The organism is Aureimonas phyllosphaerae, from assembly GCF_900113065.1.
Taxonomy (GTDB): domain Bacteria; phylum Pseudomonadota; class Alphaproteobacteria; order Rhizobiales; family Rhizobiaceae; genus Aureimonas; species Aureimonas phyllosphaerae.
In genome coordinates this window covers 167,232-222,620 of sequence record NZ_FOOA01000004.1, presented here as the reverse complement: position 1 = coordinate 222,620, position 55,389 = coordinate 167,232, and the positions used below count along the sequence as shown (strand labels likewise).

The window sequence follows — 55,389 nt, the reverse complement described above, 5'->3', positions numbered from 1 at the left end:
GTGTGTCGTGCGCGTCCGTCACGAGATCGGCCGTCGTCAGCGCTATGGTGCGCGCGAAGAGGCGATCGGCTTCCGTATCGGGCGCCAGGCCGAGCCGCTCGCCGAGATAGGCGGAGATCTCGGCCGACTGCGCGACGAGCCGGTCGCCGACGACCAGGAAGGGCGGGGCGAAGGGGATGTGGTGTCCGATGCCGGTTTCCAGCACGCGCATCATCGCGGGGACGCCGCCGCCCGCCGCCTCGTCGAGGCGCGCCATGTCGCGATAGGGCGCTTCGGCCGCTTCCAGCACCAGACGCGGGAACTCGCCACGGCCCTGGATGCCGGGCCAATAATAGAGGTCGTAGCGTTCGCTCATGGTGTCGGTCTCCGGCGGCGGATCGCTCTGAAAGCTCGCCCGTTCCGGCTGCAGGTCAAGGCGAGAGGCACCCGGAAACAGACGAAGCCGGCTCGGAGGCCGGCTTCGGAACTTGCGTGGGCGGGGCTGGTCAGGCCGCGAGGATCTCCGGCTCCGGTGCCTTGGCGCCTGTCATCAGGGCCACGGCATCCGACATCGTGATCGACTTCGGGTCCACCACGCACAGGCGCTTCGACAGGCGATGGATGTGGATGCGGTCGGCGATCTCGAAGACATGCGGCATGTTGTGCGAGATCAGGACGATCGGCAGGCCGCGCGCGCGCACCTCGAGGATGAGGTCGAGAACCTTGCGCGATTCCTTGACGCCGAGCGCTGCGGTCGGCTCGTCGAGGATCAGGACCTTGGAGCCGAAGGCCGCCGCGCGCGCCACCGCGACGCCCTGGCGCTGGCCGCCCGACAGCGTTTCCACCGCTTGGTCGATGTTCTGGATCGTCATCAGCCCGAGTTCGGACAGCTTCTCGCGGGCGATCTTGCGCATGCGCGGCTTGTCGAGCATGCGCAGGTAGGAGCCGAGCGGCCCCGGACGCCGCAGCTCGCGGCCGAGGAACATGTTGTCGGCGATCGACAGGGCGGGCGAGAGCGCCAGTTGCTGGTAGACCGTCTCGATACCGGCGTCGCGTGCGGCCTGCGGGTTGGCGAAGGTGACGGGCTTGCCGTCGAGGCGGATCTCGCCGGCATCGGGCGTCACCGCGCCCGACAGGGCCTTGATGAGGGTCGACTTGCCGGCGCCGTTGTCGCCGATCACGGCGAGGATCTCGCCGGGATAGAGGTCGAAGTCGGCGTTGTCGATCGCCACCACGCGGCCGTAGCGCTTGTTCAGGCCGCGCGCCTGGAGAACGGGTTGGGTGCCGTACTGAACCATTACGCCGAGACCTTTCTGATCCACTGGTCGGCCGCCACGGCCAGAATGATGAGAGCACCGACGGTGAGGCGTGTCCACTGAGGATCGGTGCCGTAGATGCGCAGTCCCATGGCGAAGACGCCGACGATGAGCGCGCCGACGAGGGTGCCGAGCACCGAGCCGCGGCCACCGAAGAGCGAGGTGCCGCCGATCACCACCGCGGTGATCGCCTGGATATTGGCCTCGTAGCCCGAGGTCGGCGAGACCGAGCCGATGCGCCCGATCAGCGCCCAGCCGGCGAAGGCGCAGATGAGGCCCGACACGGCGTAGACCGAGATCAGCACCTTGTTGGAGCGGATGCCCGACAGGCGCGCCGCATCCTCGTCGTCGCCGATCGCGTAAACGTGGCGGCCCCAGGAGGTGTAGTTCAGGATGTAGTAGAACAGCGCGACGAGAACGAGGACGCTGACCACCGCATAAGTGAAGACCGCGCCGCCGATCTGGAACGTGTTGCCGAGGAACTGGAGGAGCGGGGCTTCCGCCGTCACGTCCTGCGCCCGGATCGTCGCATTTTGGGTGTAGATGAAGTTGATCGCCTCGTAGACGAACCACATGCCGAGCGTGACGATGAAGGGCGGCAGCTTCACCTTGGCGACGAGGACGCCGTTGATCGCGCCGCAGAGCGTGCCGACCGCGAAGCCGACGAGGATCGCGATCGGGGCGGGCACGCCCATGCCGACCGCAAGGTTGCCCATGATCACCGAGGACAGGACCATGATCGCGCCGACCGACAGGTCGATGCCGGCGGTCAGGATGATCAGCGTCTGCGCGACGCCGACGATGCCCACGATCGCGACCTGCTGGAGGATCAGCGTCATCGTGAAGGCGTTGAAGAAGCGCTGGCCGATCAGGAGGCCGAACACCATGATGCCGAACAGGAGGACGATGATCGGCACCATCGTCGGGTTGGCGTGCAGGAAATGCTGGAGATGCTGCAGCGGGGTCCGGCCGTGGCCGGAGAAGTCGGCGACGCGCGTATCGCTCTTGGCGAGGCCGGATTCGAAGTCGCTGCCCTTCGTGGACGTGGTGTCGCTCATGGAACGAGGCCTCCCGGGGGCTGATGGCCGGTTCTGGCGCCGGCGTGCGCTTGGTGGATCCCTTGAGCGACGCGGGTGGCCCGTCGGGACGAGAAAGCGGTGGGCGTGTGGTCGCTCGACGTCAAAACGGGAAGCCCGAAGGCTTCCCGCGTTTTCAAGGACCGATCAGCCCCAGCAGGCCTTGGCGGCGGCCGTGGTGTCCATCGACTTCACGCCCTCGGCCGGCTGGTCGGTGACGAGGTCGACGCCGGTGTTGGTGATCTCGAGGCCGGCCGAAGCCTCCGGCTTCTTGCCGCTTTCGGCATAGGTTTTCACCGCCTCGACGCCCATCGACGCCATCTTCAGCGGATACTGCATCGAGGTCGCGCCGATCACGCCGTCCTTGACGTTGGCGACGCCCGGGCAGCCGCCGTCGACGGAGACGATCGTCACCTTGTCGGCGAGGCCGAGGCCTTTCAGCGCCTCGTAGGCGCCGGCCGCCGCCGGTTCGTTGATCGTGTAGACGAGGTTGATCGTCGGGTCCTTCTGGAGAAGGTTCTCCATGGCCTGACGGCCGCCTTCCTCGTTGCCGTTGGTCACGTCATGGCCGACGATGCGCTTGTCGTCCTCGTCGCCGACGACGTCCTTGTTCTTCACGTCGATGCCGAAACCCTGCATGAAGCCCTGGTCGCGCAGGACGGCGACAGACGGCTGCTGCGGCGTGAGGTCGAGGAAGGCGATCTTCGCGTTCTCGGCGTCCGCGCCCATCTTGGCCTTGGCCCACTGGCCGATCAGGACGCCCGCCTCGAAGTTGTCGGTCGCAAACGTCGCATCGGCGGCGGTGAGCGGCTCGAGCGGCGTGTCGAGCGCGATCACGATCAGGCCGGCGTCGCGCGCCTTCTGGGTCGAGGAGGCGATCGCCTTCGTGTCGGAGGCGGCGATCAGGATGCCTTTGGCGCCGGCCGCGATGCAGCTCTCGATCGCCTGGACCTGGCTGTCATGGTCGCCGTCGACGCGGCCCGCGTAGGACTGCAGGTTGATCCCGAGTTCCTTGGCCTTCGCCTCGGCGCCTTCCTTCATCTTCACGAAGAACGGGTTCGTGTCCGTCTTGGTGATGAGGCAGACGGTCATCGGCGACTGGGCGGAGGCGCCGGCCGTCATGGCGGCGAGGCCGAGGGCGCCGAGCGCGGCGGATGCAAGAAAACGACGAATGGCCAAGGACGATCTCCCGAAACTGATGCGACGCCCGTCATGGCGTCCCGTCGGGCGGCTCTCCTAGTCCGCGCCGAACAGGGAGCATCCAACAGCCTCGGGTTATACCTGTCAATCGATAACTCACGAAGATTTATTTATTGACAGGTTTTTCAGGTTGGTGAAGGTTGATCTATCGCCGCCCGGTCTGGCGGCCAGGGGACCACATCCATGAACGATGCGAACCTGCCCGGCCTCGAGTCGCCGGCTGGCTCCGTTCGCGAAGCAACCGACGAGCGCCTGCGCGGCTCGAATCAGGCGGGCCTGCGGGCGCACAACGAGCGGGCGGTGCTGTCGCTGATCCGCCGGCACGGCGAACTCGCCAAGTCGCAGATCGCCCGCCTGTCCGGCCTGTCGCCGCAGACGGCGTCCGTCATCATGCGCTCGCTGGAGGCGGAGGGACTGGTGCTGGCGGGCGAGCCTCGGCGCGGCCGCGTCGGCCAGCCGTCGGTGCCCATGCGCCTCAACCCGGACGGCGCCTTCGCCTTCGGCCTGAAGCTTGGGCGGCGCACCAGCGAGATCGTTCTGATGGACTTCGTGGGTCAGGTGCGCGATTCGCGCGACGTCCTCTACCGGTTTCCCCGCCGCTCGGAGATCCAGTCCTTCGTGGAGGAGGGCGTCGCGGACCTGCGCGCCAGCCTGCCGCCGGCCCTTCGCCGGCGTATCGCCGGGCTCGGGGTCGGCATGCCGTTCGAGCTCTGGTCCTGGGGCGAGGCCAACGGCGCGCCGAGCGGCGAGATGGAGGAATGGCGCCATCTCGACATGGCGGCCGAGCTGGAGACGCTCACCGGCGAGGCGGTCTACATCGCCAACGACGTGACGGCCGCCTGCGGTGCCGAGCAGGCGTTCGGCACGATCGATTCGGCCGACTACATCTATTTCTTCGTCGGCGCCTTCGTCGGCGGGGGCATCGTGATCGACGGGACGCTGGTGTCGGGGCGCACCGGCAATGCCGGTGCGCTCGGTTCGATGCCGGTGCCCGCGCCCGGCGGCGGTCGCCACCAGCTGATCCACGCCGCCTCGATCCACGTCCTCGAGCGCCGGGTCGAGGAAGCCGGTCGCTCGGCGGTCGAGCTCTGGCGCAAGGACGCCGACTGGACCGGGCTTGGGGATCTCCTCGAAGCCTGGATCGCGGAAGCTGCGGAGGGACTCGCCCATGCGATCGCCTCGGCCGTTTCGGTCTACGACTTCGAGAAGGCAGTGATCGACGGCAGTTTTCCCGCCTCGGTGCGCGCACGCCTGACGGAGGCGACGCGCCAGGCGCTCGGTCGGATCGATCTGCAGGGCCTGCCGCCCGTCACCGTCGTTGAGGGCACGATCGGCCGGGCGGCGCGCGAGGTCGGCTCGGCGAGCCTGCCCTTCTTCGCCAAGTTCTTTCTCGACCACCGCGTTCTTCTGGCCGAACGCTGAGGGCGCAGCGCCTCCGGCCGCACCCGTAACGGGCTACTCGATCTCGCGAATGCGCCCGCCGGTCGAGGCGGTGTAGGGCGAGCGGCCGTCCTGGAGATAGGCGACTACCGCGTCTTCCATGTTGGGCCCGAAATCGTAGGCGTTCTCGGCCTTGGTGGCGAACACCGAGTAGCCGTCGCCGCCCTGCCGCAGGAAGTTGTTGGAGACGACCGTGTAGGTCGCGGCCGGGTCGATCGGCTGCCATTCGCCGGCGGGCGACTTCACGCGCACCGCCTTCACGCGATCGACGCCCGGCGTGCCCTTCCGCGACCAGTCGAACTGAAGACCCGCCACCTGCGGGAAGCGGCCGGCACCCTCCTCGACCTGGCTGACGCCATTTTCCAGCGCCGCCTTGATGTCGGCCCCGGTCAGCTGGAACGTCGCCAGCGTGTTCTGGAAGGGGAGGACCGTCAGCACCTCGCCCATCGTGATCGGCCCCTGGTCGATCGAGGCGCGCACGTTGCCGCCATTGCCGATCGCGATCGTGGTGCCCTGGTCCTTGGTGCGGTCGAGGATCGCGTCGGCGACGAGGTTGCCCATCTGGCATTCCGCGACGCGGCATGTGTCGCGCTGGCCGTCGATCGGGGCGGCGGCTTCGGCGACGACCTTGGCCTTGATCTCCTCCAGCGGCTTGGCAAGCTCGGCGACGCGCGCCTTGATCGCCGCGTCCTCCGGCACCGAGGCGTCGAGAAGGATCGGCGCCCCTTCCGCCTTCGTCACGCGCCCCTCGTCGTCGAAGGAGACGGTGAGCTTGCCGAGATATTTCGAATAGGCATAGGCCTGGACGATCGGCACGTCGCGCCCGTCCGGTCCCTTCACCAGCGTCGGATAGGGCCCCGCCGCCTTCGGGTCGGTAGAGGAGAGAAGCGTGTGCGAGTGGCCGCCGACGATGACGTCGATCGCGGGCACCTCGGCCGCGAGGCGCTTGTCCACCTCGTAGCCGGAATGGCTGAGGAGGATGATCTTGGTGACGCCGTCCGCGGTCAGCGTCTCGGCCTCGCGCCGGGCGGCCTCCACCGGGTCGGTGAAGGTGATCGACTTGCCGGCGGCCGTCAGTTCCTGGTTGTCCTGCGGCGTCAGGCCGATCACCCCGATGCGCTCGCCGTCCTTCTCGATCACGGTCGAGGCTCTGACGACCTTGGCCAGCCCCGGCTCGCGCACGAGATCGGCATTCGCCATCAGCATGGGGAAGCGCACGGCGCCCGCGAACTTCTCGATCACCGGCACGCCGTCGTCGAACTCGTGGTTGCCGACCGCCATTGCTTCGAAGCCGATCGTGTTCATGAACTCGGCCGCGTCGTCGTTGCGGTAGCGCGTGTAGAAGAGCGAACCCTGGCTCTGGTCGCCCGCATCGAGGAGGAGCGTCGGCGTGCTCCCGGCCGCCGCGCGCTCGGCCTTCACAGCGCTCGCGATCCGCGCGACGCCGCCGAAGCACGCGTTCTCGGCCGCGTCCTTCTGCGAGCAGGGCCCGTCCGACTTCGAGATCGGCTCCACGCGGCTGTGGAAGTCGTTGATGTGCAGGATCGTGAGGTCGAACGCGCGGGCGGGCAGGGCGGTGCCGGCGGAAAGGCAGGCAACGAGGCCGAGGAGGGCGGATCGCATCAAGGGCTCCTTCGCTCTAAAACGGGCTGGCGCTTCGCAATGGGCCGGAGTGTCCCGGCACGCGGCGGCTTTGGCAACCCTTGGAGACCGCTCCCTACCCATCCCGTTTGACAGAGGTATTTCCATCCCCCAAACCCGGACACACCATTGCTTGACTGGAGGAACCCCGCGCCATGACCGAAACCGTCGAGATCCACGGCCTGAAGGTCGCCTCCGCGCTGAAGAGCTTCGTCGAGGGCGAGGCGCTGCCGGGCACGGGCGTCGAGGCCGATGCGTTCTGGCGCTCGCTCGCCGAGATCCTCGCCGATCTCGCGCCGCGCAACCGCGAGCTCCTGAAGGTGCGCGACGACATGCAAGCGCGGATCGACCGCTGGTGCGCCGAGCGGCAGGGGCGGGCGGTGGACGGCGCGGAGGCCGAAGCGTTGCTGCGCGAGATCGGCTACATCGTGCCGGAGGGTGAGGCGTTCTCGGTCGAGACCGCCAATGTCGATCCGGAGATCGCGACGATCGCCGGGCCGCAGCTCGTCGTGCCCGTCCTCAACGCGCGCTTCGCGCTGAACGCGGCGAACGCGCGCTGGGGCTCGCTCTACGACGCTCTCTACGGCACCGATGCCATCCCCGAAGACGGGGGCGCCGCGCGCGGCCGGGACTACAACCCGGCGCGCGGCGCCAAGGTCGTCGCCTGGGTGCGCGATTTCCTCGACCGCTCGGCGCCGCTCGACGGCGCGTCCTGGAATGAGGCCACCGGCTTCACCGTTGCGGCAGGCCGGCTCGTCGTGCGCCTCGACGGCCGCGAGACCGCGTTGGCGAAGCCGGAGCAGTTCGCGGGCTATCGCGGCGCGGCGGACGCTCCGCAGGCGATCCTTCTTGCGACCAACGGCCTCCACGCGGAAGTGGTGATCGATCCCTCGACGCCGATCGGCAAGATCGACCGCGCCGGCGTCTCCGACGTCGTGCTGGAAAGCGCCGTCACCACGATCCAGGACTGCGAGGATTCGGTCGCCGCGGTCGATGCCGAGGACAAGGTCGCGGTCTACCGCAACTGGCTCGGCCTGATGAAGGGCGATCTCGCCGAGACCTTCGAGAAGGGTGGGCGCGCGATGACGCGCCGCCTCAACCCCGACCGCGACTACACGACGCCCGACGGCGGGGCGCTGACCTTGCCCGGCCGTTCGCTGATGCTCGTGCGCAATGTCGGGCATCTCATGACCAACCCGGCCGTTCTTCTGCCCGATGGCCGCGAGGCGCCGGAGGGCATCCTCGACGCGATGTTCACCTCGCTGATCGCGATGCACGATCTCAAGAAGACGGACGGGCCGCGCAACAGCCGCGCCGGCTCGGTCTACATCGTGAAGCCGAAGATGCACGGGCCGGACGAGGTGGAGTTCGCCGACGAGATCTTCTCTCGCGTCGAGACGGCGCTCGGCCTCGCGCCCGACACCTTGAAGATGGGCATCATGGACGAGGAGCGGCGCACCACCGTCAACCTCAAGGAATGCATCCGCCGGGCACGCCGACGCGTCGTGTTCATCAACACCGGCTTCCTCGACCGAACCGGCGACGAGATGCACACCTCGATGGAACTCGGACCGATGATCCGCAAGGGCGACATGAAGGCGTCCACCTGGATCAAGGCCTACGAGGACCGCAACGTCGACACCGGGCTCGCCTGCGGTCTCAAGGGCCATGCCCAGATCGGCAAGGGCATGTGGGCGATGCCCGACAAGATGGCCGCGATGCTGGAGCAGAAGGTCGGCCACCCGAAGGCCGGCGCCAACACCGCCTGGGTGCCCTCGCCGACGGCCGCCACGCTCCATGCGACGCACTACCACGAGATCTCGGTCGCCAAGGTGCAGGCCGGCCTCGAAGGCCATCCGCGCACGGAGCTCGCGGATATCCTGACGATCCCCGTCGCCGTTCGCCCGAACTGGACGCCGGAGGACGTGCAGGCAGAACTCGACAACAACGCGCAAGGCATCCTCGGCTACGTCGTGCGCTGGGTCGACCAGGGCGTCGGCTGCTCCAAGGTGCCCGACATCCACGATGTCGGCCTGATGGAGGACCGTGCCACCTGCCGCATCTCGTCCCAGCACATCGCCAACTGGCTGCGCCACGGTGTGGTGACAGAGGCGCAGGTCGTCGAGACGATGAAGCGCATGGCGGCCGTGGTCGACAAGCAGAACGCCGGCGATCCGGCCTACGAGCCGATGGCGACCGATCCCGCCCGTTCGATCGCCTTCCAGGCGGCGCTGGAACTTGTCCTGAAGGGCCGCGAGCAGCCGAACGGCTACACCGAGCCGGTCCTCCACCGTCGCCGGCTGGAGAAAAAAGCGGCGGCGCGCGCCGCCTGAGAATCGGATTGAGCGACCTTCTGCCGGATGCGGGTCCCCTGGTCGTCCAGGGGGCCCTTTTCGTCTCCGCCTTCCTGTCGGCGACGCTGTTGCCCGGCTCGTCGGAAGCGCTGCTCGTCGCCCTGATCCTGAAGGGCGGCTTCGATCCGGTGCTCCTGGTGCTGATCGCCACCGTTGGCAACACGCTCGGCAGCCTCTTCAACTGGGCCTGCGGGCGCTGGCTAATGCACCGGAGCGACGCGCGCTGGTTCCCTGTCTCGGAACGGCATCTCGCCCGGTCCCGTCGCTGGTTCCAGCGCTTCGGGCTGCCGTCGCTGCTTCTCGCCTGGGTGCCGGTGGTGGGCGATGCGTTGACGCTCGTCGCGGGTCTTCTCGGCGTGCGCTGGGCGCCGTTCCTCGCCCTCGTCGGGCTCGGCAAGCTCGCGCGTTACGGCGTGGTGGCCGCGACGGCGCTCGGCGTCCTGTCGCTCTGACGGTTCAGGGCCGGGTGGGATCGGGCAGGCTGCGCGCGGCGGCATCCGCTGCGCCCTCGGTTTCCGGTGCGCCGGCATCCTTCGCCTGACGGCGCAACTCGTCCAGCGTCGTCGACCCGCGGAAGACGATCGCATTGCCCTGCGTCGTCGGCGATACCGCGCCGCTGCGGCCCGTCCAGTTGAAATGATCGGCGCGACCTTCGGTCGGATCCATCGGCGCGCCGGCGACGACGAGCTTGGCGCGCGGGCTGGCGTCGCCATGCGGCTTGACGCCCGGTGCCACCGCGCCGCCGAGGAGATTGTCGCCGCCGTCGAGGCTGGGGTCGGAGAAGCTGACGGGCGGGGTGGTCGTGGCCGAGGCGAGGTCGCCCGCCGAAGGCAGGTCGGCAGCCGACATCTGCTGCGATCCGAGGCTCGCCACGAGATCGTCGACGCTGAGACCCAAGATGCGCGTGACCGGCTTCTCGACGAAGTAGGCGAGCTTGTCCGAGCCCGCGCCGGTCAGGGTGATGCCGTCGGAATTGCGCAGGCGCGCCGTCTGGCCGGCCATGTCGGGCCCGGACGCGACGAAAGCGCCGTTGGCATCGGTGAAGCCGCCCCAGACGTCGACGAACTCGCCGCCTGCCTTCAGGGCCGCGGTCCGGTAGAGGTCGTTGAAGTAGACCATGTCCTCGCTGGCGCGATCGACGTCGAAGGGCAGGGCGCCGACCCAGACCAGCGAGGCGCCGGCCGCGCGCACGGCCGAGGCCAGCGCCTCGACGCGCGCCGTGTAGCGGTCGCTCCATTCGGCGGTGCGCAGGGCGAGCGAGGACCCGGCCTCGCGGATCGCCTGCCGATCGTTCGCCCCGAGCATCACCACCACGACGGCTGGCTTGGTCTCGGCGATGGTCTTGCCGATCTCGGAAGGCCAGTTGAAATGATCCTCGCGAACGAGGCCGGAGGAGCCGTCGACCTTGGAGACGACTCGGATCTCGCGGTTCTGCGAGACGGCCTCTTCCAGCCCCTTGGCGAGCGAACCGGCCATGAAGTCGCCGACGACGAGAACGGTGCGCGCCGTCTCGCTCTTCTCGACCGGCGCGGTGGTGACGGCCGCGGCAGCTGCGGCGCCGCCCGCGGCGGCGAGCGCCTTGCCGGCCTTCGGCCGCTGGGCCGACGCGCCGGGGTTCCTCGCCTTGCGGACCTTCTTCACCTGCCGACGCTGTGGCGGCTGCTCGACGCGCTGCGGCGGCTGGCGCGTTTCCGTGCGCCCGCCGCCGAACAGCATGTCGAGGAGGCCGCGCCGCTGCTGGGCTTCGGCGCTCGGCGCGTGCGAGGCCTCGGCGCCCACGACGCAAAGGGCCAGGATGGCGGACAGGAAGGCGCGGGACGCCCGCGCGTGGATCGTGTCCGCCATGATGCTCAGTGCTTCCGCAGGAGGTCGAGGAGGGCCTTCGAGGCGTTGCCGTCCTCGGCGACGCCCGCCCGGCGCTGGTAGGCCGTGATCGAGGCCTTCGAGCCCGAGCCGATCTTGCCGTCGATCTTGCCGTCGTAGAGGCCGTGGTTGGTCAGCCGCTGCTGAACCTCGTAGCGCTCCTCCATCGAGAGGGGCGTGTAGCCACGGGGCCAGGCCTGCGCGAAGTCGCCGTAGCCGGCGATCCGGTCGGCGAGATGGCCGACGCCGAGCGCGTACTTGTCGGCGTTGTTGTAGCGCTTGATGACGAAGAAGTTCTTGGTCATCAGGAACGCCGGGCCCGAGGCTCCTGCCGGCATCAGGAGGTTGGCGTTGTCGCCCGGGTTCGGGAAGGCGCGACCGCTGACGCGCTTGAACCCGCTCGCGGCCCACTGCGACAGCTTGCGGTTGGAGCCGCGCATGTCGGCCGAGCCGCCGGGCGCCACGACCTCGTAGCCCCAGCTCTTGCCTGTCTGCCAGCCGTTCTTGGCGAGCAGGTTGGCCGCGGTCGCCAGCGCGTCGGGGATCGAGTTCCAGATGTCGGGATGGCCGTTGCCGTCCATATCCACGGCATAGGCCTGGTAGCTCGTCGGGATGAACTGGGTGTGGCCCATCGCGCCGGCCCAGGAGCCGGTGAGGCCCTTAGGCGTCACGTGGCCGTCCTGCACGATCTTCAGCGCCGCCAGAAGCTGCGTGCGGGCGAACTTGGCGCGCTTGGGATCCATGTAGGCGAGCGTCGCCAGCGCCTGCGGCACGCTCTTCATCACGTCGTCGCGCTCGAGGATGCGGCCGTAGTTCGATTCCATCGACCAGATGGCGAGGAGGATGTGCCGGTCGACGCCGAAGCGCTTCTCGATCCGGTCGAGCCAGGGCTTGTACTCGACCAGCATCCGGCGCCCCTCGGCGACCGACTCGTCGTTCACGCGGTTGTCGAGATAGTCCCAGATCTTGTCCTGGAACTCGGGCTGGAAGCGCGCCTTCTCGATCACGTCGTGATCGGGCTCGCTGACGCCCGCGAACACGGCGCGATAGGTGTTGCGGCTGATGCCGTTCGCCACCGCCGTCTTCTCGAAGCCGGAGATCCAGCTGCGGAAACCGGCGTCGGCGAGAGCGGGCGTCGAGGCCGTGGCGACCAAGAGCGCGAGGCAGCCCGCGGACAGGCTGAGGAGGCGCTTGTGGATCGGTCCAGGCATGGGTCTACTCCTTGGAAGGACAGAACGTTAGCGAGGGCCTCGAGTCTAGAGGGCGGATGTGAACGCTTCCTTTACCACGTCCGGACACGAAAAGCTTTTCGATGTGTGAGGTGTCATCTAATCAGCATCTTCTTGGGCGAAATCACGGCGCTCGCGGGCGATTCGCTCGACGCGACGTTTCGATCGGGCATATAGTCACGATCTCGTAACCGGCAGGAAGGATCACGAATGCGCAAGGTCAGGAAGGCCGTCTTCCCGGTGGCGGGTCTTGGAACGAGGTTCCTGCCGGCCACCAAGGCAATCCCCAAGGAGATGCTGACGGTCGTCGACCGCCCCGTGATCCAGTACGTCGTGGACGAGGCCCGCGAGGCGGGCATCGAGCACCTGATCTTCGTCACGGGCCGTAACAAGGGCGTGATCGAGGACTACTTCGACATTCAGGTCGAGCTCGTGAACACGCTGACCGACCGCAACAAGCAGACCGAGCTGAAGCTCCTCGACAGCCTGCAGCCGACGCCCGGCACCGCGAGCTTCACGCGACAGCAGGCCCCGCTCGGCCTCGGCCACGCGGTCTGGTGCGCGCGCGACCTCGTCGGCCCCGAGCCCTTCGCCCTCCTCCTGCCCGACATGATCATGCAGGACACGCAGGGCTGCCTGAAAAAGATGGTCGAACTCTACGAGGAGACCGGCGGCAACGTCATCTCGGTGGAGCAGTGCGATCCGGCCGAGACCCACAAGTACGGCATCGTCGGCAAGGGCGCCGAGGTCGGTTCGGGCTTCCGCATTGACGGCATGGTCGAGAAGCCGAAGGCCGACGAGGCGCCCTCGAACTTCTTCATCTCCGGCCGCTACATCCTGCAGCCCGAGATCTTCGACATCCTGTCGACGCAGGAAAAGGGGGCGGGCAACGAGATCCAGCTGACCGACGGCATGCTGAAACTCGCCAAGCAGCAGGATTTCTTCGCCTACCCGTTCGCCGGCCGCACCTTCGACTGCGGCTCCAAGGAAGGCTTCATCCAGGCCAACGTCGCCTTCGCCCTGTGGCGCCACGACATCCGCCATAAGGTCTTCGACGACCTCGAGGAGCTGATGCGCACGGTGGAGCCGGAAGAGCGCCGCACTGCGCCGCGCACGGCGGCCGAGTAAGGGCTCCACGAGCACCGAATATGAGAAAGGGGCGCCGCAGGGCGCCCCTTTTTCGTGCTCAGCGCTGGAGCCGCACCCCGAGCCGGAACGTGTTGGCGTCGTAGTCGAGCCCCGGCAGCGGCGAATCGAACCGGTCGTATCGGTAGCGCGCGGTCACCGCGAGGTATCGGCTCAGCCAGTAGGTGAGGCCCGTTTCGGCCGCATAGAGGTTCTCGTCGCCCGCCACAGGTCCGTCGCGAAGGCCGACGATCAGGCGCCCTTCGAGATCGATCCGCGCGGTTGCGCGGTGGCGAAGGCCGAGCGAAGCCTGGTAGAGCGTCGAGGTTGCCAGACCCGACGTGTCCGGTTCAAAGAACGTCTCGGCCTGCAGAAGGACATCGGTGCCGCGTCGCGGCGACCAGTTCACCCTTGCGTCGATGGTCGGGCTCGCCTCCGTGCCGAGCCGGTCGTCGTCCGGCACGTTCCAGGCGTAGCCGACCGCGACGTCGCCCGACAGCTTCTCGCCCCAGTCGAAGCCAACCCCGCCGCGCAGCGCCGGGATGAGGCTGTCGCGCGAGGGCGAGCCGAGAAGGGTCTCGTCGAACAGCCGTCGTCCGACGCTCGCCGACACGAAGGGGCGCAGCGCGGGCGTCACGTCGTAGCCGGTCCGAAGGCCCACGCTCCAGGTGGTGAAGCTGTCGTCGAGGCGGCGCACGGCGCCGTCGAACAGCCCGTCGTCGCGGTCCTCGCGCACCGCCGACAGGTCGAGCTGGTTGTGGAGGCGGCCGACATCGCGCGCGAGCGTCGCGCCGGCGGAATAGGCAAGAATGTCGCGCGTCGACGCTTCCGCGGTGGCCGGGCCGCTCACCAGGGGATCGTCGCGGTCGAAGCGCAGCGCACCGCGCAGCGTCGCAGTCCAGTCGCGGCTCATATCGAGGCGAAGACGCGCGTCGACGTCGATCCGCGGAACGTCCTGCAAGGGCCCGGAATCGTTGCGGCGGAAGCTTGCGAGCGCGTTGATCTCCGCCTCGTGGCGGTCCCAGTTCGAGAGGAGGCGGACCGAGCCGGAGGTCTCGGAAAACGCGCCTCGCACCCCGTCGAGCGTGTTGGTCAGGTTGTCGGACGTGCCAAAGCTCTGCTCCAGCGTGGAATAGAGCGTGAAGGAGCCGAGCCGCAGGCCGAGCGGCGCGAACGGGTCGTCTGGCGTCCGGGGCAGGGCGCGGCGGAGGTCGTCGAGGCCCGCACCGCCCTGGCGGCCGAGCTGCGTGTCCTGCGTCGGGCTGCGCACAGGGCCGACGGCGCGGAACAGATTGGGCGGCAGGTCGGCGGCGGCAGGGCGCAGTTCCGTTTCATCCGCGGCCAACTCGGCGTCGGCGGAAGCGATCCCGTCGAGCGCGGCTGCGGCGCCCGTGCGCGAGGCGCGCGCCGGCCGGACGCCGGCATCGACCGGTTGGGCCGGAGCGGCCTGCCGCGTCGACTGCGGCAGGTTCTCGCGGCGCGGCTCCGGCGGGCCGGCGAAGAGGTCGAGCGCCTCGGCGGGATCGGCGGCGTCGGCGTCCGGCCGGGCAGGCGGCGGCGCTTCGGCCGGGTCGGCGAGCGGGGTGTCGAGGTCGTTCGACAGCTCGCGCTGCGCAGGATCGAGCGGCTGCACCGCCTCGCGCTCGCGGGAATCCTGCGTCTGCGTGCGAAGGTCCACCGTGTCGGACAGGCGCATCTCGTCGGCACGCCCGCGGATCGGGGGCCCGTCGCCGGCATCCTGCGCCAGCGCAAGTCCTGCGACCGGTCCGGCGCTCAGGAGCAGCGAGGCGAGGAGGGGGCGAAGGAGGGGCGTCATGTCCGATCGGGTGATGGGCGCAGCGCGTCGGCCGGCCGGAGGGCATCGATGTCTCGATTCGTAGGCGCCCATCATGGAGCCGGGCTGACCGAACGGCACGTGGGGCGAGGGCGCTGGCGCGTACCGCGCCGCGGGAGTAAGGGATGCGAATGACCCTGAACGCTCTTCCGCTCGCCGCCGACCCCACCCCCGGCACCCAATCGGCGATCCGCACCGTCCGCACCGAGGCCGAGGGCCTGTCGCTCCTCGCCGACGCGCTGGCGGGCGATCTTGGCGCCGCCTTCGAGCGCAGCCTCGACCTCATCGCCGGCGTGCGCGGGCGCCTCGTCGTCACCGGCATCGGCAAGAGCGGCCATGTCGCCTCGAAGATCGCCGCGACCTTCGCCTCCACCGGCACGCCGGCCTTCTTCGTCCATCCGGTCGAGGCCAATCACGGCGATCTCGGCATGATCGGGCGCGACGACGCGGTGCTCGCCATGTCGTGGTCGGGCGAGTCGGCCGAACTCACCGGCATCGTCTCCTACACCCGGCGCTTCCGGATCCCGCTGATCGCCATCACCTCGCGCGAGACCTCGGCGCTCGGCTCGGCCGCCGACGAGCGCCTCGTGCTGCCGCGCGTCACCGAGGCCTGCCCGCACGGCCTCGCGCCGACGACCTCGACGACGCTCCAACTGGCGCTGGGCGACGCGCTGGCCGTCGCGCTCCTGGAGCGTCGGGGCTTCAGCCCCAGCGACTTCCGCGTCTTCCATCCCGGCGGCCAGCTCGGCGCGAGCCTTCGCCATGTCGGCGACGTCATGCACAAGGGCGAGGCGCTGCCGCTGGTGGCGAGCGGCACGAAGATGGGCGAGGCGATCCTCGCCATCTCGCGCAAGGGCTTCGGCTGCGTCGCGGTGGTGGACGAGGCCGGGCGGCTGCTCGGCATCGTCACCGACGGCGACCTGCGCCGTCACCTCGCCTCCGACCTCCTGTCGCGCACGGTGGACGAGGTGATGACGCCCTCGCCCAAGACCATCCGGCCCGACACGCTGGCGGCCAAGGCACTCGACATCATCAACGGTGCCAACATCACGGCGCTGATGGTGGTGGATAACGAGAGGCCGGTGGGCATCATCCACCTCCACGACCTCCTGCGCATCGGCGTCGCCTGAGGGCGGCGGCGGTCTGCCGCCGGGCGAGCGCTCCGCGTCAGTCCACCCAGCCGCGTAGCTCGCGGCGGACCATGTGCTCGATCACGTCCATCCCGTCCTCGGAATCGTTGAGGCATGGGATGTGGCTGAAGTGCTCGCCGCCGTGCTCGCGGAAGATCTCGCCGGCCTCGCCCGCGATCTCCTCGAGCGTTTCCAGGCAGTCCGAGACGAAGCCGGGGTTGAGGACGGCGATGCGCTTGATGCCCTGCTTGGCGAGCGCCTCGACCGTCTTGTCGGTATAGGGCTGCAGCCACTCCTCCGGCCCGAAGCGGGACTGGAAGGTGGTCATGAAGCGGCCCTTCTCCCAGCCGAGGCGCTCCTCGACGAGGCGCGAGGTCTTCTGGCAGTGGCAGTGATACGGGTCGCCCTTGCGGAAGTAGCTCTGCGGGATGCCGTGATAGGAGGCGATGACGCGTTCGGGCTCGAAGGGAAGCGAGGCGAGATGCGTCTCGATCGAGCGCGCGAGCGCCTCGATATAGACTGGCTCGTCGTGGTAGGCGGGCACCGTGCGCACGGCCGGCATCCAGCGCTGCGCCATGAGGTGCTCGAAGAACTTGTCGTTCACCGTCGCGGTGGTCGAGGCCGAATACTGCGGGTAGAGCGGGAAGCAGAGAATGCGCTCGCACCCCTCCGCCCGAAGCGCCTCGACGCGGGTCGCGATCGACGGGTTGCCGTAGCGCATGCCCCAGTCCACCACGACGTTGCGCTCGCCCGACATGCGCTGTGCGAGCTTCTCGCCCTGCGAGCGGGTGAAGGTACGTAGCGGGCTCTCGTTGCGTTCCTTGTTCCAGATCTGCTCGTAGGCGTGGCCGGACTTCTTCGGCCGCGTGTTGAGGACGATGCCGTAGAGGATCGGGAACCACGCGGCACGCGGCCATTCGATGACGCGCTTGTCGGACAGGAATTCCTGGAGATAGCGCCGCATCGGTTTGTAGTCGGTGCCGTCGGGCGTGCCGAGATTGACGAGGAGCACGCCCACCTTCTTCGGCTTCACCGGCGGATGGCCCGGCGGCAGCGGGCCGATCGCGGTGGAGGACGCGGCGGGATGAGGGCTGGTCAGCATGGGCGCGTTCGCTTGCAAGGAACCGGAAACGACTGCGGCGGCGGGCCGCTTGGGGCCGCCGCCGCAGTCGGATATGGACAGGGGAGGGCGTGCGGGCAAGCGGACAAAGCGTCCGCCCCGCTCAGGACCCGATCAGGCCTTGCGGCTGAACTCGAAGCGGCTGCCGTCGGCGTTGACGCAGGCCAGCCGGTCGGCCGACATCTGCGCGCAGTTCACCGAGACCTGCTGGTTGCGCGAGCGCGAGGTGTAGATGATGCTGGCCTGCGCCTGACCCGTCTTGGTGTAGTTGCCCTCGGCGAGAACGGCGCCGGTCGCCGCTTCCTTCGAGGTGAAGCGCCCACCCGCGAAGGTCGCGGTGTAGGCGACCGGGCCCCCGACCGATGACCACTCGCCTTCGAGACCCGCCGGGCGCGGGGCGACCGCCATCTGCTGCGGCGGCGCCATGGTCTCGCAGGCCGACAGGGCGAGCGCGGCGGCAAGGACGGGCAAGGCGCGGGTGAAGGAACGCATCGGCGACTCCGGAGGGGCAAACGATAAAGGTTGAAATAAGTTTAAGGCAGATGCCGCCCGGAGTCATGGGCGCCCGTCGCGCTATCCTCAGCCGCGTGTGCCAGATCCCGCGAACGCTTCCTCGCGCTTGGGCGAAATCACAGAATGGATCGTGCCGATCGTCTCGATCGAGCGGATGCGACCGTCCGTGGTGAAGGAGAACCAGTACATCGTGCTGCCGGTGACGAGCGAGCCGTTCGTCTCGTCCTGCCGCGTCCAGTCGCAGCGGCTCGCGCCCTCGTCGTCCTCGACCACGATGCCGCGCGGCTTGTAGGAGATGTAGGTCGCACGGCGCAGGAGCTCGTTCAGGAAGGACTTGGCCTCTTCCTCGCCCTGCAGGCGATACTCGCCCTCCATCCGGTTGAACCAGGGCGCGTCGATGATCCCCGCGTTGTTCCGGTTGGAGAACATGGCGCCGGGCGCGAAGTGGCGCGCGATCGAACCGGGTGAGCCGGACATAGCCGCGTCCATGATTTCGCGGATGATACTGCGCTTACGCTGGGCTTCGGACAAGAACTCGCCCATCAGACACTCCTCAAGCGCATCAAGCACTTGGGGCTGAATGTTAGGGCGGGCGAACCGATGCGCCAGACTATAACGAAAAAGCCGCAGGATGACCTGCGGCTTTTCCACTGTTGATTTTGGTTATCCGACTTTATCGGACGAGGATGTTCCGGAACTGCCAGGGGTCCTTCTCGTCGAGATCCTCGGGGAAGAGGCCCGGGCGGTCGGTCAACGGCGTCCAGTCGGTGTAGTAGCCCTTCACCGGTCCGAGATACGGGCGCTGCACTTCGAGGCAGCGGCGATAGTCCATCTCGTCGGCCTCGACGATGCCGGCTTCCGGGTTCTCGAGCGCCCAGACCATGCCGGCGAGCACCGCCGAGGTGACCTGCAGGCCGGTCGCGTTCTGGTAGGGCGCGATGCGGCGTGTTTCCTCAAGCGACAACTGCGAGCCGTACCAGTAGGCGTTCTTCTCGTGCCCGTAGAGGAGGACGCCAAGCTCGTCGATGCCTTCCACCAGCTCGTTCTCGTCGAGGACGTGGTGTTCCGGCTGGATCTTGCCGGCCGCGCCGAACAGCTCGTGCAGCGACAGCACCGCATCGTTCGCCGGGTGGTAGGCGTAGTGGACGGTCGGCCGATAGGTGACCTCGTCCTCCTTGTTGCGATGGGTGAAGTAGTCCGCGATCGAGATGGACTCGTTGTGCGTGACGAGGAAGCCGTATTGCGGGCCCGGCGTCGGGCACCAGGTGCGCACGCGCGTGTTGGCGCCGGGCTGCTCGAGATAGATGGCGGCCTGGCAGCCCTTCTTGTGAGTCTTGCCGTTCTTGGGCATCCACTTCTCGTGCGTGCCCCAGCCGAGCTCGGCCGGCTGCATGCCCTCCGAGAGGAAGCCCTCGACCGACCACGTGTTCCAGAACACGTTGCGCGGCTTCGGCTTGGCGGCGACCTGCGTGTCGCGCTCGGCGATGTGGACGCCCTTGACGCCGACCTTCTTCATCAGCTTCGCCCAGCCCTCGCGGTCGTCCGGGCCCGGCTCCTCGAAGTCGAGGTTGGTGTCGCGCGCGATGTCGACGAGCGCCTGCTTGACGAACCAGGAGACCATGCCCGGATTGGCGCCGCAGGTGGAGACCGCCGTGGTGCCGCCCGGATGCTTGCGCTTCTCCTTGCGCAGCGTCTCGCGCAGCGCATAGTTCGTGCGGTCGGCGTTCGACATCGTGTCGTCGAAGTAGAAGCCGAGCCAGGGCTCGACCACCGTGTCGATGTAGAGGACGCCGAGCTCGCGGCACATGCGCATGAGGTCGACCGAGCCGGTGTCGACCGATAGGTTGACGAGGAAGCCCTGGCCGCCGCCATCCGTCAGAAGCGGCGTCAGCAGATCGCGGTAGTTCTGCCGCGTCACGCCTTCCTGGATGAAGCGGATGCCGCGTTCGTCGAGGAGGTGACGGCTGGTGTCGCGCGGGTCGATCACGGTGAAGCGCGACTTGTCGAACTTGAAGTGGCGCTCGATCAGCGGCAGCGTGCCGCGCCCGATGGAGCCGAAGCCGATCATCACGATCGGGCCGGTGATCTCGGCATGGACCGGGAAGTTCTCGTCTGCCATGGGGTCCCTTTCGGTCTGGACGTGTCTGGAAGCGCCGGGCTAGAGCAGAACGCTGTCAAATAAAAGGGGCTTGGCGTTCGGAGGTCGGCGGAAGCGCTGGACCGTGGGACGCCCGCGCATCGATCCATGGACCTGCCGACCCCCTTGCGTGCCGCGATCGAGGCGGAGATCGCCGGCACCCCGCTCGCGGACCTTCGACGAGCCGGCGAGGTGCTGTCCGGGCGATACCGCGCCGAGACCCGGGACGGTCGCATGCACCTGTCCGACGACCTGTTCGCGAAGGCCTATGCGGCGGCGCGCCTGCCGGCGACCTATGCCGCCCTTCGCGCCGCCCTCGCTTCGCTGGTCGAGGGGCGCCCCGACTTCGCGCCGGCAACGCTTCTCGATGTCGGCGCCGGCCCCGGCACCGCGCTCTGGGCCGCCGCGGACGCGTTTTCCACGCTCGGTGGCGCGACGCTCCTCGAAGCCTCCGCGCCGATCCGCCGGCTCGGGCAACGGCTCGGCGCCGGCGCCTTCGCGTTCGCGCCGGACTGGCGTGCGGGCGACCTTGCGGCGGATCTGGCCGCGATGCCGCACGCCGATCTCGTGACGCTCTCCTACGTTCTCGACGAGATCGCGCCGGCCGCGATCGCGCCGCTCGCCGACAGGCTCTGGTCGAAGACCGACCGCGTCCTCCTCGTCGTCGAGCCCGGCACGCCCGCCGGCTGGACACGAATCCTAGCGGTGCGCGACCGCCTCATCGTGGCGGGGGCACATGTCGTGGCGCCCTGTCCGCATGCGCAGGCCTGCCCGATCGTCGCGCCCGACTGGTGCCATTTCGCCCAGCGCCTGCCGCGCTCGCGCCTTCACCTGCGCGCCAAGGAGGCCGAGGTGCCCTACGAGGACGAGAAGTTCGCCTACGTCGCCCTGTCGCGCGACGCACCGGCGGGGCCGAGCTACGGGCGCGTCCTCGCCCCGCCGCGCGCGGGCAGCGGCAAGGTGCGCCTCAAGCTCTGCCGCCCCGACGGCACGATCGCCGACGCGCTGGTGACCAAGCGCGATGGGGATCGTTTCCGGGAGGCGAGGCGGGCCGACTGGGGCGACCGCCTCGAAGGGTGAGCTGTCAGTCCGCCTTGTCCATCGCCTCCAGTTCGTCGATGAGCCCCGAGATCATCGACAGGCCCTGACGCCAGAAGGCGGGATCGGTCGCATCGAGCCCGAACGGGGCGAGAAGCTCCGAATGGTGCTTGGTGCCGCCCGCCCGCAGCATCGCGAAATACCGGTCCTGGAAGCCCTCTTCGGCGTTCTGGTAGACCGCGTAGAGCGAGTTCACGAGGCAGTCGCCGAAGGCGTAGGCGTAGACGTAGAAGGGCGAGTGGATGAAGTGGGGGATGTAGGTCCAGAAGGTCTCGTAGCCCTCGCCGAGGTTGACCGCGGGACCGAGGCTCCGCTTCTGGATCGCGATCCAGATCTCGCCGATCCGCTCGGCCGTCAGCTCGCCCTTGCGGCGCTCGATGTGGATCTCGCGCTCGAATTCGTAGAAGGCGATCTGGCGGATCACCGTGTTGATCATGTCCTCGACCTTCGAGGCGATCAGGGTGCGCCGTTCGGCCGGTGATGCCGCGCGCTGGAGCAGCGAGCGGAAGGTCAGCATCTCGCCGAAGACCGAGGCCGTCTCGGCGAGCGTCAGGGGCGTCGAGGCCATCAGTGCGCCCTGGTCGCCCGCCAGCACCTGATGGACGCCGTGGCCGAGCTCGTGCGCGAGCGTCATCACGTCCCGCGGCTTGCCGAGATAGTTGACGAGGACGTACGGATGCACGCTCGGCACCGTCGGGTGCGCGAAGGCGCCCGGCGCCTTGCCGGGGCGTACCGCCGCATCGATCCAGTTCCGCTCGAAGAATCGGCCGGCGATCTCGGCCATGTCGGGCGCGAAGTCGCGATAGGCCGACAGCACCGTCTCGCGCGCCTCGTCCCAGCCGATGTCACGCTTGGCGGCGCCCGGCAGCGGCGCGTTGCGGTCAAAGAATTCCAGCGCGTCGAGGCCGAGCCACTTCGCCTTGAGGGCGTAGTAGCGATGGGCGATCGACGGGTAGGCGTCCGATACCGCTTTGGCGAGCGCGTCGACCACCTCGCGCTCGACACGGTTGGCGAGGTGGCGCGAGTCCGCGACATCCTCGAAGCCGCGCCAGCGGTCCGAGATTTCCTTGTCCTTGGCAAGCGTGTTGGTGACCAGTGCGAAAGTGCTCAGGTTGCGGCGGAACACCTCGGCCAGCGCGGCGCCGGCCTTGGCGCGCCGGGCGCGGTCGGGGTCCTGCAGGAGGTTCAGCACCTCTTCCAGCGCCAGTTCCTTGCCGTCCACCGTGAAGCGCAGCGCCGTCATCGTCTCGTCGAAGAGGCGGTTCCAAGCGCCATGGCCGGTCACCGACTTCTCGAGAAACAGCTCCTCCACCCGGTCCTCGAGCTGGAAGGGCTTGTCCTGGCGCAGATCGACGACCCAGGGACGGTAGTGCGCCAGCTGCGCGTCGCGCTCCATCGCAGCGTCCATCGCCGGCTCGTCGATGCGGTTGAGCTCGAGCGCGAAGAACAGGAGAAGCGACGAGATGTCGGTGACGCGCGCCTGCATGTCGCCATAGAACTTGGCGTTGGCGGGCGAGGCGGTGTCGCCGGAATAGACGAGGCCGGCATAGGAGATCAGGCGGCCGAGAAGTTCCTCTAGCGCCTCGAACTCGGCGATCGCCGCCCCGAGGCCGTTCTCGCCGGTCAGGTCGGCCGCTTCACCGAGGCGTCCCTTCCAGCGTGCCTGGAACGCGGCGGCGCGGCGGCTTGCCTCGTCAAGGTCGCGCTTGATCTCGGGCGCATCGATGCCCGCGTAGAGATCGGACAGGTTCCACTCGGGAAGCGCGGCTCCCTCGACGGCCGAGGGGCTGGACGGGGACGGCGACGCTGGGCTCATGGGCAGGACACTCCGGGGAACGACGCAAGGCCAGACCTTCGGGAAGGCCGGCTCGACCGGCCATATAGGACGCCCGCAGCGTCGGCGCATCCTTCGCGCTTGGGCATGCGTCGGAAGACGGTCCGGAGGCAGGCAGCGAGATCGGCCCGGTTTTCACTCGCCGTTAACCAAAATCCTGTGTATTGGCGAAACAATGGACCAAGTGTCATTTTCGTGCCGCACTTTTTCCCGATGAGCCTTGTCAGCCTGATCGGGGGCCATAGAAATCTGGTGGGGACATCCATCAGCGGGACGACGCACCGGGGGAAATACCGCATGTTCGGATGGACCGAATGCGTATCGCCACGCGCCTTCAAGCGTGCGGCGGTCGTCCTGATGGGCCTACTGGCCGCAACGGCGGCTGAGGCCGAGACGCGGACCCTCAAGCTCTATCACGTCCATCTCAAGGAAAAGTCCGAGATCGTCTACAAGCGTGACGGCAAGTTCCTGCCCGACGGCCTGAAGAAGGCCAACTGGGCGCTGCGCGACTGGCGCGAGAACAAGCCGACGACGATGGACCCGAAGCTCCTCGACCTTCTCTACGAGGCGCACAAGCAGTCCGGCTCGCGCGGCTATATCCACGTCATCGGCGGCTACCGTTCGCCCGGCACCAACAAGATGCTGCGGTCGCGCTCCAGCGGCGTCGCCGGCTCCAGCCTCCACATGTCCGGCAAGGCGGTGGACTTCTTCCTGCCCGACGTGCCGCTGAAGAAGGTGCGCGATATCGGCCTTCGCATGCAGCTCGGCGGCGTCGGCTACTATCCGCGCTCCGGCTCGCCCTTCGTCCATTTCGACACCGGAAAGGGCCGCTACTGGCCGCGCATGAGCCGCAGCGAGCTCGCCAGCATCTTCCCGAAGGGCAACACGATCCACGTGCCTTCCGACGGAAAGCCGCTGGCCGGCTATGAGACGGCTCTCGCCTCCTACAACAAGCGCAAGGGCGCGAACGACGTGCAGATAGCGTCCTCGTCGCGTAGCGGCGGCGGCCGTTCGCTTCTGGCGGCGATCTTTGGCGGCGGCGCGGACGAGGCTGAGGACGAGGCCGAGGCCACGGCTGCACCCGTCGGCCGCACCCCGGCCGCGCGTCCGGCGCGGACGGCGCCCGAGCCCGAGGTCCAGGTCGCTGCGGTCCGCCCGGCGCGCGCTCTGCCGCCTGCCGCGCTGCCCGCCGGCGTCGCCATGCCCGAGCGCGACACGTTCGACGGGTCGAGCCCGGCTCGCACGGCCCCGCCCGCCGGCATCCCCGCGGCTGAGACCGCGGTCGCCGCCCTGGTTCCGGCCCGCGTGCCGCTGCCCACCAGTGCGCCGGTCCGCCCGGATGCCGTCGATCCCGCGACGACCCTCGTCGCCGCGCTGGAAGCCGAGGCCGAAGTCGCGCCCGGCGCTCCCGCCCAGCTCGCCTATGCCGTGCCGATGCCCCGTGCCCGGCCGCCGTTCGAGGCGGTGCTGCGCGCCGACCAGGCCGCCCTGCCGACACCCCGCATGATCGGCGCCGAGCCCGAACTGACGCCCGAATCCATCATCGCCGCCGCCATGGCGGAGAGCACCGCGGCCGCCGCCGGTGCAGAGCCGGCTGCGCGTCCTGCCGTCACGCCGTCGCATCGTCCGGTGGAAGCGACGGCGATCGCCGCCCTTGCCGCCGCAGCGCCGATCCCGGCTTCGTCACAGCCGGTCCGCGTCGCGTCACTGGCCACGCCGGCGGTGTCGAAGTCCGCTGCCCGGCCAGCCGTGTCCGCCAAGGGCGGGCGCGTCGTCGGCGACGAGGCGGCGATGGCCGCCGCCCGCCGCGCCGCGCAGCCGTCGGCGCGTATCATCGCCGAGCGCGTCGAGGTGGCCGCGCTGATCGCCAACCCTGAGCGCCGCGCATTGGAGGCCGACCTCCAGCGTCCCGTCGCCCACAGCCTGATCGGCAACGTGCCGGACACGGTGTTCGCGCATGGCTTCTCGCGCAAGACCGGCTCCCCGTCGGCCGCGGGCCGCTTCGAGGGCAAGGCCGTCAACTTCATGCCGGTCCGCAAGATCAACTGACCGGACGCTTCGATCGCTCGACGCCCGCACCCTCGGTGCGGGCGTTCGCGTTTGTGCAGTCGAGGCGCCATCAGGCCCGAAGGCCCAAGTTTTCGCGGCCGGTTGTGTCGGGTCCCATGCCCACATCTCAAGTTGAATGCGGCAGAGGTCGCGGGACGTCGGCGCACTGAACTTGCCGTACACCGATCCGAGCTTGACAAAAATCAGATGGTTTCTCAGATACCGTTTGAATCAACGATGGTGCATAGTTGCTTCGCTGGGTCCGGAAGACGATTCGCGATTTGTCGCAATCGCCGGGCGCAAGGGACTTTGCCAACTGTCGCGCCTGACGATCGGATCGGAAAAGACATGGACGAGTTGAACCTGCCGGATGACAATGATGATCTGATGGAGCTGACGGCGGATGTCGTCGCGGCCTATGTCAGCAATCATTCCATGCCGGTTGCCGACCTGCCCGCCCTGATCGCGGACGTCCATGGCGCCCTCGGCATGACCGGCGCACAGCCCGAGCCGCCTCCGGCCGAGAAGCCCAAGCCCGCCGTTTCCGTGAAGAAGTCGGTCACCGACGAGTACATCGTGTGTCTCGAGGACGGCAAGAAGTTCAAGTCGCTGAAGCGTCACCTGATGACGCACTACAACCTGTCGCCCGAGGAATACCGCGAGAAGTGGGACCTGCCGGCGGACTATCCGATGGTGGCGCCGAGCTACGCCGCGGCGCGCTCGCGCCTCGCCAAGCAGATGGGTCTCGGCCACAAGCGCCGTCGCGGCCGCTGAAGCTTCGGACGCCAGCCGAATAAAGAACGCCTCCGGCGCGAGCCGGAGGCGTTCTGCGTTTCGATAGGCTGTTCGGGGGGGGGGGCGGCTTACTCGCCGGACGGCATCATTCCCAGCGCCTGAAGGTAGAGGTCGAGGATCGCGTCCATCTCGGCGCGCTCGTTGGCGTCCTGCTTGCGCAGCGAGATCACCTTGCGCAGCACCTTGACGTCGAAGCCATTGCCCTTGGCTTCGGCATAGACGTCCTTGATGTCGTCGGAAATCTGCTTCTTCTCCTCCTCGAGGCGCTCGATGCGCTCGACGAAAGAGCGGAGCTGATCCTGGGCGACTTCCTCGGTGGCGTTGGACATGGAGAACCTCGTAACGGACGACTGGGGCAGGGCGCCGGAACCGGCGACCGCTTTCCCCTCTTCGATGACGCCGAATGGTTACCCGAGCGTTACGCCGGCCTCAATCGTGCGGCTTGGATGCGTCGAACGTGGCCTGCGCCTCGGCGCTCGCCTCACGCTGGTGTCGTGCGCGCCACTCGTCGTAGGGCATGCCGTAGACGATCTCGCGCGCTTCCTCCTTGCCGATTGGCCGACCGGCCTCGGCGGAGGCTTCCGCATACCAGTTGGACAGGCAGTTCCGGCAGAAGCCCGCGAGATTCATCAGGTCGATGTTCTGCACGTCGGTGCGCTCGCGCAGGTGGTCGCGAAGTCGCCGGAAGGCAGCGGCTTCCAGTTCGGTGGTGGTCGGTGCGCGGTCCATTCGCGAGGTCCCTTCATCAGGCGTTCGGCATCGATATCGGGCCCGGCGCCGCGCGCCGCAAGCGGGCTCACGGGTGCGATCGTATCGATTTAATAAAAAGAATGGGCCATCCGGCCCGCCGCGTCTTTGACAGTTTTACCGACTATGCGAGAAGGGCCCGCCGCTGTCCTTATCCAAAGGGTCGCCCATGCCGTCTCGCCCGATCCTGGGGCTCCGTTCCCCGATCGCCGCCGCCGTTCTGACCCTTGGTCTTTCCGTCCTGTCGCTGCCCCTGTTCGCTGCCGCCGCCCATGCCGATTTCCGGGTGTGCAACGGCACGCAGGCGCTGGTCGGCGTCGCGGTCGGCCAGCGAACGGCGGAAGGGTGGGTCAGCGAGGGCTGGTGGCGCATTCCGGCGACGACCTGCCGCTCTGTCATCGAGGGTGAGCTTCAGTCGCGCTACTACTACATCTACGCCGAGGACGCCGAGGGTGTCGGTCGGTGGGCGGGCGACATCGACATGTGCATCGCCGAGAACGAGTTCAAAATCGTCGGGGTCAAGGACTGCTTCGCCCGAGGGTACCAGAAGATGGGCTTTCGGGAGTACGACACCGGCGGGCAAGGCAGCTGGATGGTCCAGCTGACGGAAGCGGCACGCGAAGGGACCGACCAGCCATGAAACGCAATCGCCGCGTGAAGATTCTTGCAACGCTCGGACCGGCCTCGTCGGACGAGGCGATGATCCGCAAGCTGCACGAAGCGGGCGCAGACGTCTTCCGCATCAACATGAGCCACACCGATCACGATTCGATGCGCGAGCTCGTCGCCCGCATCCGCCGGGTCGAGGCGGCCGTCGACCGGCCGATCGGCATCCTCGCCGACCTGCAGGGGCCGAAGCTTCGCGTCGGCAAGTTTGCCGACGGCAAGGTCGACCTCAAGCCGGGCGACATCATCACGCTCGACGACAATCCCGAGCCCGGCGACGCGACGCGCGTCTACCTGCCCCACCCCGAGATCCTCGAGACCGTCCAGCCCGGCCATCGCCTCCTGATCGACGACGGTAAGCTGCAGCTGCGCGCCCTGTCGACCACTGGGACGGCGATCCGCTGCGAGGTCGTCGCCGGCACGCGCATCTCGGACAAGAAGGGCGTCAGCCTTCCCGACACGCTGCTCACGAGCGGCGCGCTGACCGACAAGGACCGGCGGGACCTCGACGCGGTGCTGGAAGCCGAGGTCGACTGGCTCGCCCTGTCGTTCATCCAGCGCCCGGAGGACCTCGCCGAAGCACGCAAGCTGTCGCGCGGGCGCGCCGGCCTCTTGTCGAAGATCGAGAAGCCCCAGGCCGTCGAGCGCCTCGACGAGATCATCGAGCTCTCCGACGCGATCATGGTGGCGCGTGGCGACCTCGGCGTCGAGATGCCGCTGGAGCAGGTGCCGGGCATCCAGAAGCGCATCACCCGTGCCGCCCGCCGCGCCGGCAAGCCGGTGGTGGTCGCCACGCAGATGCTGGAATCGATGATCACCGCGCCGGTGCCGACGCGCGCCGAGGTGTCGGACGTATCGATCGCCGTCTTCGAGGGTGCCGACGCGATCATGCTGTCGGCCGAGTCGGCGGCGGGTGCCTATCCCGTCGAGGCGGTGCAGACCATGGACCGCATCGCGGTCGAGGTGGAGAAGGATCCGCTCTATCCCGGCATCATCTTCGCGCAGCGCCCCGCCGCCGAGGCGACCGGCGCCGATGCCGTGTCGCTGGCCGCGCGCCAGATCGCCGAGACGCTGCAGGTCGCGACGATCGTCACCTACACCTCGACCGGCACGACGGGCATCCGCACGGCGCGCGAGCGCCCGCAGATCCCGATCCTCGCGCTGTCGCCGATCGAGGCGACCGCGCGCCGCCTCAGCCTCGTCTGGGGCCTCCATTGCGTGGTGACGGACGACGCCTCCGACATGGAGGACATGGTCAACCGCGCCTGCCGCCTCGCGGTCCAGCAGGGCTACGCGCGGGTCGGCGAGCGGGTGATCGTGACGGCCGGCGTGCCGCTGCGCACGCCCGGCGCCACCAACATGATCCGCATCGCCTATATCGGCTCGGACGGCCTGTCGGCCATCTGACGGATCAGGCGGGCTGGCCGGAGAGTTCTTCGGCCAGCCGCCCCGCCGCGTCCTGCGCGGCCTTCAGGGTCGGATAGATGGCGAGCGCGCGGCTGTAGGCGTCCAGCGCCTCCCGGTCGCGGCCCAGCTCTTCCAGCATGGCGCCAAGCCCCGTCAGCGCGCCGAAATGGCGCGGCTCGCGCTTCAGCACCGCCTCGACGTCGGCCATCGAAAGCGCGTAGCGATTCTGCGTGTAGTGCAGCGTGGCGCGCCGGTTGTAGGCTTCCGCGTAGTCGGGATCGAGGACGATCGCCTGGTCGGTGAAGTCCAGCGCCGCCGCCGCATCCTTGCGGGCGATGGCCTGCGTGGCGCGCAGCATCAGGAGATCCACCGTCGCGCTGCCGCTTTCCAGCCAGACGGACTGGATCTCGTTGGCGATCCCGGTCGCCTTCTCGGCGTCGGGCTCGCGCTTCAGTCGTTCGAACAGCCCGCCGAGACGAGCCTCGCGCGTCTCGGCGACGGGCGGCGCCGCAGGAGAGCTGTTTGCTGCCGCGGCCGGCGTCTCGGGGGCGGGCAGTGCGCCGGGCGCCGTCGCATCCTGCGCCATCGAGGGCGCAGTCACCGTGGCGGAGACGAGGGCGGCGGCGAGAAGGGTGGTCTTGAAACGGGAAAAGGCGCGCATGGGACGAACTTACGTCGTCCCGGCGCGCCTTCCAAACAATTTCCGAGGAGCCGCTGGAGCGGCTCCCAGGCGTCAGCCCTGACGCGCCTTGTAGCGCGGGGCTAGCTTGTTGATGATGTAGATGCGGCCCTTGCGGCGAACCAGGCGGTTGGCGCGGTGGCGGCCCTTGAGGGACTTCAGCGAGTTCTTGATCTTCATGACTTCGACCGTCGATTGCGAGGCGACGATCGGGCCTAGTCCCATTCCGCCGCATAATGAAAAACGCGCCGTGGGGGCGCGTCGACCTGAGGGTGGCAATAACGGCAGGCGGGGTGCAATGTCAACCATGTGACGGCGCCCCGCCCGCCCTTTCAGATGGCCTTTCGCGGGCTCAGCCGGGTGACGTGGCCCATCTTGCGGCCGGGCCTTGCTTCGCGCTTGCCGTAGAGCGTGACGAGCGTGTCCGGTTCGGTGAGCAGCGCCTCGGCCCGCTCGACGTCGTGGCCGATGAGGTTCTCCATCACGCAGTCGGAATGGCGGTTGGCGGGCCCCAGCGTATGGCCCGCGACCGCGCGGATGTGCTGCTCGAACTGCGAGATCGTGCAGGCCGCCTCGGTCCAGTGGCCCGAATTGTGGACGCGCGGCGCGATCTCGTTGACGAGGAGCGTGCCGTCCGTGCCCACGAAGAACTCGACCCCGATGACGCCGACATAGCCGAGCCTGTCCATGATGGCGCGGGCGGTCTCGACCGCCCGTTCGGCGATCTCCTGCGGTACCTTTGCCGGCACCGTCGAGCGGCTGAGGATGCCCATCCGGTGGACGTTCTCGGCCGGATCGAAGGCGACGAAGGAGCCGTCCTGCCCGCGCGCCGAGATCACCGAGATCTCGCGCTCGAACGGCACCTTCTTCTCGAGGATCGCCGGCACCGAGCCGAGGCTCTCGAAGACGTCGTCGTGCGGGCCGCCGTCCGCGATCGTCGCCTGCCCCTTGCCGTCGTAGCCGAGGCGGCGCGTCTTCAGGATGCAGTCGCCGCGAAGGTCGAGGAGCGCGTGGTCGAGCTCCTGCGGGTCGTCCACCGCGCGCCAGGGCGCCGTCGCGATGCCGATGCCGTTCAGGAAGGCCTTCTCGACCACCCGGTCCTGCGCGACCTCCAGCGCCTCGATCGGCGGATGGATGGGCTTGGCGGCCTGAAGCGCACGCAACGGGCCGACCGGCACGTTCTCGAACTCGTAGGTCACGACATCGCTGCGGTCGGCCAGCTGGCGAAGCGCGGCCGCGTCGTCGTAGGCGCCGCGGATCAGCTCGTTTGCGACCTGCGCCGCCGGGCAGTCCGCGTCGGGATCGAGCACCAGCGTGCGGAAGCCGAGGCGCGCGGCGCTCGACGCCAGCATGCGGCCGAGCTGGCCGCCGCCGATGATGCCGATCGTGGAGCCGAAGGGGAGGGGGGCTGTCATGCGGTCCGCCTCGATAGGGGAAGGATCAATGCGCGGGCGCCGCGTCGTCGACGGGATGCTCGGCGACGGCTTCGCTCTGGCGCGCGCGCCACGCGTCGAGACGCCCGGCGAGCCCGGCGTCGGTGAGGGCGAGCACGCTGGCGGCGAGAAGCGCGGCGTTGACCGCGCCCGCACGCCCGATGGCGAGCGTGCCGACCGGGATGCCGGCCGGCATCTGCACGATCGACAGGAGGCTGTCCTGGCCGGACAGCGCCCGGCTTTCCACCGGCACGCCGAAGACCGGCAGCGGTGTCATCGAGGCCGTCATGCCCGGCAGGTGGGCGGCGCCTCCGGCGCCGGCGATCACCACCTTGAAGCCCTTGTCGCGCGCGCCCTTGGCGAAGGCGACGAGGCGGTCGGGGGTGCGATGGGCCGAGACGATCAGCGCCTCGTGCGCGATGCCGAGCGCGTCCAGCGTCTCGACCGCGTGCTTCATGGTGGCCCAGTCCGACTGGCTGCCCATGATGACGGCGACGGGCGGCATCATCATGCGATGATGTCCGGCAGGACCTGATCCTCGAGATCTTGGAGGCGGTCCTTGATCAGGAGCTTCTTCTTCTTCATGCGCTGGATCTGCAGCCGGTCGCAGCCGGTCGTCTCCATCGCCTCGATCGCGGCGTCGAAATCCGCGTGTTCCTGGCGCAGCCTGGCGAGCTGCAGCCTGAGTTCGGCCTGTTCCTGATCCGCCACCAAGGTCCCCTCGAACGCGATACCCGTCGTGCCCCGGCACCCGGTCGACGGGCCGCGGCATCACAAAAAATCGACCCCGCGTCCTCGGCCCCGCGCCAAACCCGCGCAAACCCTGATCCCGGACGCTCCGACCCCGCCTCTTCGTTATCAGGATGGAGGCAATTTAAAAACCCGGGTCTTGATCCGCATTCGACAGGCCAAAACTTATATGACACCTTCATGTCGTCCACGGCGCTTCGGTCGTCCGGGCGTCGATGGAGGGAGACTAGAGACCCAAAAGGAGCTCAAGAATGTCCTTGGATGCCCATCTCGCGACCTTGGAGCAGCGCCACTCGGCCCTGAACGAGGAAATCGCCACGGCCCACACCAAGCCTGCCATGAGCGATGCGGAAATACAGGACCTGAAGCGGCGCAAGCTGCAGCTGAAGGACGAGATCGAGCGTTTGCGTCAATCGACCCACTGACCGCCAAATCAGCATTCTTGGGCGCGGCCTCACGAGGGGCCGCGTCCTTTCCGATCCGGGCGCGACCCTTGTAGTCTCGCCGCAATCGGTATCTACAGCAGCCCGCCGGCCGATCCGGCCCCCGACCCGGCGCCACCGGCGCCCGCTGCGCAGATGTTTCTCATGACCGAAGACGACCGTATCCGCCCCCGACTGGTCCTGGCGACGACCCTCTTGCCGGACGGCGATGCCGGCGAGGCCGCACTGAAGGCCGCGATCGGCGCGGGCGACGTCGCCTCGGTGCTGATCGATCCGGCCGGCCGCCAGCCCGGCCCGTTCCAGGATTTCGCCGAACGACTGGTGCCGCTGATTCAGGAAGCGGGGGCGGCCGCGATCGTCGCTGAGGATACGCGCTGCGCCGGCCGCGTGCGCGCCGACGGCTTCCACGACGCCTCGGGCAGCGTTCCCGCCCTGCGCGAGGCGGTCGGCCGCCTCTCGCCGCGCCTCATCGTCGGCGGTTCCGGTTTCACCACGCGCCACGATGCGCTGGAGGCCGGCGAGTGCATGCCGGACTACATGTTCTTCGGCAAGCTCGGCGCCGACAGTGCGGCCGAGCCGCTGCGGCGCAATCTCGAGCTTGCCGAATGGTGGGCCTCGATCGTCGAGATCCCCTGCATCGTGCAGGGCGGGGCGGATCTGGCGACGCTCGCCAGCGCGATCGAGACGCGCGCCGAGTTCATCGCCCTGTCGAGCGCCGTCTTCGCCGATCTCGGCGCGGCGGCCGCGCAGGTCGAGGCGGCCAACCGGATGATCGACCGGGCGATGGAGGAGGCGGCTGCATGAAGCGCGCCGCGCTCCTCGCCACGCTGCTCATCGGCGCGCCGGCCTTCGCGCAGGAAGCGCCGCCGCCGGCCGCCCCGGTCGCGCCGCCGTCGGCCCCTGCCGGCGGGGCGACGGCCAGCGGGGCTGCGGCCTCGCCCGCCGGCCCGCTGTCGTCCAACCTCCTGCCGACGCCGGTCGCGAAGGCCACCGACGATCCCACCGCCGCCGACGGCACCTCGGCGAGCGCCCAAGCTTACGGCGCCTTCCAGCGCGGCTACTATCTCTCGGCGCTCCGGATCGCCGAGCCGCTGGCCAATCTTGGCGATCCGGCCGCGCAGACGCTGCTCGGCGAGATCTACGGGCGCGGGCTCGGCGTGCCGCGCGACGAGACCGAGGCGGCGCGCTGGTACGGCGTCGCGGCCAAGGCCGGCGTGCCGGAGGCCCAGTTCCGCTACGCGATGCTTCTGATCGAGGGGCGCGCCGTCGCGCACGACGACGCCACGGCACGCGATCTGATGAAGGCGGCGGCGGATGCCGGCAATCCGCTCGCGGCCTACAACTATGGCCAGATGCTAATCCGCGCCGCGCCGACCGGCGGCTTCGGCGATGCGGCGAGTTATTTCCGGAAGGCGGCCGAATCCGGCCTGCCCGATGCGCAATACGCGCTCTCCCAGCTCTATGCCTACGGCAAGGGTGTCGAGAAGGCCGACGACGCAGAGGCGCGCCGCTGGCTGGCCGAAGCCGCCAAGGGCGGCAGCGACACCGCGCAGATCGAACTCGGCATCTGGCTGATCAACGGCCGGGGCGGGGCGCCGGACCCGGTGGAAGGCTTCCGCTGGCTGAAGGGCGCGGCCGAGCGCGGCAATCCGATCGCCGTCAACCGCATGGCCCATCTCTACAAGGACGGCGTCGGCACCCCGCGCGACCGGGCCCAGGCGGCGATGTGGACGGTGCTCGCCCGGCGCGCCTCCAATTCCGACGCCACGCTCGACGGCTGGTTCCGCACGCTGCCCGATGCCGACCAGAAGGGGGCGCTCGAAGCCGCCAACCGCTTCCGCACGAGCTGACGCGCCGGACTTGAACCGACCGGCGTTTTGTGGTTCCAAGGCCCCCGTTCCCCATTTCGTCCTGCGCCGTATCCGGCTGCGGGAGTGCGGTGTCCGCCCCGGCGGCCTCTGCCCGTTCTTTCGATTGTTGTCAGGAAAGTTGAAGCCATGGCCCGTTCGGCGCTGATGAACGTGATGACGCAGGCCGCCATGAAGGCGGGGCGCTCGCTCACGCGCGATTTCGGCGAGGTGCAGAACCTCCAGGTCTCGATGAAGGGGCCGGCCGACTTCGTGTCGCACGCCGACCGCAAGGCCGAGGAGATCGTCTTCCAGGAACTGTCGCGCGCGCGGCCCGACTGGGGCTTCCTGATGGAGGAGCGCGGCGCGATCGAAGGCCGCGATCCCCAGCACCGCTGGATCGTCGATCCGCTCGACGGCACCACCAACTTCCTGCACGGCATCCCGCATTTCGCGATCTCGATCGGTCTGGAGCGCGACGGCCAGATCGTCGCCGGCGTGATCTTCAACCCCGCGACGGACGAGCTCTACTCGGCCGAAAAGGGCGGCGGCGCCTTCCTTAACGACCGGCGCATCCGCGTCGCCGCGCGCACCAAACTTGCCGAGTGCGTCGTGGCGACCGGCATTCCCCATCTCGGCCATGCCGACCACGCGCGCTACCTCTTCGAGGCCCGCAAGATGATGGGCGAGGCGGCCGGCATCCGCGCCTTCGGCTCGGCGTCGCTGAACCTTGCCTATGTCGCGGCGGGCCGCATCGACGGCTTCTGGGAGCACTCGCTCCGGCCGTGGGACGTCGCGGCCGGCTCGATGCTGGTACGCGAGGCCGGCGGCTTCGTCACCCATTCCGACGGCTCGAAGTTCGAGTTCGTGGAGGGCGACATCGCCTGCGGCAATGAGATCATCCACCGGGCGCTGGTGGGCGAGCTGAAGAAGGCGGCGACCGCCATGCGCGGCACGCCGAAGCCGAAGGCCGAGGACGCTGACGCGACCGAAGCGGCGTCGTAACGACGGCAGGCATCGTTCGGCGGCCCGGTTCCGTGCCGCCAAAGCCTTGTGAGCCGCGCGCTTTTGCCGAAAAACCGGTTTGCAGCGCGCGCCCGCTCAGCTAGCTTCGCGGCCAGCCAGCGACTTCGCCAAGCGGGTGCCGTATCGATGCAGGTTTCGAGTTCTCCTCCCGACGGCCGCCCCCTTCCGCTTGGAGGGCCGGAACGGTTCTCCAGTCCGCTGGTCTTCTTGTGGGCAATGCTCGTCTTCCTGGCCCTCGCCGGATTCGTGGCGATGATCCTCGGCCGGCAGGTCATCCAGGCCTTCTCGACCAATCCCGGCCTCAACGGCCTGATCCTCGGCGTCCTCGCCGTTGGCATCCTGATGGCGGTCCTGCAGATCGCGCGGCTGGCGCGCGAGGTGCGCTGGCTGAACGCGCTTCGCGACAACGACCGCGAGCGCCGCGCGCGCTCGCCGGTACTGCTCGCGCCGATGGAGGCGATGATCGGCCACGGCGCGATGCCGCGCACGCTTCCCGCCCCATCGGTGCGCGCCATCCTCGATTCCGTCGGCGGGCGCCTCGACGAGCAGCGTGACGTGTCGCGCTATCTCGTCGGCCTCCTCGTCTTCCTCGGCCTTCTCGGCACGTTCTGGGGCCTTCTCACCACGATCGGCTCGATCTCGGCGACGATCCAGTCGCTCGATCCGGCGGCGGGCGATGCGGCCACCGTGCTCGATTCGGTCAAGAACGGCCTCTCCGCCCCGCTGTCGGGCATGGGCACGGCCTTCTCGTCCTCGCTCTTCGGCCTGTCCGGCTCGCTGGTGCTCGGCTTCCTCGACCTTCAGGTCGGGCGCGCGCAGAACCGCTTCTACACCGAGCTCGAGGACTGGCTCTCGACCGTCGCGGTCGAGGCGGGCCAAGCCGTGCCGGCGACCGTCGCCGCGCCCGACGGGGCGGCCGTCGGCTCCAGCGGCGAGGAATTCCGCCTCCTGTCGGACCGGATCAACCGGCTGGTTCTGGAGCACTCCACCAGCCCGCGCACCTCGGCGGCGATGGCGAACCTTGCCGAAAGCATCCAGGGCCTCGTCCAGCACATGCGCGGCGAGCAGCAGACGCTGCGCGATTTCGTCGAGGCGCAGGCCGGCGAGCAGCGCGAGATGCGGCGCGTTCTGGAGCGGCTGAACCGGTCGCTGACCGAGATCGAGCGGAACTGACGCGATGGCGCTCGGGCGCGGACGCCGGCTGCGGCGCGAGGTCGACTACTGGCCGGGCTTCGTGGACGCCCTGTCGACGCTCCTTCTGGCCATCATGTTCCTTCTGTCGGTCTTCGTGATCGCGCAGTTCCTGCTCAGCCGCGACCTCTCGGGTCGCGACACGGTGCTCGACCGCCTGAACTCGCAGATCGCCGAACTCAACCAGTTGCTCGCGCTGGAGCGCTCCAACTCGACCGATTTCCAGGACCAGATCTCGGCGCTGCAAGCCTCGCTCGCCGGCGCCGAGACCGAGCGCACGCGGCTTCAGGCGGCGCTCGACGGGACGCGCTCGGGCCCCGGTGCTGGCGACGCCGGCTCGCAGATCGGCACGCTGCAGGCGCAGGTCGATTCCGAGCGGCAGGTGTCGGCGCAGGCCCGCACCCAGATCGACCTTCTCAACCAGCAACTATCGGCGCTCCGCCAGCAGATCGCCGCGCTCGAGGACGCGCTCGGCGCCTCCGAGAGCCGCGACCGCGAATCTCAGACGCAGATCGCCGATCTCGGCCGCCGCCTCAACGTCGCGCTCGCCCAGCGCGTGCAGGAACTCGCGCGCTACCGCTCGGACTTCTTCGGCCGCCTGCGCGAGATTCTGGCCGACCGCGACAACATCCGCATCGTCGGCGACCGCTTCGTGTTCCAGTCGGAGGTCCTGTTCTCGTCGGGCGCCGACGTGCTTCAGCCGGCGGGGCGCGACGAGATGGAAAAGCTCGCCGAGGCGATCATCCAGCTCAACCGCGAGATTCCCTCCGACATCAATTGGATCATCCGCGTCGACGGCCATACCGACAACGTGCCGATCACCGGCGGGCGGTTCGCCGACAACTGGCAGCTTTCCACCGCCCGCGCGGCCGCCGTGGTCCGCTTCCTCGTCGGCGCCGGCGTTCCGGCGAACCGCCTCGCCGCCACCGGCTTCGGCGAGTTCCAGCCGCTGGTCGCAGGCGACACGCCGGAGGCGCGTGCCCGCAACCGGCGCATCGAGCTCAAGCTCACCGAGCGATGACGCGCGCCGCAAGGCTCCTCGATCTCGTGGAGCTCCTGCGTCGTCACCGGCGCGCGGTGGCGGGCGAGACGCTCGCCGCCGAACTCGGCATCAGTCTCAGGACGCTCTACCGCGACATCGCCGTGCTCCAGGGACAGGGCGTGCCCGTGGAGGGCGCGGCGGGCCTCGGCTACGTCCTGCGTCCCGGCCTCACGCTGCCGCCCCTGATATTCGACGAGGACGAGATCGACGCGCTGGTGCTCGGCCTGCGCCTCGTCACGCGGCGTCTTCCCGAGACGCTCGGGCCGGGCGCGGCCGGTGCGCTCGCCAAGATCGAGGCGGTCCTGCCTGCGACCCGTTCGGCCGAAGCGGTGCAACTCTTCGCAGGCGGTGCGGCGGCCGAGGAGTTTGCCTGCCTCGGCACGATCCGCGAGGCGATCCGGGCAGAGGACGCGCTGGCGATCCGCTATACCAACAAGGCAGGTGCCGCATCGCAGCGCGTCGTCTGGCCGATCATCGTTGGCTTCTTTGACCAGGCGGAGGTGCTCGCCGCGTGGTGCGAGATGCGCGGCGATTTTCGCCATTTCCGCCTCGACCGGATCGCCGACGCCGTGTCGGCTGGGCGTCGCATGGGCCGGCGCCACCGCGTGCTCTTGGCCGACTGGCGCCTGATGCGCGACGCCGAGCGCTGTGCTGCTGACATGGGCTGACAGGAGGACGGTCTAGGCAGGGGACGTTCAAACCGAACGGAGCCCGTCATGACCCCCTACCTCCTCTTCTATGTCGAAAATCCCGCCGACTTGGCCCAGGCGATCGAAGCCCTCTTCGGCCTTGCGCCCGTCGAGCGGTCGCCGACCTTCGTCCTCTTCGTGCTGGACGGGATGCGCCTCGGTTTCTGGCGTGTCGACGGCGTGGAGCCCGCACCGCAGCCGCGCGGCGAGAACAGCGAGCTGTCGATCAGCGTCGACACGCGCGAGGCGGTCGACCGCCACCATGCCGGCTGGCAGGAAAAGGGGCTTGCCGTCCTCCAGGCGCCGACCGAGATGGACTTCGGCTACACCGCCGTCGCCTCGCTGCCCGGTCCGTTCCGCCTTCGCGTGTTCCGGCCCGGCGAGATGCCGGGCTGAAACGGTGTGACCAGGGCGTCGTCGGGGCCTGGCGCGGCCTCAGCGACGCGCCAGCTCGTCGCGGATCAGGCGGCCGAGGCGGGGAATGCCTTCCGTCACCGCGCGCTCGTCCGCCAGCGTGAATGACAGGCGGAGCGTGTTGCGGCCGGAGCCGTCGGCGAAGAAGGCGCTGCCCGGCACGAAGGCGACGCGCTCCTCCGCCACTGCGCGCGCCAGAAGCGCCGTCGTGTCGATGCCGTCCGGCAGCGTCACCCAGATGAACATGCCGCCCTCCGGCCGGCTCCACTCGACGCCGGCGGGCATCGCCGCCTCGAGCGCGGCGAGGATCGCGTTCCGCCGCTCGCCGTAGACGCGGCGGACGGTCTCGACCTGCGCGGCGTAGCTCGTCTCGGCGACGTGCAGGATCGCCATCTGGTTGATCGAGGGGCTGTGGAGGTCGGCCGCCTGCTTCATCAGGACGAGCTTTTCCACGATGCGGCGCGGCGCGCAGATCCAGCCCATCCGCAGGCCCGGCGCGAGGATCTTGGAGAAGGAGCCGCAATAGATGGTGCGCGCGGCGTCGAGATGGCCGGAGCGGGCGCAGTCGAGCGCGATGATCGGCGGCACCGGCTCGCCGTCGTAGCGCAATGCCTGATAGGCGGCGTCCTCGATCACGGCGCAATCGAGCTCGGCGGCGAGGTCGAGCACCCCCTCGCGCTGCCCAAGGGTCAGCGTCTCGCCGGTCGGGTTGGCGAAGTCGGGTACGAGATAGGCGAACTTGACGCGACCGCCCGCCGCGGCGGCAGCCTCTGCGTACTCGGCCGGCGTCGTGTTGCCGCCGTTCGGCTGGAGGCGCGCATAGGTCGGCTCGTAGGCGTTGAACGCTTGGAGCGCGCCGAGATAGGTCGGCCAGGTCACCAGCGCCGTGTCGGCGGGCGACAGCATCAGCTTGCCGAGATAGTCGAGACCCTGCTGCGAGCCGGAGGTGATGAAGATGTTGCCCTCGTCGCACGGCACGCCGAGATCGGTCATGTGGGCGGCCAGCCAGCGGCGCAGCGGCAGGTAGCCCTCGCTCACCTGATACTGCAGCGCCGCGTTGGCCCCGGCGCCGCCGAGCACGTCGGCATAGGCCCGGCGAAAGGCCTCGTGAGGGAACAGCGACGGGTCCGGAATGCCGCCGGCGAAGGAGATAATGTCCGGCTGGTCGAGGAGCTTCAGGAGCTCCCGGATTTCGGACGCCTTCATGCGGCTGGAGCGGGTGGCGAAGAGATCGGTCAGGGTCATGTCTGTCCTCCTGACCCTGCTTCACACCCGGCGAGAAAATATGTCAATAATACTGACCTATTTTTCTCGGACGGGACCTTATTCGGCGGCCCCGCGCAGCGCGGCTTCCGCCGCGCCGAACTGGAGGCGCGCGAGGCGGGCATAGGCGCCGCCCACCTGGATCAGGCTGGCATGCGTTCCCTCCTCGACGATCCGCCCGGCATCCACCACGAGGATGCGGTCGGCCTTGAGGATGGTCGCGAGGCGATGGGCGATGACGAGGGTCGTGCGGCCCTGCATCAGCCGGTCCAGCGCCTTCTGGACGAGGCCCTCGCTTTCGGCATCGAGCGCGGAGGTCGCCTCGTCGAGGAGGAGGATCGGCGCGTCGCGCAGGATCGCGCGGGCGATCGCCACGCGCTGGCGCTGGCCGCCCGACAGGGTGATGCCGCGCTCGCCGACCGCCGTGTCGAAGCCGTCCGGCAGGTGGCGCACGAAGGGCGTCACGAGAGCGGCGTCGGCCGCCGCCTCGATCTCGGCGCGGCTCGCCTCCGGCCGGCCGAAGGCGATGTTGGAGGCCAGCGTTCCCGCAAACACCGTCACGTCCTGCGGCACCAGCGCCATGCGGCGGCGGAGCGCTTCGAGCCCGACATGGCGGATGTCGATCCCGTCGACCGTGATGCGGCCGGCGGTCGGATCGTAGAAGCGTTCGAGCAGGGAGAAGATCGTCGACTTGCCGGCACCCGAGGCGCCCACCAGCGCCACGGTCTCGCCGGGCCGCACGTCGAACGACAGGCCGCGCAGCGTCTCGCGGCCTGGACTTGTCGGATAGTGGAAGGCGACGTCCTCGAAGCGTACGGCGCCGAGCGCGCGCGCGGGGAGGGGGAGGGGCGCGGTGGGATCGGCGATCTCCGGCCGGTCCTCCAGGAGCTCCGACAGGCGCTCGGTAGCGCCCGCCGCCGCCGTCAACTCGCCCCAGACCTCCGACAGCTGGCCGAGGCTGGACGCGGCAAAGACGGCGTAGAGCAGGAACTGCCCGAGCGTGCCCGGCGTCATCGTGCCGCCGATCACCTGTTGCGCGCCCACCCAGAGCACGGCGACGATCGAGGCGGTGACGAGGAAGATCGCAAAGGCCGTCAGCGCGGCGCGCGCCGAGACCGAGCGGCGGGCCGCCTCGAAGGCGTCGTCGACGGCCGCATCGAACCGGCCGCACGCCTCGCCCTCGGCGGTAAAGGCCTGCACGGCGCGCACGGAGCCGATCGCTTCGCCGGCATAGGCGCTGGCGCCGGCAAGAACGTCCTGCGCGGCGCGCGAGCGGGCGCGCACCTGACGGCCGAAGGCGACGAGCGGCAGGACGATGAGCGGAATGGCGCCGAGCACGATGGCCGACAGGCCGGGGCTCGTCACCACCATCATGGCGGCGGCGCCGATGAAGAGGATCGAGTTGCGCAGCGCGAGCGAGGCGGTGGCACCGACCGCGGACTTGATCTGCGTCGTGTCGGCGGTGAGGCGCGAGACGATCTCGCCCGACAGGTTCTTGTCGTAGAAGGCCGGCGACAGCGTCAGGACATGGGCGAACACGTCCTTGCGGAGCGCCGCGACCACCCGCTCGCCGATCGTGATGACGAAGTAGTAGCGCCCGGCGCTCGCCAGCGCGAGGACGAGCGCCAGAACGCCCAGCATGCCGAAATAGGTATTCACGAAGCCGGCGTCGGCGGAGGCGAAGCCGTGGTCCACCACGCGGCGCACGGCCAATGGCAGGGACAGGGTGGTGACCGAGGCGAGCGCCAGGAAGAAGAGCGCCGCGGCCACATGGCCCTTGTGCTCCATCATGTAGGGCCACAGGCGCGCCAGCGGCTTCAGCGTGCGGCGGGACGCCCCGCTGCCGGCTTTCTCGGCGGTTCCGTTTCGCAAATCGGCTGTCCCTTGCGACCGCCTGCGCGGCCCTTGTGCGCTATCGGGCCCTGATGTATAGGCTCGCCCTTGAATTTGAAAGCGATCGCGCTCCTCATTCCGGTCCTTGGTCGAAATGTCCACCCGGCACCCCGCCGGCGGCAATCACTTGGGACCTCAGTGGGTGCGAGCGCGTGAAGCTGGGAACAAAGAGATGAAGCAGAACATCCACCCCGACTACCACACGATCACGGTCGTGATGACCAACGGCACCGAGTACCAGACCCGCTCGACCTGGGGCGCCGAGGGCGACAAGCTCAACCTCGACATCGACCCGATGAGCCACCCGGCCTGGACCGGCGGCAACCAGCAGATGCTGGACCGCGGCGGCCGCGTGTCGCGCTTCAAGAAGCGCTACGAGGGCCTCGGCATCTGATTGCCGACCTGTCTGCGAGTTCTCGAAAGACCCGGCTCCGGCCGGGTTTTTTGTTGCCCGCAGCGCAAACGAAAAGGGCGCGCCGGACCGTGATCCGACGCGCCCTCGCGTATCTCGCGGGGAAAGGGGCTCAGACGGCGAAGGCCGTCCGCAGGAGGTGCATCTGCTCGCCCACGGGGTTGCTCGAGGCCTCGGGCTGCGGCTCGCCGTAGATCTCGCGGTCGAGGATCGCGACGCGGCGCTCCAGCATCACCGCGCGTTCGACGAGGTCGCGGAACGCTTCGGGCAGTTCGTCGTAGAAGGGCGAGTCGGCGCCGCCGCCGATCCCGTCGAGCCGCACCTTGACCTTCTCGGCCTCGACCTGCGCACGCGACATGTCGCCCTGGTTGGCGGCGCGCTGCAGGAGAAGCCACGATGCCACCTGCATCAGCCGTGTCGTCAGGCGCATGGATTCGGCGGCATAGAGCGTCGAGGCACCGCGCGAGATCGTGCGCGCGTCGCGCCGTCCGTCGCCGTCGAGATAGGCCGCGGTCTCGTCGACCAGCGTCATGCCCTCGTCGAAGATCGGCTGAAAGTTGGAGGAGAACGCAAGCCGCTCCGCCAGCTTGATCGTCCGGGCTGAATCGCTGTGATCGAGAACTGAATGTGTCATGCGCGGGAAAACCGATCTGGAAGCGAATCGTTGCAGGCGACGCTTCGTCCGAACGCGCGTCGCTGCCCTGTTACCGCTAGAATCCACTGCCCGGCTCCCTTCCGCAAGCCGCGCTGCCTCAGGATAGTTAACGGCCGGAAAGCATGTGGAAAGTCCACGATGCGGACAAAAAGAGAGCCGCACGGGGCGGCTCTTGAAGTTCAACAGGGAGATTCGACAACCGGCAAGGTCGCCATCCAAAGCAATCTGGACTGCCCCGACTATGCGCCGGAATGGTGAACGAGGGGTTAACCGGGGACAGACATTTGCCAACGCCGCGTTAAGTGTCGTGCCCGTTGAAGGAGACACGCCCGATGACGACCCAAACCGACATGACGATCGTTGCCCTCGGCGGCCACGGCGGTCCCGAGGTTCTGAAACCCCGCCGTGCCCCGGTGCCGCAACCCGGCGCGGGCGAGGTGCTGATTGCGGTTCGAGCGGCCGGGGTCAATCGGCCGGACGTTCTCCAGCGGATGGGCGCCTACCCGCCGCCGCCCGGCGCGCCGGACTGGCCGGGCCTCGAGGTCGCCGGCACGGTGGCGGCGGTCGGGCCGGGCGTGTCGCGCTGGCGCGAGGGCGACCGGGTGATGGCGCTCCTGTCCGGCGGCGGCTACGCCGAGTTCGCCCTGGCGGACGAGGGGGCCGTGCTGCCGATTCCGGGCGGCATCGGCTTCGTCGAGGCGGCGGCGATCCCCGAGACCTTCCTCACGGTCTGGCACAACGTCTTCCAGCGCGGCGCGCTGAAGGCCGGCGAGACGTTCCTCGTCCACGGCGGCACGTCGGGCATCGGCACGGTGGCGATCCAGCTCGCCCACGCCTTCGGCGCCCACGTCGCGACGACGGTCGGCAGCGACGATAAGGCCGAGGCCGCGCGTCGCCTCGGGGCCGACCGCGCGGTAAACTATCGGCAGGAGGATTTCGCGACCGCCTTGAAGGACTGGCAGGACGGGCGCGGCATCGACCTCACGCTCGACATGATCGGCGGCGACTACCTGCCCCGCAACATCGAGGTGGCGGCGGTCGACGGCCGCATCGTCCAGATCGCCCATCTGAACGGGCGCAAGGGCGAGGTCGATCTCTTCGCCATCATGCGCAAGCGCCTGACCTTGACCGGCTCGACGCTGCGCGCGCGCGACAAGGCGTTCAAGGCGGCGCTCGCCGCCGAGCTCGAGGCGAAGGTCTGGCCGCTCCTGTCGGAGGGGCGCGTGAAGCCGCTGGTCGACACGACCTATCCGCTGGAGAAGGCGTCGGAAGCGCATGCCCACATGGACGTCGACCATATCGGCAAGATCGTCCTCGTCGCGTCGCCCGAGTAGGGCGGACAACGACCGCTGGCCCCGGCGCCGCGCATCGTTCCTTGCGAAGCGCGCGGCGCATGCCTATAGTCAGCGTCGATTTCCGGAATTCGTGGCGTGACCACAGCCTGCCTGACCGGGGCCGGCCTACAGGAGACCTATATCCATGGCTCAGCAGCTTCTGATGCCCAAGGCCACGGCCGTCTGGCTCGTCGACAACACGTCCCTGTCCTTCGACCAGATCGCCGAGTTCTGCACCCTGCACCCCCTGGAGGTGAAGGCGATCGCGGACGGCGAAGCGGCGCAGGGCATCAAGGGCATGGATCCGATCATCACGGGCCAGCTCACGCGCGACGAGATCGTCAGGGCGGAGAAGGACGAGAAGTACCGCCTGAAGCTCGCGCCGCCGAAGGTGCGCGTGCCGGAAGCCAAGCGCAAGGGGCCGCGCTACACGCCGGTTTCCAAGCGCCAGGATCGCCCGAACGCCATCCTCTGGCTGGTGCGCAACCATCCCGAGCTGAAGGACCCGGCGATCTCGCGGCTCGTCGGCACCACCAAGCACACGATCGAGCAGATCCGCGAGCGCACCCACTGGAACTCGGCCAACCTGCAGCCGATGGACCCGGTGACGCTCGGCCTCTGCTCGCAGATCGATCTCGACCTCGAGGTCGAGAAGGCCTCGCGCGGCATGCCGCGTCCGGAGGAGGTGGCCGAGGAGGAGCGCCTGCTATCGGCCGCGCAGACCCAGAACTACCGCTCCGGCGCGCGCGAGGACGGCGAGCTCGATGCTGCCGCGGTGTTCGCCAAGCTCACCTCGATGCGCCGCACCGAGCCGGAGGAGAACGAGGAAGAGGACGAACTGCGCTGAGCGCACGTCCCCTCGTTCGAGCGATGTGAAGGGCGGCCCCGAGCCGCCCTTTTTCGTGTCAGCCGTTGCCCTTGAAGCCGGGATAGAGCACCATGCCGCCGTCGACGAACAGCGTCTGCCCGGTGATGTAGTCCGCGGCATCGGAGGCGAGAAACGCGACGACGCGTCCGACATCCTCGGGATCGCCGACCCGCCCGTAGGGGATGAGCTTCAGCATCGCGTCCATGCCTCCCGCCTTCTCGCGCTCCGACTGGTTGATCGCGGTGGCGATGGCGCCGGGCGCGACCGCGTTGACGCGGATGCCCTCGGAGGCGACCTCCTGGGCGACCGATTCCATCAGGAGCTTCAGCCCGCCCTTGGACGCCGCGTAGTTGACGTGGAACGCCCAGGGAATGCGCTGATGCACGGAGGAATCGAAGATCAGCTTGCCGAGCGCGCGGCTGACCTCCGGGCGGCGTCCCTTGGCGCGAAACCGGCGCACGGCCTCGCGCGCCATCAGGAAGCCGCCGGTAAGGTTGGTGCCGATCACCGCGTTCCAGTCGTCGAGCGTCATGTCGGTGAGGGCGGCGTCCTTCTGGCGCCCGGCGTTGGACACGGCGATGTCGACCGGTCCGAACTGCCGTTCCGCCTCGTCGAAGAGGCGCGCGACGTCGCCCTCCGTGCCGACATCCCCCTGCACCGGGATCGCGCGTCGCCCCAGCGCCTCGATCAGGGCGACCGTCTCCTCGGCGCCCTCGCGCGAGCCGTGGTAGTTCACCGCGACGTCGGCGCCCGCGCGCGCCAGTTCGACCGCGCAGGCCCGGCCGATGCCGGCCGAAGCGCCCGTGACGACGGCCACCTGGCCGGCGAGCGAAAGAAGGTCAGAAGATGCCATCGGGGTCCTCGATCATCTGGAAGCCGGCATGGTGGGGGTCCGATCTGTCGGCCGTCAGCGCCCGGTTCAACCAGATGGCGGCCGAAATCAGCGACAGGTGGGTGAGCGCCTGCGGGAAGTTGCCGAGATGCTGCCCGTCGGTGGACAGTTCCTCGGCGTAGAGGCCGAGATGGTTGGCGTAGGAATGCAGCTTCTCGAACAGGAGCCGCGCCTCCGCGACGTAGCCGGTGCGTGCCAGCGCCTCGACGTACCAGAACGAGCAGATCGAGAAGAAGCCTTCCTCGCCCTCCAGCCCGTCGTCGTTCTCCGGGCCGTTGACGTAGCGCTTCACGAGGCAGTCGTGGACGAGGTTCTCGCGCACCGCCTTCAAGGTCGACACCCACATCGGATCGCGCGGGTTGATGAAGCGCACGAGCGGCATCAGGAGCACGACGGCGTCCAAAGTGTCGCCGCCCCGGAACTGCGTGAACGCGCCGATCTCCGGGTTCCAGAACTCCTCGACGATGGTCCTCTGGATCGCGTCGCGCTGCTGGCGCCAGGCGACGAGATCGGCCGGCATCGACTCGCGCGTGGCGATGCGGATGGCGCGGTCGATCGCCACCCAGCACATCAGGCGCGACGACAGATATTCCTTGTCCTCGCCGCGGCTTTCCCAGATGCCGCGGTCGGGCAGGCGCCAGTTGACGCAGAGCCAGTCGATCAGGCCCTCGAGCTTCGCCCAGACCGAATAGCTCGGCTTACCCCGCGCGCGCGTCGCGATGTAGACCGCGTCCATGAACTCACCGAAGATGTCCATCTGGCGCTGGTCGAAGGCGCCGTTGCCGACGCGCACCGGCTTCGAGCCGCCGTAGCCGGACAGGTGCGGGAGTTCCGCCTCCGGTATCTCGGCGCGCCCGTCCATGCCGTACATGATCTGCAGGCCCGACCGGTCGCCGTCGCTGACCGTCACCCGCTCCATCAGGAAGTGGATGAAGGCCTCCGCTTCGTCGTAGTAGTTGAGGCGCGACAGGGCGTAGAGGGTGAAGGCGGAGTCGCGCACCCAGCAGAAGCGATAGTCCCAGTTGCGCTCGCCGCCGACGACCTCGGGAAGGCCGAAGGTCGCGGCGGCCGCGATCGAGCCGTGCTCCGCCGAGGTGAGAAGCTTCAGCGTCAGCGCCGAGCGCACCACGAGTTCGCGCCAGAAGGTCGGATACTGTCCGCGCGACACCCAGTCGTGCCAGTAGGCCCGCGTCTCGCGGAACGAGGAGCGCACGTAGTCCATGTCGGGCGCATCCCAGCCCTCGTGGCCCGGGCAGAGGATGGCAAAGACGGTCTCGCCTTCTCTCAGCGTGATCTCGCCGACGATCGTATTGTCCTCGATCCGCAGGGGAAGCGAGGTGTGCAGCCACATGGTCTGGGGCGTCCCGTCGTCGCGCGACCAGGCGATCCGCGCCGTGCCGTCGTCGATCGACACGGCCGGGCGCAGACTCGCATATTCCGGTCGCGGGTCGAGGCGCAGCGCGAAGGTGACGCGGCCCATGATCGCCTTCGCCCGGCGCACGATGCGCCCCGATCCGTCGAGCGGCATGAAGTCCGAGATCTCGCCGATGCCGTTCGGCCCGAGAAACCGCGTGAGCAGGATGTTGGTGTCGGGCAGGTAGATCTGCTTCTGGCCCATGCCCTCGGCCATCGCCCAGAGCCGGAACTCGCCGCCGTTCTCGGGGTCGAGCAGGCTGGCGAAGAGCGTCGGCGAATCGACGTTGGGATGGCACAGGAAGTCGATGCGCCCGTCGGGCGCCACAAGCGCGAGCGTCTTCAGGTCGCCGATCACGCCATGTTGGCCGATCGGGTTGGGCGTGGCGTTCGGGGGCGGCATGAGGGTCGATTTCGCACGCTGTTGGCTGGTTCGTCGGCAAAAGGTCGGGCGCGCCGGCGGAAAGGAAAGGCCGAAGCGGTCCGGGGCCTTGCGCCGCACCGGAGCGCTCCGCCGCATGTGATTGCTCCATTCCGCCGCATTCGCTATCCAGATGCGATGCCGAGGCACCGTCGCGACGGTGTCGCCTCGATCGGCCGGGAGATGTCATGAGCGCAATGGAAGACAGCCTGCGACGCGCCCTTGCGGGTGGCGACGCGAGCGATCCGGCCTTCCGGGAAAGCATTTATGCCGCCTCCGAGCGCGCGCTGGAGCGGATGCTGGAAACGCGCGGCGGCAGCGAGGACGAGGCGAGTGCCCAGCGCGCCAAGCTCGCCGAGACGATCGACCGCGTCGAGGCCGACTATGCCGACTGGCCGTCGACGTCGGCCATCGCGGAAGCCGAGGCCGATCCGGGCTTCATCCCGCCCGCGCCCCCGTCCACGCACGATGAGGCGGCGTTCGGCAATGGACCTCGCGACCCACGGGCCTTCGACCCCGCACGATCCGACGCCGAAGCGGGCGAGGGCGCCTGGACGCCGGGCGGCGATCGGCCGCTGCAGGAACGCGCAAGGCCTGTGCGCTCCGCCCGGTCCGTGCTGGTAGCGGCGGTCGCGTTCGCGGTGGTGCTGGCGCTTCTTGCCTATTTCGTCGGCGGCATGATCCGTGGCTCCGGTCCGGAGACGTCCTCGGCGTCCCCTGAGACGTCGGCCCTGTCGTGGATCACCGTGTTCGACGGCGACGACCTTGAAAGCCTGTCGACACCGGAAGGCGGTCGCATCGAGGCGGCGCCCCGCTCGGGCGGGCGCGACGCCGTGCGCGTCTCCGGGCCGACGACCGGCGAGGGCGAGGTCCTGATGGCGATCGGTCCCGGCGTCGTCGGCGAGATCGCGGGCTCGAACGTCCGCATCGAGGTGACGGCCGGTTCGCCCGACGGCTCGCCGCGCGAGTTCTCGGTGCGCTGCCTCTTCGGCGGCACGAGCCTCTGCGAGCGCCAGAGCTTCTCAACGACGATGACCGAGGAAGCCTTCATCTTCGACGTTCCCGTGCCGGCCGATGCCCGCTCGCCGGCCTCGATCGCCATCGAGCCGGGCGTCAACGGCACCACCAACGACGTCGACGTCTTCTCGCTGCGCCTTCGCCGCGTCGGCTGATTCTCCCTTTCAAACGCACAAGGTGACGCGTGGACGAGACGGGACGCTCCGCCAGGGACACCGCGCGGCGCTGGCTGCGATACGCGCCGGCGCTGATCTGGGCGGCCGGCCTCGTGATGGCGGCCGTCACCACGCCCGCGGTGCGACCGATGGCGATCGTCTTCGTCGTCGCCGGCCTCGTATTCCATCTTCTCCTGCGTAGCGCGAACCGGACGTTGCCGAAGGGCACCCAGGGCGCACGTGCGCGGCGCCAGCCGCTCTGGCCGGACGCGAGCGTGAAGAGCGTCGTCGAGGCAGTGCGCGAGCCTGCCGTCATCGTCGATCGCACGCTGGCGCTGCGCTATGCCAACGCCGGCGCGATGCGCGCCTTCGGGCCGCTGGTGCTCGGCGATCCGATCGCCATGCGGTTTCGCGCGCCCGATCTTCTGGCCGCCCTGGAGCGGGCGGTCGAGAACGACGAAGCCGAGCAGGAGGAACTGACCGAGCGCCTGCCGACCGACCGGTCCTGGGGCATCGATATCCTGCCGCTGCGCCTTGCCGGCGAGGCGCGTCCGCCGTTCTTCCTGCTCCTCCTGCGCGACCTCACGCAGGCGCGGCGGCTGGAACGAATGCGCACCGACTTCGTGGCCAACGCCAGCCATGAGCTGCGCACGCCGCTCGCCTCGCTCACCGGCTTCATCGAGACGCTGAAGGGGCCGGCTCGCGACGACGCCGCCGCGCGCGCCCGCTTTCTCGATATCATGCAGGATCAGGCGCGGCGCATGTCGCGGCTGATCGACGACCTCCTGTCCCTGTCGCGCATCGAGACGCGGCGGCGCCTGCGGGCCAACGAGGCGGCCGACATCGCCGATGTCCTGCGCACCGTCGCGCGGCAGTTGGGGCCTCAGGCCACTGAGAGCGGTTTGGCGATCCAGCTCGTCGGGCTCGACGGCGACGGCGTGCTCGTCAATGGCGACCGGGACGAGCTGATCCAGGTCTTCGCCAACCTCATGGAGAACGCCTGCAAGTACGGCAGCGACGGCGGACGCGTCGAGATCGGCCTGCGGCGCGACGGCGAGGGGGTGGAGGCCTATGTCCGGGACTTCGGCAAGGGCATCAAGGCCGAGCACGTGCCGCGCCTCACCGAGCGCTTCTACCGCGTGGAGGAGGGGAGCACCGGAAAGCCGGGCACCGGCCTCGGCCTGTCGATCGTCCGGCACGTCCTGACCCGGCACCGCACGCGGCTGGCGATCACCTCGGAGCCCGGAAAGGGCGCGACCTTCGCGGTCCGTTTCGTCCGCTTTCTCGATGCGTTCGATAAACCCGAGCGATAACAGAGGCTTGGACTGTCATAAATCGCATATGCTGTTGTCATATAGGAGTTGCGCGGGGTCGATAGACCAAGCGGCGAACCGGCACCGCAGACTCGCAGACGTCGGGCGGTTCGCTTTCGAAACTCCATGACGGAGACAACCTCGTGTTGAACAAGACGCTTGCCGGCCTCGCGCTCGGCGCTGCCTTCGCCCTTTCCAGCCAGGCCTTCGCGCAGTCCGCCGAGCCCGTGCAGGCCGCCGGCTCCTCGACGGTCCTGCCCTATGCGCAGATCGTCGCCGAGAACTTCGGCGAGGTCTATCCCGACTTCCCGACCCCGGTGGTTGAGTCGGGCGGTACTTCGGGCGGCTTCCGCCAGTTCTGCCAGGGCGTCGGCCCGGCGACCGTCGACATCGCCAACGCCTCGCGCCCGATCTCGGACTCCGAGAAGAAGGCCTGCATGGACGGCGGCGTCAACGAGATCCAGGAAGTGCGCTTCGGCTATGACGGCATCGTCTTCGCCTCGGCCGCCCAGGGCCCGAGCTTCGCGCTGACTCCGACCGCGGTCTTCAACGCGCTCGCCGCCAAGATCGTCAAGGACGGCAAGGTCGTCGACAACACCAACGCCGCCTGGAACGAGGCCGACGCGTCGCTGCCGAGCCAGCCGATCGCCGCTTTCATCCCGGCCGAGAACCACGGCACGCGCGAAGTCTTCGATCAGAAGGTCCTCGACGCCGGCTGCAAGGCCTCGGGCGCCCTGGAGGCCTTCAAGGCCGCCGGAATGGATGACAAGGCGGCCGCCGCGCAGTGCCACCAGGTCCGCAACGACGGCAAGGCGACCGACATCGCCGGCGACTACACCGAGACGCTGGCCCGCATCGCCGCCAACCCGCAGGGTATGGGCGTGTTCGGCCTCGCCTTCTACGAGCAGAACCAGGACAAGCTGAAGGTCGCGACCGTCGCCGGCGTGACGCCTTCGGTCGCCACCGTCGCCTCGGGCGAGTACCCGGTGTCGCGTCCGCTCTTCTTCTACGTGAAGAAGGCGCATATCGGCGTCGTTCCGGGCCTGTCCGAGTTCGTCGACTTCTTCCTGTCCGAGCAGATGATCGGCCCGGACGGCCCGCTCGCCCAGTACGGCCTCGTCCCGGCGCCGGACGCCCAGCGCGAGGAAGCCCGCCAGAAGTTCGCGGCCGGCACCACGATCGGCGGCTGACCGGACTTTCGCGACGCGGCCTCGTGCGGGCCGCGTCGTTCCTCTCGGCGGCCCGGACTTCCGGGCCGTTTCGTTCGTTCATCCTGTCGGGAGACGCGGGACGGTGTCCATCCTTGCAATCGTTCTGACCGTGCTGGCGCTGGGCGCCGTCGGTTTCGTGGCGGCGCGCCGACGAAGCGCCGCGGTCGCCGCCGCATCCACCGACAAGCTGCATTCGCGCTCGATCTATCACGGCGTCTACGCCGCCATGGCGACGACGATCCCGGCGCTCCTCCTGATGGCGATCTGGCTCGCCGTCTCGCCCGTCGTGGTGACGAGCCTCGTCGTCGTGCCGGACGCGACCGCGACCGAGACGAACCTGGCGCCGACGCTCCGCGCGAGCCTCGTGCGCTCGATCGGGGAGGGCATCCGCCTCCTTCCGCCCGAGGAGCGCGAGAACCTCGACCAGATCAACGTCGCGGACCTGCGCCCGCTGCTCGCGCGTCGCGGCATCCCGGTGCCGACCGAGGCGACCGACTCGATGATCCGCCAGGCGCTCGAGCGCAATCGGCTCGAAGACACGAGCCGCCTCGCGATGACGGTTCTCGTCCTGGCGGTCGCCGTCGCCGGCCTCGTCTTCGCGCTGCGGCGCGTCGCCGTGCGCCTTCGCGCCCGCAACCAGGTCGAGCGGGTGGTCAAGTCGTTCCTCGTCCTCTGCTCCTCGATCGCGATCCTGACGACGGTCGGCATCGTCTGTTCGATGCTGTTCGAATCAATCGACTTCTTCAGCCGCGTGCCGCCGTCGAGCTTCTTCTTCGGCACCGTCTGGGAGCCGCGCTTCGCGGCCGCCGGGTCGACCGCGACCGGCCAGTTCGGCCTCATCCCGCTTCTTCTCGGCACCCTCTACATCGCCTTCGTCGCGATGCTCTTCGCGGTGCCGGTTGGCCTGTTCGCCGCGATCTACATGGCGGAATACGCCTCGAACCGCGTGCGGTCGGTGGTGAAGCCGCTCCTCGAGGTCCTCGCGGGCATCCCGACCATCGTCTACGGCTTCTTCGCCCTGATCACGGTGGGTCCGTTCCTGCGCGACCTCTCGGCCGACATCAACGGCCTCCTGACGGGCGACTATTCGAGCTTCATCCAGGCCCAGTCGATCCTGACCGCCGGCCTCGTGATGGGCATCATGCTGATCCCCTTCGTGTCGTCGCTGTCGGACGACATCATCACCGCCGTGCCGCGCTCGCTTCGCGACGGCTCTCTGGGCCTCGGCGCGACGCCGTCCGAGACGGTGAAGAAGGTCGTGCTTCCGGCAGCGCTTCCGGGCATCGTCTCGGCGCTCCTCCTCACCGCCTCGCGCGCCATCGGCGAGACCATGATCGTGGTGCTGGCCGCGGGCATCGCCGCCAACATTACCGCCAACCCCTTCGAGGCGATGACGACGGTCACCATCAAGATCGTCTCGCAGCTGACCGGCGATCTCGACTTCACCTCGCCGCAGAGCCTCGTCGCCTTCGCGCTCGGCATCACGCTGTTCGCGATCACCCTCGTCCTCAACGTCATCGCGCTGGCGATCGTGCGCAAGTATCGGGAGCAGTACGACTGATGAGCGACGCGACCTTCCCCACCGGCGGCCGTGCGGTCGCCGACGCCAAGGCGCCGCCGCGTCGCGACATCGGCCTGAAAAAGCGCTACGCCGCCGAGCGTCGCTTCAAGGCCTACGGCATCTCGGCGATCGCGATCGGCATGATCTTCCTCGCGACGCTGATCTATACGGTGATCAGCCAGGGCTACACGGCCTTCTGGCAGACGCAGATCCGCCTGCCGATCACCTTCTCGGCAAGCGTGATCGACCCGAAGAACACGGGCGGCAAGGACATGCAGGCCCTGCGCCTCGCCAACTATCCCAAACTCGTTCAGGACGCGCTGGTCCAGCGTCTCGGCATCGACCCGAACAACCGCGCCGACGTCGCGGCCGCGACCCAACTTGTCTCGCAGGGCGTGCGCACGCAGCTCGGCGGCATGGTGATGGAGGATCTGTCCGTCATCGGCACCACGCAGGACGTCTGGCTCTACGCCAACTCGACCGTGGATTCGGCCGTGAAGGGCCAGTTCGACCTGTCGATCCCCGAGGAGCGCCGTCCGATCAAGGACAAGCAGCTCGAATGGATTCGCACGCTCGAGCAGTCGGGCGACCTCGAGCAGCGCTTCAACACCGGCCTCTTCACCTTCGGCGCCTCGTCGCGTGCCGAGACGGCGGGTGTCGGCGTGGCGATCATCGGCTCGCTCTACATGATGGCGATCGTCCTGGCGCTGGCGCTCCCGATCGGCGTCGCCGCCTCGATCTACCTCGAGGAGTTCGCGCCGAAGAACCGCTTCACCGACTTCATCGAGGTGAACATCAACAACCTCGCGGCCGTGCCTTCGATCGTCTACGGCCTCCTCGGCCTTGCGATCTTCGTCAACTACATGGGCCTGCCGCGATCGGCCTCGCTGGTCGGCGGCCTGGTGCTGACCCTGATGACGCTGCCGACGATCATCATCGCGACGCGCGCGGCGTTGAAGGCGGTGCCGCCCTCGATCCGCGCCGCAGCGCTCGGCCTCGGCGCCTCGAAGATGCAGATGGTGTTCCACCATGTCTTGCCGCTCGCGATGCCCGGCATTCTCACCGGCACGATCATCGGCCTTGCCCACGCGCTCGGCGAGACCGCGCCGCTTCTCCTGATCGGCATGGTGGCCTTCGTCGCCAACTATCCGGCGACGCCGATGGACCCGGCCACCGCGCTGCCCGTTCAGATCTACATGTGGGCGAACGAGGCCGAGCGCGCCTTCGTCGAGCGCACCTCCGGCGCGATCATCGTGCTGCTCCTTTTCCTGGCCGTGATGAACATCACGGCGATCATTCTTCGCCGCCGCTTCGAGCGGCGCTGGTAGAGGCGAAACTCATGATGGAACAGCTTCCGATCAAGGCGGCCGCCTCGGCGGCCGCGGGCAAGACCCCCGCCGCCAAGATGCGCGGCAAGGGCGTCTCGGTCTTCTACGGCCCCAAGCAGGCGCTCTTCTCGGTCGATCTCGATGTCTACGATCGGCAGGTGACCGCGCTGATCGGCCCGTCCGGCTGCGGCAAGTCGACCTTCCTGCGCACGCTCAACCGCATGAACGACACGGTCGACGGCGCGCGCGTCGAGGGCCTCGTGGCGCTCGACGGCGAGGACATCTACAATTCGGGCATCGACGTCGTCGAGCTCCGCGCCCGCGTCGGCATGGTGTTCCAGAAGCCGAACCCGTTCCCGAAGTCGATCTTCGAGAACATCTCCTACGGCCCGAAGATCCACGGTCTCGCTAAGTCCAAGACGGACCTCGAGGAAATCGTCGTCACTTCGCTTCGCAAGGCGGGCCTGTTCGAGGAGGTGAAGGACCGGCTCCACGATCCCGGCACGGGCCTGTCGGGCGGCCAGCAGCAGCGCCTGTGCATCGCCCGCGCGATCGCCGTGAGCCCCGAGGTCATCCTCATGGACGAGCCCTGTTCGGCGCTCGACCCGATCGCCACCGCGACCGTCGAGGAGCTGATCGACGAGCTGCGCCAGAACTACACGATCGTGATAGTCACGCACTCGATGCAGCAGGCGGCCCGCGTCTCGCAGCGCACCGCGATGTTCCACCTGGGCAAGATCGTCGAGGTCGGCCCGACCGAGAAGATGTTCCAGAATCCGGACGACAAGCGGACTCAGGACTACATCACCGGCCGCTTCGGCTGACCGGATCGAGGCACAACCGGGCGGCGGCCCCAATCCATGAAGGGAGACGCGTCATGGAACACCATATCGTCACGTCCTACGACGAGGAACTGAAGTTCATTCTGCGCCGCATCTCCGAGATGGGCGGCCAGGCGGAGCGCATGGTGGAGCAGGCCGTCTCGGCGCTGATCCGCTCGGACGCCGGGCTCGCCCAATCGGTGGTCGCCGACGACGTCCTCCTCGATGCCGCCCAGCGCGAGATCGACGAGCACGCGATCATGACCATCGGCAAGCGCCAGCCGATGGCCCACGACCTGCGCGAGATCGTCGGCGCGATCCGCATCTCGAACGATCTCGAGCGCATCGGCGATCTCGGCAAGAACATCGCCAAGCGCGTCCTCGCCACGCAGGAGCACACCCAGCCGGTGCAGCTCGTGCGCGGCATCGAGCACATGTCCGAACTGGCGCTCGGCCAGCTGAAGGAGGTGCTCGACGCCTATGCGACGCGCGACCATCTGCGCGCCGAGGCGATCCGCCGGGGCGACCAGGAGATCGACGCGCTCTACACCTCGATCTTCCGCGAACTCCTGACCTACATGATGGAGGATCCGCGCAACATCACCGCCTGCACCCATCTCCTGTTCTCGGCCAAGAACATCGAGCGCATCGGCGACCACGCGACCAACATCGCGGAGACGATCTTCTACATCAAGACCGGCAGCCAGATGGAGATCGAGCGTCCGAAGGGCGACTCGACCCCGACCCTGGTCGCGCCGGTCGGCC

Annotated in this window: 53 protein-coding genes (2 of these 53 running past the window's edge); 28 read left to right on the top strand and 25 right to left on the bottom strand. The window is 68.7% G+C overall.

Going from position 1 to position 55,389, the window contains the following annotated elements; translation table 11 throughout:
* The 4 genes from BM175_RS08265 to BM175_RS08250 all read right to left on the bottom strand — a co-directional run.
* Positions 1–355, bottom strand: partial view of a glutathione S-transferase gene (locus BM175_RS08265; protein ID WP_090961823.1) — the beginning only. It extends 377 nt beyond the left edge of the window; 355 of the gene's 732 nt are visible here — the first part of the coding sequence; its start codon is at positions 353–355; the stop codon falls past the left edge of the window.
* Between the two features lie 130 nt (positions 356–485).
* Positions 486–1,277 carry an ATP-binding cassette domain-containing protein gene (locus BM175_RS08260; RefSeq protein ID WP_090961820.1) on the bottom strand — a complete coding sequence of 264 codons (792 nt, stop codon included), beginning with the start codon at positions 1,275–1,277 and terminating at the stop codon, positions 486–488.
* Positions 1,277–2,353, bottom strand: a complete 1,077-nt coding sequence (locus BM175_RS08255; RefSeq protein ID WP_090961818.1) for an ABC transporter permease — start codon at positions 2,351–2,353, stop codon at positions 1,277–1,279. The genes BM175_RS08260 and BM175_RS08255 overlap by 1 nt, the downstream gene beginning before the upstream one ends.
* A gap of 165 nt (positions 2,354–2,518) precedes the next feature.
* Positions 2,519–3,544, bottom strand: coding sequence for a sugar ABC transporter substrate-binding protein (locus tag BM175_RS08250; RefSeq protein WP_425285266.1), 1,026 nt, complete (start codon positions 3,542–3,544; stop codon positions 2,519–2,521).
* A 210-nt stretch (positions 3,545–3,754) separates the two neighbouring features.
* On the opposite strand from BM175_RS08250, the gene BM175_RS08245 reads away from it, so the two are divergent.
* Positions 3,755–4,993, top strand: coding sequence for an ROK family transcriptional regulator (locus BM175_RS08245; protein ID WP_090961816.1), 1,239 nt, complete (start codon positions 3,755–3,757; stop codon positions 4,991–4,993).
* Positions 4,994–5,026: 33 nt separating this feature from the next.
* Here the strand turns inward: BM175_RS08245 and BM175_RS08240 are convergent, their stop codons facing one another.
* Positions 5,027–6,634 carry a bifunctional metallophosphatase/5'-nucleotidase gene (locus tag BM175_RS08240; protein ID WP_090961814.1) on the bottom strand — a complete coding sequence of 536 codons (1,608 nt, stop codon included), beginning with the start codon at positions 6,632–6,634 and terminating at the stop codon, positions 5,027–5,029.
* 173 nt (positions 6,635–6,807) lie between these two features.
* Here BM175_RS08240 and BM175_RS08235 point away from each other — a divergent pair, with 173 nt between their 5' ends.
* A complete protein-coding gene (locus BM175_RS08235) occupies positions 6,808–8,985 on the top strand; it encodes a malate synthase G (RefSeq protein ID WP_090961812.1) in 2,178 nt (725 codons plus the stop codon).
* A gap of 8 nt (positions 8,986–8,993) precedes the next feature.
* On the top strand, positions 8,994–9,458 hold the full coding sequence (locus BM175_RS08230; RefSeq protein WP_244545923.1) for a YqaA family protein: 465 nt from the start codon (positions 8,994–8,996) through the stop codon (positions 9,456–9,458).
* 4 nt (positions 9,459–9,462) lie between these two features.
* Here BM175_RS08230 and BM175_RS08225 read toward each other — a convergent pair whose 3' ends face one another.
* Both BM175_RS08225 and BM175_RS08220 read right to left on the bottom strand, forming a co-directional pair.
* Complete coding sequence (locus tag BM175_RS08225; protein ID WP_090961810.1) at positions 9,463–10,851, bottom strand: SGNH/GDSL hydrolase family protein; 1,389 nt, start codon at positions 10,849–10,851, stop codon at positions 9,463–9,465.
* A gap of 5 nt (positions 10,852–10,856) precedes the next feature.
* Positions 10,857–12,080 (bottom strand): lytic murein transglycosylase, encoded by a 1,224-nt coding sequence (locus BM175_RS08220; RefSeq protein ID WP_090961808.1) that lies wholly within the window; start codon positions 12,078–12,080, stop codon positions 10,857–10,859.
* Between the two features lie 228 nt (positions 12,081–12,308).
* Here BM175_RS08220 and galU point away from each other — a divergent pair, with 228 nt between their 5' ends.
* Complete coding sequence (galU, locus tag BM175_RS08215; protein ID WP_090961807.1) at positions 12,309–13,226, top strand: UTP--glucose-1-phosphate uridylyltransferase GalU; 918 nt, start codon at positions 12,309–12,311, stop codon at positions 13,224–13,226.
* Between the two features lie 58 nt (positions 13,227–13,284).
* On the opposite strand, the gene BM175_RS08210 is transcribed toward galU, so the two are convergent.
* On the bottom strand, positions 13,285–15,039 hold the full coding sequence (locus tag BM175_RS08210; protein WP_175526799.1) for an outer membrane beta-barrel protein: 1,755 nt from the start codon (positions 15,037–15,039) through the stop codon (positions 13,285–13,287).
* Positions 15,040–15,188: 149 nt separating this feature from the next.
* Between BM175_RS08210 and BM175_RS08205 the strand changes: the two genes are divergently transcribed.
* Positions 15,189–16,187 carry a KpsF/GutQ family sugar-phosphate isomerase gene (locus tag BM175_RS08205; RefSeq protein ID WP_090961803.1) on the top strand — a complete coding sequence of 333 codons (999 nt, stop codon included), beginning with the start codon at positions 15,189–15,191 and terminating at the stop codon, positions 16,185–16,187.
* A 37-nt stretch (positions 16,188–16,224) separates the two neighbouring features.
* On the opposite strand, the gene hemH is transcribed toward BM175_RS08205, so the two are convergent.
* The 4 genes from hemH to BM175_RS08185 form a co-directional block, all read right to left on the bottom strand.
* Positions 16,225–17,289, bottom strand: a complete 1,065-nt coding sequence (hemH, locus tag BM175_RS08200; protein WP_090961801.1) for a ferrochelatase — start codon at positions 17,287–17,289, stop codon at positions 16,225–16,227.
* A gap of 132 nt (positions 17,290–17,421) precedes the next feature.
* Positions 17,422–17,799 (bottom strand): Omp10 family outer membrane lipoprotein, encoded by a 378-nt coding sequence (locus BM175_RS08195; RefSeq protein WP_090961799.1) that lies wholly within the window; start codon positions 17,797–17,799, stop codon positions 17,422–17,424.
* Positions 17,800–17,886: 87 nt separating this feature from the next.
* Positions 17,887–18,363, bottom strand: coding sequence for a nuclear transport factor 2 family protein (locus BM175_RS08190; protein WP_090961797.1), 477 nt, complete (start codon positions 18,361–18,363; stop codon positions 17,887–17,889).
* 130 nt (positions 18,364–18,493) lie between these two features.
* A complete protein-coding gene (locus BM175_RS08185; protein ID WP_090961795.1) occupies positions 18,494–19,939 on the bottom strand; it encodes a homospermidine synthase in 1,446 nt (481 codons plus the stop codon).
* A gap of 126 nt (positions 19,940–20,065) precedes the next feature.
* Here BM175_RS08185 and BM175_RS08180 point away from each other — a divergent pair, with 126 nt between their 5' ends.
* Entirely contained in the window at positions 20,066–21,037 is a 972-nt protein-coding gene (locus tag BM175_RS08180; protein WP_090961792.1) for a small ribosomal subunit Rsm22 family protein, read from the top strand.
* Positions 21,038–21,041: 4 nt separating this feature from the next.
* Here BM175_RS08180 and BM175_RS08175 read toward each other — a convergent pair whose 3' ends face one another.
* Positions 21,042–22,871, bottom strand: a complete 1,830-nt coding sequence (locus BM175_RS08175; protein ID WP_090961790.1) for a M3 family oligoendopeptidase — start codon at positions 22,869–22,871, stop codon at positions 21,042–21,044.
* A gap of 315 nt (positions 22,872–23,186) precedes the next feature.
* Between BM175_RS08175 and BM175_RS08170 the strand changes: the two genes are divergently transcribed.
* Together BM175_RS08170 and BM175_RS08165 are read left to right on the top strand one after the other, a co-directional pair.
* A complete protein-coding gene (locus BM175_RS08170; RefSeq protein WP_175526798.1) occupies positions 23,187–24,938 on the top strand; it encodes a peptidoglycan L,D-endopeptidase MepK in 1,752 nt (583 codons plus the stop codon).
* Between the two features lie 348 nt (positions 24,939–25,286).
* A complete protein-coding gene (locus tag BM175_RS08165) occupies positions 25,287–25,712 on the top strand; it encodes a Ros/MucR family transcriptional regulator (protein ID WP_090961786.1) in 426 nt (141 codons plus the stop codon).
* An 89-nt stretch (positions 25,713–25,801) separates the two neighbouring features.
* Here BM175_RS08165 and BM175_RS08160 read toward each other — a convergent pair whose 3' ends face one another.
* Positions 25,802–26,062 (bottom strand): DUF2312 domain-containing protein, encoded by a 261-nt coding sequence (locus BM175_RS08160; RefSeq protein WP_055892534.1) that lies wholly within the window; start codon positions 26,060–26,062, stop codon positions 25,802–25,804.
* 100 nt (positions 26,063–26,162) lie between these two features.
* Positions 26,163–26,462 (bottom strand): DUF1244 domain-containing protein, encoded by a 300-nt coding sequence (locus tag BM175_RS08155; RefSeq protein WP_090961784.1) that lies wholly within the window; start codon positions 26,460–26,462, stop codon positions 26,163–26,165.
* A gap of 187 nt (positions 26,463–26,649) precedes the next feature.
* Between BM175_RS08155 and BM175_RS08150 the strand changes: the two genes are divergently transcribed.
* Positions 26,650–27,120: a DUF1036 domain-containing protein gene (locus BM175_RS08150; protein WP_090961782.1), complete on the top strand. Its 471-nt coding sequence runs from the start codon at positions 26,650–26,652 to the stop codon at positions 27,118–27,120.
* Entirely contained in the window at positions 27,117–28,553 is a 1,437-nt protein-coding gene (gene pyk, locus BM175_RS08145; protein ID WP_090961780.1) for a pyruvate kinase, read from the top strand. The genes BM175_RS08150 and pyk overlap by 4 nt, the downstream gene beginning before the upstream one ends.
* A gap of 4 nt (positions 28,554–28,557) precedes the next feature.
* Here the strand turns inward: pyk and BM175_RS08140 are convergent, their stop codons facing one another.
* From BM175_RS08140 to BM175_RS08120, 5 genes are all read right to left on the bottom strand, one after another.
* The gene (locus BM175_RS08140; protein WP_090961778.1) at positions 28,558–29,214 is read right to left on the bottom strand and encodes a tetratricopeptide repeat protein; all 657 of its coding nucleotides are present in this window, start codon (positions 29,212–29,214) and stop codon (positions 28,558–28,560) included.
* Between the two features lie 72 nt (positions 29,215–29,286).
* Positions 29,287–29,412, bottom strand: a complete 126-nt coding sequence (ykgO, locus tag BM175_RS08135) for a type B 50S ribosomal protein L36 (protein ID WP_019998227.1) — start codon at positions 29,410–29,412, stop codon at positions 29,287–29,289.
* A gap of 152 nt (positions 29,413–29,564) precedes the next feature.
* Positions 29,565–30,647, bottom strand: a complete 1,083-nt coding sequence (locus BM175_RS08130) for a 5-(carboxyamino)imidazole ribonucleotide synthase (protein ID WP_090961776.1) — start codon at positions 30,645–30,647, stop codon at positions 29,565–29,567.
* A 25-nt stretch (positions 30,648–30,672) separates the two neighbouring features.
* On the bottom strand, positions 30,673–31,176 hold the full coding sequence (gene purE / locus BM175_RS08125; RefSeq protein WP_090961774.1) for a 5-(carboxyamino)imidazole ribonucleotide mutase: 504 nt from the start codon (positions 31,174–31,176) through the stop codon (positions 30,673–30,675).
* Positions 31,173–31,376 (bottom strand): YdcH family protein, encoded by a 204-nt coding sequence (locus BM175_RS08120; RefSeq protein WP_055893011.1) that lies wholly within the window; start codon positions 31,374–31,376, stop codon positions 31,173–31,175. Before BM175_RS08120 ends, purE begins: the two co-directional genes overlap by 4 nt.
* Before the next feature lie 290 nt (positions 31,377–31,666).
* On the opposite strand from BM175_RS08120, the gene BM175_RS08115 reads away from it, so the two are divergent.
* The 8 genes from BM175_RS08115 to BM175_RS08080 all read left to right on the top strand — a co-directional run bounded on the left by BM175_RS08115 (position 31,667) and on the right by BM175_RS08080 (position 38,049).
* On the top strand, positions 31,667–31,840 hold the full coding sequence (locus BM175_RS08115; protein WP_082505842.1) for a YdcH family protein: 174 nt from the start codon (positions 31,667–31,669) through the stop codon (positions 31,838–31,840).
* Positions 31,841–32,002: 162 nt separating this feature from the next.
* Positions 32,003–32,662 (top strand): thiamine phosphate synthase, encoded by a 660-nt coding sequence (locus tag BM175_RS08110; protein WP_090961913.1) that lies wholly within the window; start codon positions 32,003–32,005, stop codon positions 32,660–32,662.
* Complete coding sequence (locus BM175_RS08105) at positions 32,659–33,708, top strand: tetratricopeptide repeat protein (protein WP_090961772.1); 1,050 nt, start codon at positions 32,659–32,661, stop codon at positions 33,706–33,708. Before BM175_RS08110 ends, BM175_RS08105 begins: the two co-directional genes overlap by 4 nt.
* 147 nt (positions 33,709–33,855) lie before the next feature.
* Positions 33,856–34,710, top strand: coding sequence for an inositol monophosphatase family protein (locus BM175_RS08100; RefSeq protein ID WP_090961770.1), 855 nt, complete (start codon positions 33,856–33,858; stop codon positions 34,708–34,710).
* A gap of 237 nt (positions 34,711–34,947) precedes the next feature.
* Positions 34,948–35,904 carry a flagellar motor protein MotA gene (locus BM175_RS08095; protein ID WP_090961768.1) on the top strand — a complete coding sequence of 319 codons (957 nt, stop codon included), beginning with the start codon at positions 34,948–34,950 and terminating at the stop codon, positions 35,902–35,904.
* Between the two features lie 4 nt (positions 35,905–35,908).
* Positions 35,909–36,943: a peptidoglycan -binding protein gene (locus BM175_RS08090; protein ID WP_090961765.1), complete on the top strand. Its 1,035-nt coding sequence runs from the start codon at positions 35,909–35,911 to the stop codon at positions 36,941–36,943.
* Positions 36,940–37,632, top strand: coding sequence for a helix-turn-helix transcriptional regulator (locus tag BM175_RS08085; RefSeq protein WP_090961762.1), 693 nt, complete (start codon positions 36,940–36,942; stop codon positions 37,630–37,632). The genes BM175_RS08090 and BM175_RS08085 overlap by 4 nt, the downstream gene beginning before the upstream one ends.
* 48 nt (positions 37,633–37,680) lie before the next feature.
* Positions 37,681–38,049, top strand: a complete 369-nt coding sequence (locus BM175_RS08080; RefSeq protein WP_090961760.1) for a VOC family protein — start codon at positions 37,681–37,683, stop codon at positions 38,047–38,049.
* Between the two features lie 39 nt (positions 38,050–38,088).
* Here BM175_RS08080 and BM175_RS08075 read toward each other — a convergent pair whose 3' ends face one another.
* Complete coding sequence (locus BM175_RS08075; RefSeq protein WP_090961757.1) at positions 38,089–39,312, bottom strand: aminotransferase-like domain-containing protein; 1,224 nt, start codon at positions 39,310–39,312, stop codon at positions 38,089–38,091.
* A 78-nt stretch (positions 39,313–39,390) separates the two neighbouring features.
* Positions 39,391–41,121 (bottom strand): ABC transporter transmembrane domain-containing protein, encoded by a 1,731-nt coding sequence (locus BM175_RS08070; protein ID WP_090961910.1) that lies wholly within the window; start codon positions 41,119–41,121, stop codon positions 39,391–39,393.
* 274 nt (positions 41,122–41,395) lie between these two features.
* Between BM175_RS08070 and rpmE the strand changes: the two genes are divergently transcribed.
* Entirely contained in the window at positions 41,396–41,617 is a 222-nt protein-coding gene (gene rpmE, locus BM175_RS08065; protein WP_055892581.1) for a 50S ribosomal protein L31, read from the top strand.
* Between the two features lie 130 nt (positions 41,618–41,747).
* Here rpmE and rcdA read toward each other — a convergent pair whose 3' ends face one another.
* Positions 41,748–42,269: a protease adaptor protein RcdA gene (rcdA, locus tag BM175_RS08060; RefSeq protein ID WP_090961754.1), complete on the bottom strand. Its 522-nt coding sequence runs from the start codon at positions 42,267–42,269 to the stop codon at positions 41,748–41,750.
* Positions 42,270–42,622: 353 nt separating this feature from the next.
* Here rcdA and BM175_RS08055 point away from each other — a divergent pair, with 353 nt between their 5' ends.
* A complete protein-coding gene (locus BM175_RS08055) occupies positions 42,623–43,624 on the top strand; it encodes an NAD(P)H-quinone oxidoreductase (RefSeq protein ID WP_244545922.1) in 1,002 nt (333 codons plus the stop codon).
* A gap of 145 nt (positions 43,625–43,769) precedes the next feature.
* On the top strand, positions 43,770–44,471 hold the full coding sequence (locus BM175_RS08050) for a DUF1013 domain-containing protein (protein WP_090961751.1): 702 nt from the start codon (positions 43,770–43,772) through the stop codon (positions 44,469–44,471).
* 58 nt (positions 44,472–44,529) lie between these two features.
* On the opposite strand, the gene BM175_RS08045 is transcribed toward BM175_RS08050, so the two are convergent.
* On the bottom strand, positions 44,530–45,345 hold the full coding sequence (locus BM175_RS08045) for an SDR family oxidoreductase (RefSeq protein WP_090961749.1): 816 nt from the start codon (positions 45,343–45,345) through the stop codon (positions 44,530–44,532).
* On the bottom strand, positions 45,332–47,200 hold the full coding sequence (locus tag BM175_RS08040; protein WP_175526796.1) for a glycoside hydrolase family 15 protein: 1,869 nt from the start codon (positions 47,198–47,200) through the stop codon (positions 45,332–45,334). Before BM175_RS08040 ends, BM175_RS08045 begins: the two co-directional genes overlap by 14 nt.
* A gap of 206 nt (positions 47,201–47,406) precedes the next feature.
* Here BM175_RS08040 and BM175_RS08035 point away from each other — a divergent pair, with 206 nt between their 5' ends.
* From BM175_RS08035 to phoU, 7 genes are all read left to right on the top strand, one after another.
* On the top strand, positions 47,407–48,390 hold the full coding sequence (locus BM175_RS08035; RefSeq protein ID WP_139224588.1) for a hypothetical protein: 984 nt from the start codon (positions 47,407–47,409) through the stop codon (positions 48,388–48,390).
* A 29-nt stretch (positions 48,391–48,419) separates the two neighbouring features.
* On the top strand, positions 48,420–49,703 hold the full coding sequence (locus tag BM175_RS08030; RefSeq protein WP_090961743.1) for an ATP-binding protein: 1,284 nt from the start codon (positions 48,420–48,422) through the stop codon (positions 49,701–49,703).
* Positions 49,704–49,849: 146 nt separating this feature from the next.
* The gene (locus BM175_RS08025; protein WP_090961741.1) at positions 49,850–50,893 is read left to right on the top strand and encodes a PstS family phosphate ABC transporter substrate-binding protein; all 1,044 of its coding nucleotides are present in this window, start codon (positions 49,850–49,852) and stop codon (positions 50,891–50,893) included.
* Positions 50,894–50,996: 103 nt separating this feature from the next.
* A complete protein-coding gene (gene pstC, locus BM175_RS08020; protein ID WP_090961738.1) occupies positions 50,997–52,475 on the top strand; it encodes a phosphate ABC transporter permease subunit PstC in 1,479 nt (492 codons plus the stop codon).
* Complete coding sequence (pstA, locus tag BM175_RS08015; protein ID WP_090961735.1) at positions 52,475–53,803, top strand: phosphate ABC transporter permease PstA; 1,329 nt, start codon at positions 52,475–52,477, stop codon at positions 53,801–53,803. The genes pstC and pstA overlap by 1 nt, the downstream gene beginning before the upstream one ends.
* A 14-nt stretch (positions 53,804–53,817) precedes the next feature.
* Positions 53,818–54,627 (top strand): phosphate ABC transporter ATP-binding protein PstB, encoded by an 810-nt coding sequence (gene pstB / locus BM175_RS08010; protein WP_244545921.1) that lies wholly within the window; start codon positions 53,818–53,820, stop codon positions 54,625–54,627.
* Positions 54,628–54,680: 53 nt separating this feature from the next.
* Positions 54,681–55,389: the 5' portion of a phosphate signaling complex protein PhoU gene (gene phoU, locus BM175_RS08005; RefSeq protein WP_090961730.1), read on the top strand. The gene runs 14 nt beyond the window's last position; only the first 709 of its 723 coding nucleotides appear in the window; its start codon is at positions 54,681–54,683; the stop codon falls past the right edge of the window.

Coding starts and splice junctions, on each gene's coding strand:
- BM175_RS08260 (WP_090961820.1), bottom strand. CDS start 1,277: ATGGTTCAGTACGGCACCCAACCCGTTCTCCAGGCGCGCGGCCTGAAC.
- BM175_RS08255 (WP_090961818.1), bottom strand. CDS start 2,353: ATGAGCGACACCACGTCCACGAAGGGCAGCGACTTCGAATCCGGCCTC.
- BM175_RS08245 (WP_090961816.1), top strand. CDS start 3,755: ATGAACGATGCGAACCTGCCCGGCCTCGAGTCGCCGGCTGGCTCCGTT.
- BM175_RS08240 (WP_090961814.1), bottom strand. CDS start 6,634: ATGCGATCCGCCCTCCTCGGCCTCGTTGCCTGCCTTTCCGCCGGCACC.
- BM175_RS08235 (WP_090961812.1), top strand. CDS start 6,808: ATGACCGAAACCGTCGAGATCCACGGCCTGAAGGTCGCCTCCGCGCTG.
- BM175_RS08225 (WP_090961810.1), bottom strand. CDS start 10,851: ATGGCGGACACGATCCACGCGCGGGCGTCCCGCGCCTTCCTGTCCGCC.
- BM175_RS08220 (WP_090961808.1), bottom strand. CDS start 12,080: ATGCCTGGACCGATCCACAAGCGCCTCCTCAGCCTGTCCGCGGGCTGC.
- galU (WP_090961807.1), top strand. CDS start 12,309: ATGCGCAAGGTCAGGAAGGCCGTCTTCCCGGTGGCGGGTCTTGGAACG.
- BM175_RS08210 (WP_175526799.1), bottom strand. CDS start 15,039: ATGACGCCCCTCCTTCGCCCCCTCCTCGCCTCGCTGCTCCTGAGCGCC.
- BM175_RS08205 (WP_090961803.1), top strand. CDS start 15,189: ATGACCCTGAACGCTCTTCCGCTCGCCGCCGACCCCACCCCCGGCACC.
- hemH (WP_090961801.1), bottom strand. CDS start 17,289: ATGCTGACCAGCCCTCATCCCGCCGCGTCCTCCACCGCGATCGGCCCG.
- BM175_RS08195 (WP_090961799.1), bottom strand. CDS start 17,799: ATGCGTTCCTTCACCCGCGCCTTGCCCGTCCTTGCCGCCGCGCTCGCC.
- BM175_RS08190 (WP_090961797.1), bottom strand. CDS start 18,363: ATGGGCGAGTTCTTGTCCGAAGCCCAGCGTAAGCGCAGTATCATCCGC.
- BM175_RS08185 (WP_090961795.1), bottom strand. CDS start 19,939: ATGGCAGACGAGAACTTCCCGGTCCATGCCGAGATCACCGGCCCGATC.
- BM175_RS08180 (WP_090961792.1), top strand. CDS start 20,066: ATGGACCTGCCGACCCCCTTGCGTGCCGCGATCGAGGCGGAGATCGCC.
- BM175_RS08175 (WP_090961790.1), bottom strand. CDS start 22,871: ATGAGCCCAGCGTCGCCGTCCCCGTCCAGCCCCTCGGCCGTCGAGGGA.
- BM175_RS08170 (WP_175526798.1), top strand. CDS start 23,187: ATGTTCGGATGGACCGAATGCGTATCGCCACGCGCCTTCAAGCGTGCG.
- BM175_RS08165 (WP_090961786.1), top strand. CDS start 25,287: ATGGACGAGTTGAACCTGCCGGATGACAATGATGATCTGATGGAGCTG.
- BM175_RS08160 (WP_055892534.1), bottom strand. CDS start 26,062: ATGTCCAACGCCACCGAGGAAGTCGCCCAGGATCAGCTCCGCTCTTTC.
- BM175_RS08155 (WP_090961784.1), bottom strand. CDS start 26,462: ATGGACCGCGCACCGACCACCACCGAACTGGAAGCCGCTGCCTTCCGG.
- BM175_RS08150 (WP_090961782.1), top strand. CDS start 26,650: ATGCCGTCTCGCCCGATCCTGGGGCTCCGTTCCCCGATCGCCGCCGCC.
- pyk (WP_090961780.1), top strand. CDS start 27,117: ATGAAACGCAATCGCCGCGTGAAGATTCTTGCAACGCTCGGACCGGCC.
- BM175_RS08140 (WP_090961778.1), bottom strand. CDS start 29,214: ATGCGCGCCTTTTCCCGTTTCAAGACCACCCTTCTCGCCGCCGCCCTC.
- ykgO (WP_019998227.1), bottom strand. CDS start 29,412: ATGAAGATCAAGAACTCGCTGAAGTCCCTCAAGGGCCGCCACCGCGCC.
- BM175_RS08130 (WP_090961776.1), bottom strand. CDS start 30,647: ATGACAGCCCCCCTCCCCTTCGGCTCCACGATCGGCATCATCGGCGGC.
- purE (WP_090961774.1), bottom strand. CDS start 31,176: ATGATGATGCCGCCCGTCGCCGTCATCATGGGCAGCCAGTCGGACTGG.
- BM175_RS08115 (WP_082505842.1), top strand. CDS start 31,667: ATGTCCTTGGATGCCCATCTCGCGACCTTGGAGCAGCGCCACTCGGCC.
- BM175_RS08110 (WP_090961913.1), top strand. CDS start 32,003: ATGACCGAAGACGACCGTATCCGCCCCCGACTGGTCCTGGCGACGACC.
- BM175_RS08105 (WP_090961772.1), top strand. CDS start 32,659: ATGAAGCGCGCCGCGCTCCTCGCCACGCTGCTCATCGGCGCGCCGGCC.
- BM175_RS08100 (WP_090961770.1), top strand. CDS start 33,856: ATGGCCCGTTCGGCGCTGATGAACGTGATGACGCAGGCCGCCATGAAG.
- BM175_RS08095 (WP_090961768.1), top strand. CDS start 34,948: ATGCTCGTCTTCCTGGCCCTCGCCGGATTCGTGGCGATGATCCTCGGC.
- BM175_RS08090 (WP_090961765.1), top strand. CDS start 35,909: ATGGCGCTCGGGCGCGGACGCCGGCTGCGGCGCGAGGTCGACTACTGG.
- BM175_RS08085 (WP_090961762.1), top strand. CDS start 36,940: ATGACGCGCGCCGCAAGGCTCCTCGATCTCGTGGAGCTCCTGCGTCGT.
- BM175_RS08080 (WP_090961760.1), top strand. CDS start 37,681: ATGACCCCCTACCTCCTCTTCTATGTCGAAAATCCCGCCGACTTGGCC.
- BM175_RS08075 (WP_090961757.1), bottom strand. CDS start 39,312: ATGACCCTGACCGATCTCTTCGCCACCCGCTCCAGCCGCATGAAGGCG.
- BM175_RS08070 (WP_090961910.1), bottom strand. CDS start 41,121: ATGATGGAGCACAAGGGCCATGTGGCCGCGGCGCTCTTCTTCCTGGCG.
- rpmE (WP_055892581.1), top strand. CDS start 41,396: ATGAAGCAGAACATCCACCCCGACTACCACACGATCACGGTCGTGATG.
- rcdA (WP_090961754.1), bottom strand. CDS start 42,269: ATGACACATTCAGTTCTCGATCACAGCGATTCAGCCCGGACGATCAAG.
- BM175_RS08055 (WP_244545922.1), top strand. CDS start 42,623: ATGACGACCCAAACCGACATGACGATCGTTGCCCTCGGCGGCCACGGC.
- BM175_RS08050 (WP_090961751.1), top strand. CDS start 43,770: ATGGCTCAGCAGCTTCTGATGCCCAAGGCCACGGCCGTCTGGCTCGTC.
- BM175_RS08045 (WP_090961749.1), bottom strand. CDS start 45,345: ATGGCATCTTCTGACCTTCTTTCGCTCGCCGGCCAGGTGGCCGTCGTC.
- BM175_RS08040 (WP_175526796.1), bottom strand. CDS start 47,200: ATGCCGCCCCCGAACGCCACGCCCAACCCGATCGGCCAACATGGCGTG.
- BM175_RS08035 (WP_139224588.1), top strand. CDS start 47,407: ATGAGCGCAATGGAAGACAGCCTGCGACGCGCCCTTGCGGGTGGCGAC.
- pstA (WP_090961735.1), top strand. CDS start 52,475: ATGAGCGACGCGACCTTCCCCACCGGCGGCCGTGCGGTCGCCGACGCC.
- pstB (WP_244545921.1), top strand. CDS start 53,818: ATGGAACAGCTTCCGATCAAGGCGGCCGCCTCGGCGGCCGCGGGCAAG.